The organism is Sutcliffiella halmapala, assembly GCF_050107295.1.
GTDB lineage: Bacteria > Bacillota > Bacilli > Bacillales > Bacillaceae_I > Sutcliffiella_A > Sutcliffiella_A halmapala_A.
The window spans coordinates 1-41034 of sequence record NZ_JBNIKR010000020.1; the positions used below are offsets into that span (position 1 = coordinate 1).

Consider the following 41034-nt stretch of genomic DNA (forward strand, 5'->3'; position numbering starts at 1 on the left):
AAGTGAAAAGCCTTTGACATCCCTTCCCAGATATGAAGAAAAAAGTCCATGGAAGTTTCGCAAAAAAATAATAATAGTAGGGTTGAAACCATTGCCTACAATTTTACACAATAACCAGGACTTGACTTTTTTACCCCTGGCGGACCGCCAAAAAGCTTATCACAGGGGTAATGAAGGGCTTTTTGCCCCGGTCACGCCTCCAAAAAGCTCATCATCCGTGCTATGAAGGGCTTTTTACCCTGGCGCACCGCCAAAAAGCTTATCACAGGGGTAATGAAGGGCTTTTTACCCCTAGCGCATCGCTAAAAAGCTCATCCTCCAAGTTATGAAGTGCTTTTTGATCAAATCAACTCTTTAGACACCCGACCACCACACAATCTCCCAAAATTCCACTTCTGCCCACCCCCGCCCCAGCATAGGTTGTACAAGACAATCTAAATTGTGTGTGCGTCAAAAGGGAGGATAAACCAAAAATGAAAAAGCTTTTAGGTAACATAGATCCGGCAGTCTTATCGATGGCGGGCATCCGGATATTTTCAGGGGTGCTGGAATTGACCGCCGCCTTTATTATGCTCTACCTCAACGATGTCAAGAAGGCGGTGGTTGTGAACTCGATGCTGGCAGTCGTCGGTCCGGTCATTTTCATTTCCACCTTGATGATTGGCCTGGTGAGTATGGCGAATGAGATTTCCTTTTCCAAACTCATATTCATCGCGATCGGAGTCGGGTTCATCCTATATGGCATCTATAAATGAGCATATATTGTCCAGGCCCGCATACATTGTAAGTAATAACGGGACAAGAAGGGGATTGTATGATTGCTAGCATTATGAACGTGCTTCCGCCAAATCTGGCCAAAGTCATAGAGAGGCTTTCGCCCGAGACAATGGACAGGATGGAGGAAATCCGGGTGAGGGTCAATCGTCCGTTGGAGGTGATGGTGGATGGCCTGCCGGTATTTCTCACCTACTCCGTCACGAGCGAGGATGGGACTCATCTATTAAATAAAATAAGCAAGTATTCGATTTATGCCTTGGAGGAGGAACTGCGCCGGGGCTATATCACCATCACCGGCGGGCACCGGATCGGGCTTTCAGGCAAGGTGATCACCGAGAGTGGAAAAGTGAAGGCGATAAGGGATGTATCTTCGTTCAACATCCGGATTGCCAAACAGAAAATTGGGGTGGCGGAGCCCTTGCTTCCATACCTCTACCATAAGCGGTGGCTTAGCACCATGATCATCGGACCGCCTCAGACCGGAAAGACGACCATGCTCAGGGATCTTGCAAGGTTGATGAGCAGCGGAATAAAAGAAAAAAATATCGCTTCGTGCAAGGTGGGAATCGTGGATGAACGATCGGAAATTGCCGGCTGCGTGGAAGGGATTCCCCAGCATGACTTGGGACTGAGGGTGGATGTTCTCGATGGGTGTCCGAAGGCGGAGGGGATGATGATGCTGATCCGCTCCATGAGTCCGGAGGTCATTGTCGTTGATGAGATTGGCAGAATGGAAGATAGCGAGGCAACCATGGAAGCGGTAAATGCTGGGGTGGGCCTTCTTATGTCGGTACATGCCTTTTCCTATGAAGACCTCCTCATGAGGCCAACCTTGCGTGAGATTATCAGCTTGAGGGCAGTCAAGCGGTTCGTCGAGCTTTCGAGAAGCAGGGGACCAGGCTCGATCAAACGCATTTTAAACGAAGCTGGCGAAGAGATCTACCGGGAAGAGGGCGTGAGAAGATGATCAAATTGATAGGCGCAGTTTTAATCATTATCTCTACTTCATGGGCAGGATTTGAAGCGGCGAGGCATCTGACCGAAAGGCCGAGGCAGCTGCGCCAGTTGAAGGTCGCCCTGCAATCCCTGGAGGCGGAGATCATGTACGGTCATACCCCTCTGGCAGAGGCGACACGGAATATTGCCAAGCAGATGGATAAGCCACTCACCTGGTTCTTTGAAACATTCTCCAACAAGTTGGAACAAGCAAATCTGCATGCTAAGGATGCTTGGCACCAAAGTTTGGATGAGGTTTGGAACTCGACCGCTTTCAAGAAGGCGGAGCTGGAGATCATGAAGCAGTTCGGGGATACATTGGGGCAGCATGACCGGCATACGCAGCAAAAACATATACATCTGGCAATGACGCATCTGGAACGGGAGGAACTGGAGGCACGGGATAAGCAGATCCGCTATGAAAAAATGGTGAAAAGCTTAGGGGTGCTGTCAGGTTTATTGCTCATTATTTTACTGATGTGAAAAATAGGGGGAAGCATTCATGGGCATGGAAGTGGATATCATTTTTAAAATAGCGGGAATCGGAATTGTGGTAGCGTTTCTTCATACCGTCCTGAAGCAGCTTGGAAAAGAAGAATATGCAAATTGGGTAACGCTCCTTGGCTTTATTTATATTTTATTCATGGTAGCAAGCATTGTGGAGGACCTGTTCAAAAAGATCAAATCGGTGTTCCTGTTCCAATGATGAGGGGGGCTGACCTATCGAAATCATTCAAATAGTAGGTCTTGGACTTGTTGCCACATTTCTTGCCCTGATTGTCAAGGAACAGAAACCCACCTTCGCTTTCATGCTGGTCGTTTTCGTTGGATGTGTCATCTTTTTATTCCTGATAGACCAGGTATTCCATGTCATAAGGATGCTCGAACGAATAGCGGTAAATGCCAATGTGAACCTGATCTATGTGGAAACGATTTTGAAAATTGTCGGGATTGCCTATATAGCCGAGTTTGGTGCCCAGATCACCAAGGATGCAGGACAAGGAGCCATCGCTTCAAAAATCGAGTTGGCAGGGAAAATACTCATTCTTGCGATGGCCATCCCGATCCTCACCGTCATTATCGAAACAATCATAAACCTGATACCTTCTTAAAAAGAAGTTTTGGGAGGGGGAATTCGATGAAAGTGTTTCTAGCATTTTTTTCACTATTTATCCTAATAAACCTGCTGCCACAATCTGTACAAGCATCTCCCTCATCACCATCAGAACTTGTGACCGACCAAATAGAAGGGGTGGGAGTCGAAGAGATAAAGGTCTACTGGGAAGAAATCATGGATGAATACGGTGGCTATCTTCCGGAAAGCCAGAAAGGGACGTTCATGGAGTTTGTAAAAGGGGACAAGTCCTTTTCCCTGAAAGAATGGCTGAAAGGGTTTGTAAAATATCTTTTCTATGAACTTCTGGCAAATGGAAAGTTGCTTGGAAGCCTGATATTGCTCACGATTTTCAGCATGTTCCTGCAGACCCTGCAAAATGCCTTTGAACAAAAGACGGTCAGTAAAATTGCCTATTCGGTCGTATTTATGGTCCTCATCATCATTGCGCTAAATAGCTTTCATATTGTCATCAACTATACACTTGATGCGATCTCCGCCATGACGGGATTCATCATCGCTTTGGTTCCATTACTCATTGCACTGATCGCTTCATCTGGAGGACTCGTTTCGGCGGCATTCTTTCATCCTATCATCTTATTCCTGATGAATACTAGCGGGATGCTGATCCAATATATTGTCCTGCCTCTGCTTTTCCTGTCTGCAGTGCTCAGCATTGTCAGCACCTTGAGTGAGCATTATAAAGTCACCCAGCTTGCGCAGCTGCTTCGTAATGTCAGTATCGGGATTCTGGGAATGTATTTAACGATATTTCTCGGTGTCATTTCAGTACAGGGTGCTACTGCCGCTGTAACGGATGGGATTGCGATACGGACCGCCAAGTTTGTTACAGGCAACTTCATCCCGGTCATCGGGAGGATGTTTACGGATGCAACAGACACGGTCATTACCGCTTCTCTTCTATTAAAAAATACTGTAGGAATCCTGGGGGTGGCGACGGTCATTCTGCTGGCTGCATTTCCTGCTATTAAAATCCTGTCGATCGCCATCATCTATAAGCTTGCAGCGGCACTTCTACAGCCGCTTGGCGGGGGAACGGTCATCACGTGTCTGGACATCATCAGCAAAAGCATCATCTATATTTTCGCGGCGCTTGCCATCGTTTCGTTCATGTTCTTTCTTAGCATTACGGTCATTGTGGCGGCTGGTAACATCACCGTCATGATCCGGTAGGTAGGTGAAAATGTCGTGAGCTATTTAACAGAATGGATTACCACCATCATCCTTTTTATACTGCTGGCAACTGTTGTAGATATGCTGCTCCCAAGTTCGAGCATGCAGAAATATACGAAGCTCGTAATCGGCCTCTTATTGATAGTCGTTATCCTGACACCGATACTGAAGCTTTTATCGACAGACATGGACGAGCTGTTTGCCAAGATGATGACCCATCCATCCTATATTTCAGAAAAAAATACAGAAAATTTAATAGAAATGAAGAAAAAAGAAATACAAGCCTCCCACTCTGCATATATTTTAGAACAAGCGGCTGTCCAAATGAAAGAAGATGTGGAAGAGGAGTTGAGGGAACAATATGGTTTAACTGTAAAAGAGGTAAATCTTGTTGTGAAAAATCAAGATCAGCTCAACAAAGTACCGACAGAAGAAGACCTTGAAATGGTAGTGATAGTTTTAAAAGAAGGAACAGAAGAGACAGCCATCTCAGTAGTAAAGCCTGTTCAGATTGACACCTCCAGACCTAATAAACCAGAACCTTCCTCACCAACCTCTGGCAGGGAAGGAAACATCGCAGCATTCCTATCAGATCGTTGGCAACTACACGAAACATTAATCTCAGTAGATGTGGAAGGGGGGGATTAGTACAAGGTGGAAAAGAAAAATCAAGCATTCATTCCTTGGTTAAAATCTCTTTTATTTGATTCATCGAAAGATAAGAAGTCTTCTAAAAAGCAGTACTTCCTCGTCGTCCTACTAATCGGTGTCGGATGTATGCTGTTTGGAAACCTATTCTTCGGCAAAGAGGAAGCGTCAACATTTAATTCTGCCATTCCAGCAATGACCCAGCAGGAGTCCGAGACACCTGTGTTCAATCAAAAAGATGGTGACAACGTACCTTCTACTATCTCTGACTATGAAGCTAGTTTTGAGAGCCAGATGACAGAGGCACTGGAAGAAATTATCGGGGTAGGCCAAGTCAACGTTGTAGTAAATGTCGATGCCACCGAAAAGAAAGTGCTTCAGAAAAACGAGTCCACCTCCACACAAACGACGGAAGAAACTGACAAAGATGGTGGAAAGCGTAGTGTCACAGACGGCTCAAAAGAGGAACAAGTTGTCATGTCAAGAAAAGGGAATGACGAGCACCCGATCGTACTGGAAACAAAAAAGCCAGTCATCCGCGGTGTGCTTGTAGTAGCACAGGGCGCTGAAAATATACATGTCAAACAAATGATTTTGGAAGCTGTAACACGAGTGCTCGATGTGCCCCAGCACAAGGTGGCAGTCCTTCCAAAAAAATCTAAGGGGGAATAAGCATGCTATTGAAAAAACAAACGGTCTGGTTACTGACCATGTTAAGCTTAGTATTTGTTCTATCAGTCTACTACTTTTTAGGAAATCAGGAAGCTGATAATATGGCAACAGATGTACCAGGAATCAGTGAACAAGCAGGCAATGAAGAACCTGGTGATGGGGAAGATGGAACAGCCGGAACTGACGGTGAAGAAGCCGAAGGAACGGAAGAAGAAGGAAATGAAGTGGTAAGATACATTTCCGGAGATGAAGCCTTCACAGAACTTCGTCTTGAACTCGAAAACGTTAGAAGTCAGCAGCGTGCCGACCTGAATGAACAAATGGCCAACACGGAGCTACCTGCCGAGGAAATTTCCAAAGCCCGCGATGAATTGAACGCGCTGAATCAAGTAGCAGGAAAAGAACTGATGATCGAAACTAGCATCAAATCCAGAAAAGACGTCGAGGATGCGATCGTTCGTGTAACTGGAGAGCAAATCAAAGTGACAGTAAAAGTGAACGGCGAGCATAATCCGCAAATGGCGAATGAAATCTACCACATCGTTCGCAGTGAATTCACGGATGTTCGAAACGAAAACATCGTGTTCGATTTCGCATCTATCAAAAACGAATAGGTTGAGTATCGGGTGGTGCGCATTGGCATCGCCCGTTTTATTTTTTTCCAGAACTAAGAAGTAAAAAAGCTTGTCAATATCCAACTTCAATAAGACAATAGGGTAGTAAAGCGTTTTCATGTTAAACTTAATTTAGCACTAGGTAATAACATCTATTACTATTTCTAGTTGAATTTAGATGGTTGGTATCGTATGATGAATATGAACTGAGTGTCTACATATGAAACAAACCATCACCTAAAGAAAAGAACAGGAACTTAAGGAGTGAAAGACATGTTAAAGATCCAAGAAATTAGAGAAATTATCAAACTGATTGACCAATCCAATATAGATGAATTTTTGTATGAGCATGAAGGCTCCAAAATCAAATTGAAAAAGCAAGGGGAACAAATGGTGGTCAGCGCGCCGGTTGCAGCCCAACCTCAAGCGGTACAGGCTCCAGCACCAGTTGCAGCGGCACCTGCAGCAGTGGAAGCGAAAGTGGAAACTACTGCAGCTGTTAACGAAACACCAAAAGTGGAAGACGAAAACCTACATAAGATCACTTCCCCAATGGTAGGAACTTTCTATGCTTCTCCGTCACCTGATGCTGCGGCATACGTACAAGCTGGAGATAAAGTGGGCGAGAACTCCGTTGTTTGTATCGTGGAAGCGATGAAATTGTTTAATGAAATTGAAGCGGAAGTTAAAGGCGAGATTGTAGAGGTGTTAGCTGATAACGGACAGCTGGTGGAGTACGGCCAACCTTTATTCCTTGTAAAAACAGTATAAGGGGTGGGTATGATGATAAAGAAGTTACTGATTGCAAATAGAGGAGAAATCGCGGTGCGTATTATTCGTGCCTGTCGCGAAATGGATATTGAAACAGTCGCTGTCTATTCGGAGGCGGATAAGAATTCTTTGCATGTACAGCTTGCGGATGAGGCCTATTGTGTGGGCCCGACAGCATCAAAGGACAGTTATTTGAGCTTTACCAATATCATCAGTGTGGCAAAATTGACTGCATCTGATGCCATTCACCCGGGTTACGGGTTCCTTGCGGAGAATTCGGATTTTGCAGAGCTTTGCAGGGAATGCAATATCACGTTTGTCGGGCCTAGTCCTGAGGCGATTTCCAAAATGGGTACGAAGGATGTCGCAAGGGAAACGATGAAAAAGGCGAATGTTCCGATCGTGCCTGGTTCACAGGGAATCATCGAGAGCATCACGGACGGTGTGAAAATCGCGAGTGAAATCGGCTATCCTGTCATCATCAAGGCAACAGCTGGTGGCGGAGGAAAAGGGATCCGTGTCGCCAGGAATGAAGAGGAACTGAAAAAAGGTATTTCCATTACACAGCAGGAGGCAGCAACAGCCTTTGGAAACCCTGGTGTGTATCTTGAAAAATTCATTGAAGATTTCCGTCATGTGGAAATCCAGGTGATGGCGGATTCCTATGGGAACACGATTCACCTTGGTGAGCGGGATTGCTCGATTCAACGACGTCTTCAAAAGCTTGTGGAGGAAACTCCATCTCCTGTCCTCGATTCTGAATTGCGGGCGGAAATGGGAGAAGCTGCGGTAAAAGCGGCGAAAGCAGTGGACTATACGGGTGCAGGTACGATAGAATTTATCTATGACTATCAAAATAGAAAGTTCTACTTCATGGAAATGAACACTCGAATCCAGGTGGAGCATCCAGTGACGGAAATGGTTACAGGTGTCGACTTGATCAAAGAGCAGATTCGAGTGGCGTCTGGTGAAAAGCTTTCTTTGACACAAGAAGAGGTTGTTTTCAATGGCTGGTCCATCGAGTGTCGTATTAATGCTGAAAATCCGGAAAAGAATTTTATGCCATCACCTGGCAAGATTGAAATGTATCTTCCTCCAGGCGGCCTCGGGGTTCGTGTAGATTCGGCTGTTTATCCTGGCTATAGCATACCGCCATACTATGATAGCATGGTAGCAAAGCTGATCACCTACGGGGCAACTCGTGAAGAAGCCATTTCCAGAATGAAACGTGCATTAGGCGAATTCATTATCGAAGGTGTGCATACCACGATACCATTCCATTTGAAACTAATGGATCACGAAAAATTTAAAGAAGGTAATTTTAATACGAAATTCCTTGAAAAATATGATGTCATGAATTCAAAAATAATAGGAGGGTCCGAACATGAGTGAAAGAAACTTATTGGAAATGGATAATAGCGGTTCACTTGGAAAAGTGGAAATAGCTCCAGAAGTTATTGAAGTGATTGCCGGGATTGCTGCTTCGGAAGTGGAAGGAGTTTCACAAATGCGTGGAAACTTCGCTGCAGGAGTAGTGGAAAGACTTGGAAAGAAAAATCATGGTAAAGGTGTTAAAGTGGACCTTTCCGAAGAAGGAATCAAAGTGGATGTGTATTGCGTGATGCAATTCGGCATTTCCATCCCGACTGTTGCCCAAAAAGTCCAGGACAACATCCGCCAAGCGTTATTGAACATGACGGCCCTTGAAATTACAGAAGTGAACATTCATGTGGTAGGCGTTCAATTTGAGACGCAAAAGAATGAAGTGGAAGTAGAACAGGAAATCTAAATAGCGAACATTGAAGAGCAGGCATTCAGGACGGATTGAATGCCTGCCTTTTTTTATGGACATAACGCCAAGGGTGCACTACTAAAAATTACTTGTATTCCATAGCAATGTTCGGTACAATTTTAGGCGCTTTCCTTTTTTGAAAGGAACGAATAACACCATGAAAACTAGGTAATGATGATGTTGAATTGAAAAATGGAATAAACGGATAATAAACGCTTCCCCAAAGCCTGTTGAAATATCCGAAAACACGAATGAATATAATGAGGATTATAGGAATGTATGTGTTTTATGTAAAAAACGAGTGAAAAGTGTGTGTTTTTTTATAAAAATGTGCTATTATCTTTATATACTAGTTGGGCACGATAAGGAGATTTACGAATGAAGCGAAGTAAAGCAAGAGAAAAAGCTCTTCAAGCTATCTTCCAAATGGATGTTAGTGATGTAGAACCGAAAGAAGCAGTGCAAAATGTGTTGGAAGAAGGCGAGAAAGCAGACGACTTCCTGAATAATATTGTTTTTGGAACAATGGAGCATCGGGAGGAAATCGATTCCACTCTGAAGCAGCACTTGGAAAAATGGTCACTTGACCGCCTGGGAACTGTCGATCGTACGATTCTTCGAATGACGGTGTATGAAATGAAATTCGAAACGGAAATTCCGGTCAATGTAAGCATTGACGAAGCGATTGAATTGGCGAAAGTATTTGGTGACGAAAAATCAAGTAGTTTCATTAACGCCGTTTTATCCAAAGTGAAGACAACTTTTGAAAATAAATAAAGCTCTTTTCTTAAAGTTTTTTATTTTACGTCCGTAAAAAATCGGCACTTGGATTTTTTACAGCATTTCTCTCCATGTTATTCAAAGAGATAAAGAATCTGCTACACTGAAAAGAGCACGAGGACTAGTAATATAACGAGTTTACTTTAAGTACGTCAAAAGCAACAATCTATGCGAAAACAGCCATAAATAAAGCGTAACAGGCTTAAGGGGGAGCTATTCATGACAGCAGTAATCGTATCTGGAAAAGAACTAGCAACAGAGAAAAGAGCCTTCATCAAAACAGAAGTTCAGAAACTTGTAGCGGATAGACAAACACAACCCAGCTTGGCAGTAATTCTTGTCGGTGATAATCCGGCATCCCATTCCTACGTCCGAGCAAAGCAAAGAGCGTGTGAAGAAGCGGGGATGCAGTGCATTTTGGAGCATTATCCCGAAACTCTGACAGAGCAGGAACTATTGGAACGCATCACTTTCTTTAACCAGGAAAAAACTGTACATGGAATTTTGGTGCAGCTACCTTTACCCCAGCACATAAACGAACTTGCAGTCATTGAAAGTATCTCTCCAGACAAAGATGTGGATGGATTCCACCCCGTGAATATCGGGAAAATGATGATCGATCAACAGGCATTCCTTCCATGCACCCCATATGGAATTGTGGAAATGATCAAGTCTTTGAACATTCCTATCGCAGGAAAACACGTTGTGGTTATCGGTAGAAGTAATATTGTCGGCAAACCGGTTGGGCAGCTACTATTAAAAGAAGATGCCACAGTAACATATTGCCATTCGCGCACAACGAATCTTGCCTCCATCACGAAACAGGCGGATATCCTGATTGCTGCAGTTGGAAAACCAAAGCTCATTGGTCCTGATTTTGTAAAAGAAGGCGCCATTGTCATTGATGTAGGTGTAAATAGACTCGAAACTGGAAAGCTTTGTGGAGACGTGGACTTTGATACAGTCAAGGAAAAAGCGAGTTATATCACTCCTGTTCCTGGCGGAGTCGGCCCGATGACCATCACGATGCTCCTCCAGAATACGTTGCAATCTGCACAAAAAATCGGTAGGGCAAACAAGACGTTTTCCTGACAATATGGTATGTTTAGAGATGGATGGAACATTGGTTCTTCCGTCTTTTTTCATATTCTTTTATAATAGAGGATGTTACAAAGGAGCGACCTTATGAGTGATCGCATGTACTTGACAGTTACAGCTTTAACAAAATACATAAAAAGAAAATTTGATATCGATCCCCATCTGCAGGATGTGTGGCTAAAGGGCGAAATATCCAACTTCAAACAGCATAGCAGAGGGCATATGTACTTCACGTTGAAGGATCAGAATGCCAGGCTGCAGGTTGTGATGTTTGCCGGACAGAACAGAAGCCTCGCCTTTAAACCGGAAGAAGGAATGAAGGTGCTGGTGCGCGGGGAGCTAACCGTGTATGAGGCGAATGGGTCGTATCAGATGTACATAAAAGAAATGCAGCCGGATGGAGTGGGAAGCCTATATCTTGCCTATGAGGAGCTGAAGAAGAAGCTTTCAAGCGAAGGGCTATTTGCCCCTACATATAAAAAGCCCCTTCCCAAATACCCTCAAACGGTGGGTGTAATCACTTCCCCGACAGGAGCGGCTGTCCGGGATATCATTACGACACTTAAAAGAAGATATCCCCTCACGAACATCGTTGTCATCCCCGCACTTGTTCAGGGAACCCATGCAGCGCCATCCATTGTCAAGGCGATTAAGCTGGCTCATGAACTGGATGGAGTGGATGTGCTCATAGTTGGCCGTGGCGGCGGGTCGATCGAGGAGCTTTGGGCATTTAACGAGGAAATCGTAGCAAGGGAAATTTTCGCCTCAAAGATCCCGATCATTTCAGCAGTTGGTCATGAGACCGACTTTACGATTGCGGATTTTGTTGCAGATATGCGCGCACCGACGCCGACTGCAGCTGCAGAGCTTGCAGTCCCTCATATCAATGAGCTGATGGAACGCCTAACTGACCGGAAATTCAGATTGCACCGTGCTTCCAATAAGCTGATGCAAGGATTCAAGGACCGTCTTACCACGCTGCAGAAATCCTATGCATTCAGATTCCCGAAAAACCTCTATGTTCAAAAGGAGCAGGAGCTCGACCGGATGATGGATGACCTTGAAGCAGCCATGAAGCGGCTTGTGGAAAAAAAGCGTGACAAGCAACTGCAGATATCATCATTGCTCGAGCGCAACCATCCCAGAAAGCAGCTGGAGTTGGAGAAGAGCTCCTTGGAGCAGCAGACCAAGATGCTGACAAAATACATGCAGCAGGCGTTGCAAAAGAAGCAATGGGAGTTTCAAAACCAGTTAACCAAAATAGATGGATTAAGTCCATTGAAAATAATGAGCCGTGGCTATAGCGTGGCATACGCAAGCAGTGGAGAAATTGTAAAAAGTAAAGAACAGGTGAAGATAGGGGACACCTTGCAAGTTAATTTACAGGATGGAACCCTTGATTGTGAAGTGCAGGAGATAAAGGAGCGAAAAAACAATGAGTGAAAAGAAGACGAAAAAAGAAGTATCATTCGAAGAGGCTATGAGAGAGCTGGAAGCTATTGTGGAAAAGCTCGAAGAAGGGGATGTTCCCTTGGAAGAGGCCATTTCACATTATAAAGAAGGAATGAAGCTTTCCAAGCTTTGTCATGACAAGCTTACCCATGTAGAAGGGGAAATGGAAAAGATCCTGAAGGAAAACGGCGAGTTGGAGTCCTTTGCGATACAGGAGGATGAAGCTTAATTGTCGACACATACAAACCTTCAAACTTTTTTGCAAGATAGAAAACCGTTAGTGGAAGATAAGCTCTATAGTTATATGGAAAACATGGATGCCCCGTCAGTACTTGTAGAATCGATGAAATATTCCCTGAAAGCGGGAGGAAAAAGGCTCCGTCCCCTCCTGGTCCTTGCAACTCTACATTCCTTCGGTAAAAAGGAGGAACTGGGTCTTCCTGTTGCGTGCGCAATAGAAATGATTCACACCTACTCTTTGATCCATGATGATCTACCGAGCATGGATGACGATGATTACCGCAGAGGAAAGCCTACCAACCATAAAGTATACGGGGAAGCAATGGCGATTCTTGCAGGAGATGCACTTCTGACCTACAGCTTTGAAGTGATGGAGAGTCTGCTGGAAAAAGGTGTTACCCCATCTAAGGTGCTTATGCTTGTCAAAGAGTTGGCAAAGGCGGCAGGTCCCACTGGAATGGTTGGTGGACAGGTTGCGGATATGGAAGGGGAAGGTGCACGGCTACTGCTTGAGGACCTTGAATACATCCATCGGAACAAAACAGGAAAGCTGCTTGGTTATAGCATTTATGCAGGTGCCGTACTTGCAGATGCAACCGAAGACCAGTTGACCATGCTTTCCGAGTTTTCCGACCATCTTGGACTCGCTTTTCAAATCCGGGACGATATCCTTGATATTGAAGGAGAAGCTGAAAAGATAGGCAAACCAGTCGGCTCTGATACGCTGAATGAAAAAGTGACCTATCCAGCCCTTCTGACTATGGAAGGTGCCAAGGGAAAACTGAACCACCACATAGAAGAAGCAAAGAAGTTGCTGAAAAGCTTGCCGCTAGAATCTGACCTTTTGGCCCAGCTCTGTGACCTGATTGCCAAAAGGGACCATTAATCGACAAAAAACATACGGAAAATTGAGCATTTCCTCTTTTTATGATATAGTAAATGGAACTAAAGAGTAGTATCTCATACTCTAATTGCCCATCTACATAAGGAAACTTACATCAAGTGAAAATTTATAAATAATTGTGAAGAAAATACAAATGCTTAACATATAAGGTGCAGAATTATACTATTGTATTATAAATGGAATGAAGCCATTAATTGGAGTTTAGCTTTTCGCCGTTATCACACTTGTGTTAGCGGCTATTTTTTCAGGCGGCAGCATAATGGTACCATTCCATGGCGGAACGGCTCATAAGTAAACGGTTCCATCAGAACTGCGAACTGTCGAAAGATAAAAATAAGCGAATTTAGCAAGGAAAGAGAGTGATCCCTTTTGGATCTTACAAAGATTACAAGCCCGCAATTTCTTAAAAATATGTCAATTGCCGAGTTGGAAGGATTAAGTGCCGAAGTGCGCAAATTTCTGATTGAGCAATTATCAACTACCGGAGGACATATCGGTCCGAATCTTGGTGTGGTGGAATTGACCATCGCTCTTCATAAAGTGTTTGACAGCCCGAAAGACAAATTCCTGTGGGACGTTGGGCATCAGGCCTATGTACATAAAATTTTGACAGGCAGGGCCTGTGAATTCAACACGTTGCGCAAGTATAAGGGTCTCTGCGGTTTCCCGAAACGCAATGAAAGCGAGCACGATGTATGGGAAACTGGTCATTCCTCCACCTCTCTTTCCGGAGCTATGGGGATGGCGGCTGCCCGTGACATCAAAGGAACCAAAGAATACGTTATCCCGATTATCGGAGACGGCGCCTTGACAGGTGGAATGGCACTTGAAGCCTTAAATCATATCGGGCATGAAAAGAAAGACATGATTGTGATCCTGAATGATAATGAAATGTCGATTGCACCGAATGTTGGTGCGCTGCATAGTGCGCTAGGAAGAATGCGCACTGCCGGCAAGTATAATTGGGTGAAAGACGAGCTGGAAGTGCTATTAAAGAAAATTCCGGCAGTAGGCGGGAAACTGGCTTCCACGGCAGAAAGAATCAAGGACAGCTTGAAATACTTGGTAGTAAGCGGGATGTTCTTCGAAGAGCTCGGGTTTACGTATCTCGGACCGATTGATGGACATAATTACAACGACTTAATAGAAAACCTTAATTATGCGAAGAAGACTGAAGGACCAGTTTTGATTCATGTGGTGACGAAAAAAGGGAAGGGCTATGAGCCTGCAGAATCCGATAAGATCGGGACGTGGCATGGAATAGGTCCGTATAAAATTGAAACAGGCGATGTCCTGAAGCCGGTCGGCGCACCCCCTGCCTGGAGCAGTGTGGTAAGTGAGACCGTCAGGAAGATTGCGCGAGAAGATGGGCGTGTGGTTGCCATCACTCCTGCGATGCCTGTCGGGTCGAAGCTTGAGAACTTTGCAAAGGAATTCCCGGAGCGCATGTATGATGTCGGCATTGCCGAGCAGCATGCCGTGACGATGGCTGCAGGACTTGCCACACAAGGCTTGAAGCCGTTTGTTGCCATCTATTCCACATTCCTCCAAAGAGCGTATGATCAGGTTGTACATGACGTCTGCCGCCAAAACCTGAACGTCTTCTTTGGTATTGACCGTTCAGGTCTTGTTGGTGAGGACGGGGAAACCCATCAAGGAGTGTTTGATATTGCTTTCTTAAGGCATCTTCCTAATATGGTGCTGATGATGCCGAAGGACGAAAATGAAGGCCAGCATCTGGTTTATACAGCCAACAAATACGACGGGGGACCAATTGCAATCCGCTATCCAAGAGGAAACGGTCTTGGCGTGAAAATGGATGAGGAGCTTAAGGAAATCCCGATCGGTTCCTGGGAAGTGCTGAAGGAAGGTACGGATGCAGCAATCCTGACATTCGGTACAACGATAGGCATGGCACTTGAAGCAGCAGAAGCTTTGTCAAAGGATGAACTTTCGGTGAAGGTAGTAAATGCGCGATTCATCAAACCGATGGATGAAGCGATGCTGCATGACCTGTTTAAATCAGGTATGCCGGTTGTAACGATAGAGGAAGCGGTGCTCCAAGGAGGATTCGGTAGTGCAGTCGTGGAATTCGCAAGCGATAACGGCTATACGAACAGAGTTGTCAGAATGGGCATTCCAGACCGATTCATCGAGCACGGCAGTGTAAAGGAATTGATGAATGAAATAGATCTGACGGCTACTAAAGTCGCAGAAAACGTAAAATTGATTTCATCAAGAAGAAAACAAAAAAGGGCATAGGGCATATGGCGAAAAAAGAAAGACTAGATGTATTATTAGTGGAGCGCGGCCTGATAGAAACACGCGAAAAGGCTAAGCGTTCCATCATGGCAGGACTCGTATATACAAATGAACAGCGCTTGGACAAGCCGGGTGAAAAAGTGGCAATCGATGCCCCATTGACGATAAAAGGAAATCTTATACCTTACGTCAGCAGAGGGGGACTTAAGCTTGAAAAAGCCCTAAAAGTCTTTGATCTGGATGTAAATGATAAAATTCTCCTTGATATCGGTGCATCCACCGGTGGCTTCACGGATTGCGCGCTTCAAAACGGAGCAAAAAGGAGCTATGCACTTGATGTAGGCTATAACCAGCTTGCCTGGAAGCTTCGTCAGGATGAACGTGTCGTGGTAATGGAACGTACCAATTTCCGCTATGTCACACCAGTTGACCTGACATTCGGCATGCCGGAATTTGCAAGCATCGATGTTTCATTTATCTCTCTTAAATTGATTCTGCCTGTTCTTAAAACGTTGCTTGTTCCTGATAGTGATGTTGTGGCACTCGTAAAGCCGCAATTCGAAGCTGGTAAAGGTCAGGTAGGTAAAAAAGGGATTGTCCGCGAACCGGAGATCCATGAGGCTGTCCTTGAAATGATTCGTGATTTCAGCTTAAAAGAAGGCTATGATGTGCAAGACCTCTCCTTTTCACCAATCACAGGAGGGGAAGGGAATATCGAATTCCTCCTCCATCTGAAATGGTGCGGACCAAAGGATCCCGGATCAGATCACCTGAAATATACCATTTCCCAAGTGGTTGCAGAGGCTCATCAACAATTAAAAGCAGAAAAAGGGGAATGACTTTTCAGTTGTTCCTTTTTTTCACGTGGGGCGATAGTTTTCTTTTACATATGATAAGGTTTGAATTAACATAAAACTAGGTATTGTCATGCAACATAGATATATTTAAGGGGTGCCGAAATGACCAAGGGGCAAAGACATATTAAAATAAGAGAATTGATAACAAACAGTGAAGTGGAAACGCAGGATGAATTGGTGGATCGCTTAAAAAGCGCGGGATTCAACGTCACGCAGGCCACGGTTTCAAGGGATATCAAGGAGCTGCATCTTGTAAAGGTGCCGATGATGGACGGCAGATACAAATATAGCCTACCAGCCGATCAGCGCTTTAACCCGTTGCAGAAGCTAAAACGATCCCTGATGGATGCGTTCGTCAAACTCGACATCGCAGGTCATATGATCGTCATGAAAACGATGCCCGGTAACGCCAACGCAATCGGAGTATTAATTGACAATCTCGATTGGCCGGAGATCTTGGGAACCATCTGTGGAGACGATACATGCCTGATCATCTGCCGTACCCCAGAGCAAGCCGAAGAGCTCTCGGAAAAATTTATTAATATGCTTTAAAAATTATAGCCGCTTGTTTGTGTCCCGAAGTGGATATCGATGAATATTTCAATTTATTGATAAATCCGCTCACGATATCAACGAAAATTTCCGGAAATCAATGAAATTTTGCGGAGATCAATGAAATTTTTAATATATCAACGAAAACACAGCACATATCGATAAAACACATATTTCGACAAAATTCATCCGCTTGGGCTAAAAAGTCAGCAGGGTCTAGTCCTTGCTCGAGTATTATTAAAGTTTTCAAAGAATATTAGCTGGTGATTGGAGCAAAAGGCGAAGACTCCTGCGGGAGATAGCGGTTAGATTGAGACCCCGCAGGCGAAAGCCGAGGAGGCTCAACAAGCGCCCCGCGGAAAGCGCAGCCTTTTGCGGAGATCAACAGCGGTGTTTAATGCCAAACAAAATATAGAACGATTCCGTAAAGGAAGTGATGGAATGATTGCAGAATTAACGATCAAAAATTTTGCCATTATTGAATCCCTGTCAATCTCTTTTGATAAAGGCCTGACTGTGCTGACCGGAGAAACGGGTGCCGGGAAATCCATTATCATCGATGCAATCCACCTGCTGGCTGGTGGACGGGGCTCCCATGAATTTGTGCGTTTCGGAGAGAAGCGTGCAGAACTTGAGGGGCTGTTCCTGCTTGAGGATGCGTCCCATCCATGCTATCGGGTCTGCGAAGAACTTGGCATTGATATTGAAGATGAGATGGTCGTACTGAGAAGGGAAATCCATGCGACAGGAAAGAGTGTGTGCAGGGTGAACGGCAAGCTCGTGACTATCGCTCTTTTACGAGAGGTAGGACAAACCCTGGTCGATATTCATGGGCAGCACGAGCATCAGGAGCTCATGGATCCCGATCTCCATCTGGCACTCCTTGATCAGTTTGGCGGCAAAGCGGTTCAAAAGGAGCTGCTGGCCTATTCAGAAATATATAAAGAGTACAAGGATGTGGAAAAGCGTCTCCTTCACTTGACAGAAAACGAGCAGAAAGTGGCACACCGCCTTGATCTGCTGCAATTCCAGGCAGAGGAAATCAACAATGCACAGCTTACGCTCAATGAGGATGAAGAGCTTTTTGAGGAACGAACCAAAATCAGCAACTACGAGCGGCTTTATCAGTCCCTGAACAACTGCTACTATTCCATGCATGGTGAACAAAAGGCACTTGACTGGATCGGACAGGCCATGTCTGAAGCGGAAGGTTTGGAGGAGATCGATAAGAATCTGAAGGATGTTTTTGATACAATCTCCAACTCCTACTATCAACTTGAGGAGTTATCCTATCGGCTGCGGGACGAAATCGATCAACTGGAATTTGATCCAAAGCGCCTGGATTTCATCGAAAGTAGATTGAACGAGATCAAGCAGCTGAAAAGGAAGTATGGCAGTTCCGTTGAGGAAATCCTGGAATACGCCTCTAAAATCGAAGAAGAGCTGGAGACCCTGCAGAACCGTGACTCTCACATTCACCAGCTTCAGGAATCACTGCAATCATTAAAAGAGGATCTCGCATTGGAAGCCAAAGCGTTGACGGAAGCCCGCATGAAGGCTGCTGCAAAGCTCACAAAGAGCATTCATAAGGAACTTAAGGATCTTTATTTGGAAAAAGCGATATTCGACGTCCATTTTGATGTGAGAAAAGAAAAGGGGCAAGACGGTTTTCTTTTTCAGAAAAATGGAGTGGATATGGTCGAGTTTTATCTCACCACCAACCCTGGCGAACCGCTGAAGCCGATGGCAAAAGTAGCTTCAGGAGGAGAGCTTTCTCGGATCATGCTGGCGCTGAAGAGCATTTTCTCAAAGCATCAGGGAATTACCTCAATTATCTTTGATGAAGTGGATACTGGTGTAAGCGGGCGTGTCGCCCAAAGCATCGCAGAGAAGATCTATCAGGTATCTGTGGATTCACAGGTTCTCTGCATTTCCCACCTGCCGCAAGTTGCTGCCATGTCCGATACCCATCTCTTCATCAGCAAGGATGTGAAGGGAGAACGGACGAAAACAAAAGTGAACGTGCTTGGGGAAGAAGATAAAATCCGCGAAATCGGCCGAATGATCTCAGGTGTGGAAATCACTAGTCTCACCAAAGAGCATGCAAAAGAGTTATTGGAACTAGCCGGCAGTATGAAGCAGGCTTAATGGTTAGGAGCGTTTCCCATGATTGTCGTGGGAAGCGCTTTTTTTGGTGTGTGATGGGCGCAGGAGCAACGTGAGGATATTGTGTAGTTGCGAGAGGATAGAACGAGGTTACGTGAGAATAGGTTGGTGTTACGTGAGGATAGAACCAAGAAACGTGAGAATAGCACCCGTGGACGTGAGAATTGACTGAAAACAATCAATCCTTCCTCCAAAATCATCCCGAACTCAGCACACCTTCATTTATACGTCCCACATGCCTTGAATAACTATCCATATTGGGTAGCTTTTTTATTTATATATTGGTTATAAATGTGGGCGTAGAAGGCAAAATTATATAATGTAGCCATGAAAGGTGTGGGATAGGAGCGAGGAGAGTGAAAAAGTTTGAGAGAAGATTTAATTAGAAAAATTATCGGTGTATTTCTCCTTGTTTCAGTCATGGTATTGTGTACAAGTCAGCCATTTAAAGAGTTTATCCAAATTCCCAATAAAATAACGATGTTTGAAGGGCAAGGAATTCATTTCCAATCATCCATACCTGTAAACGCGATGGTGAAGGGAAATGAGCCTTCTGTTGGAATAGATACGGAGAATGGTGCAGTCGCTCTTAACGGTAAGAAAAGCGGGGAAAGCCAAGTTGTTCTAGAGCTTGCCGGTATCCCGATCAAGCAAGTGAATGTGGATGTAATCCCTGAATATAAAGTGTATCCTGGTGGTCAGTCCATCGGTGTGAAATTAAATACTTTAGGTGTATTGGTTGTCGGTCATCATCAAGTGGATACGGTAGAGGGAAAGCAGTCGCCTGGTGAAATTGCAGGCATTCAAGTCGGTGACATTATTACAAAGATCAATGGTGAAACAATTGAACAGATGAGCGATGTGGCCCCATTTGTTCAAAAAGCCGGGAAAACCGGTGCTCCGCTCGATGTTGTCATAACTAGAGATAAGAAAACCATCGAGACAAAATTAGTTCCCTTAAAAGACAAGCAGGACAGTACATTCCGCATCGGTTTGTACATCAGGGATTCTGCAGCAGGAATCGGGACTATGACTTTTTATGATCCCATTACGATGAAGTACGGTGCACTTGGTCATGTTATTTCGGACATGGATACCAAAAAGCCGATTGTGGTGCAGGACGGACAGATAGTACGATCCACCGTTACGTCGATTGAAAAAGGAAGCAATGGGGTGCCAGGTGAGAAGCTGGCGCGTTTCTCCAACGACCGTTCTTCCATCGGCGATATCACCAGAAACAGTCCGTTCGGTATCTTCGGAACGCTCCATCAGGATATCCAAAACGGCATAATGGACAAAGCATTGCCGATCGCACTCTCCCATGAGGTAAAAGAGGGTCCTGCAAAGATTCTGACCGTCGTAAATGAAGACAAGGTGGAGGAGTTTGATGTGGAAGTGATCAGCTCGATACCACAAAAGTTCCCGGCAACAAAAGGGATGGTCATCAAGATAACGGATCCGGTACTATTAGAGAAAACAGGTGGAATTGTCCAAGGAATGAGTGGCAGTCCCATCATTCAGAATGGCAAAGTTATCGGCGCGGTAACACACGTGTTCGTCAACGACCCGACTTCGGGGTATGGTGTTCATATAGAATGGATGCTGAACGAAGCAGGCATTGACATCTATAAAAAGGAAAACCTAAAGAAAGTGGGCTGATCCAGCTCGCTTTTTTTCTTTTGTTTACTTAAATTTTTGTTTTGATACAGGACGCTAGCTGTTGATTGGAGCGAAAGGCGTAGACTCCTCGAAAATGCGAGCATTTTCTTCGTGCGATGTATCGCTGCCGTAGCTTTCCTTGTCCTGCGGGAGGTAGCGCTTAGATGGAGACCCCGCAGGCGAAGCTGAGGAGGCTGCACAAGCGCCCCGCGGAAAGCGAAATCTTTCGCGGAAATCAACAGCGGTGGTTAACAGAGTTTTTCTTTTATTTGGTATTCACATACGGTATGATAGAAAATATAAAGATTTTTCGACAAATGTAACAAGGATTTGCGACTTTGTGCGTAATTAGTCGAAAAAAGAAGGAATATGAAGATAAACCCTCTTTTCGTAATAATTTTAAGGATTTTTATAAATATTAGAGGAAAAGAGGTTGCATTGTCGAATTTAACAATTAGAATAAAAATATAGAGAAAATTACAAACCAAAGAAAAGAATGTATAGGGACTGAGGAGGAAATTAGCTGTATGAAAATCAAAGTGTGTGTGGTAGATGATAATCGTGAATTAGTTGGCCTGTTAGAGGAGTATATTTCTGCACAAGAAGACATGGAAGTGGTAGGAGTTGCACACAACGGTCAGGAATGCCTTCAATTAATTCAAGACAAGTCACCGGACGTCTTAATTTTAGATATTATTATGCCTCATCTTGATGGTTTGGGAGTATTGGAAAAAATGCGTTCCCTGAACCTTGAGAAGCAACCAAACGTGATTATGCTTACAGCTTTTGGGCAAGAGGATGTTACAAAGAAAGCAGTGGATCTCGGCGCTTCTTATTTTATCCTTAAGCCATTTGATATGGAAAACCTGGTTAGCAGTATCCGTCAGGTAAGCGGTAAATCTTCACCGATCTTGAAGCGTTCCGGTTCGTCGTCCTTCCGCTCCTCAAGCCCAGAAACAAAAGGTAGAAACCTGGATGCAAACATCACGAGCATCATTCACGAAATCGGCGTACCAGCACACATCAAAGGTTACCTTTATTTAAGAGAAGCGATTAGCATGGTCTATAATGATATAGAGCTTTTAGGCTCCATTACGAAAGTCCTTTATCCGGATATTGCAAAGAAATACAACACAACTGCCAGCCGTGTAGAGCGTGCTATCCGCCATGCCATCGAGGTTGCTTGGTCCCGCGGGAATATCGATAGCATTTCGTCGTTGTTCGGTTACACGGTTTCCATGACAAAAGCAAAACCAACCAACAGTGAATTCATTGCGATGGTTGCGGACAAGCTACGTCTGGAGCACCGCGCTTCCTGAAAGGGTAAGGAACAATAAAATAGCCAACATCATTAAATGACCAGTGATTGCGATTATTGGTCATTTTTTGCTTTGTTGTGAATAGGTTTTCTGCCAATATAAAAAAGCGAACCAAAAAGTCCGCTCCTACTGCAAATACTAAAACTTACTATGCGCATTCTTCTATGATAATCTATACTTAATCTTGAGCAGCTATTCCTTTTTAGCTTCCTCACGTTCGATTTCCACTAACTTTTGCACTAAAATGTGCTGTGGAAGGTGCATGATCTGTTCAATCGGTACATCTAATGCCTTGGCTAGCCTTTGGGCTGTTTCTGCGGAGATTTGCAACGGACGCATCTCATTCACCTCGTTTTTGAATAGTAATACATTTATTTTACTAAAAACGGAGCTTTTTTGTAACTGTTATTCTTAGAGGAATATCGAAAGGTGTGAAAACATGACAAAAATATTTGGTCACCGAGGCTCAGCTGGTACTCATCCTGAAAATACGATGATCAGCTTTGAGCAGGCATACATAGATGGGGCGGACGGCATCGAGCTGGATGTTCAACTGAGCAAGGACGGGATCCCTGTTGTCATTCACGACGAAAAGGTGGACAGGACAACAAATGGGAAAGGCTTCGTGAAGGACATGAAGCTGAAGGAGTTGCAGAAGCTGAACGCGGTCTATAAATTTGGCGATCAATATAAAGCGGCTGCCATACCCACACTAGAACAAGTGCTCAACTGGGCAAAGGGGAAAGGGATTCTTATTAACATTGAACTCAAGAATGGCATCATTGCCTATGAGGGCCTTGAGGAGAAGGTGGTGGAGCTGATAGACAAATATGATCTTCACTCTAAAATAATCTTTTCAAGCTTTAACCACTATAGCATTGCCAAACTCCACAAGCTCGTGCCTGATATCGACAAGGCGGTTCTGTATATGGAAGGGATCTATAAGCCTTGGGAGTATACCAAGTGGGTTGGGGGTAATGGAATCCATCCAAGTATAAAGGCATGTCCAACAGCTTTGATTGAGCAGTCACAAAAAGCGGGAGTGCCGGTCAGACCTTTTACTGTAAATGATAAAAAAGTGATGAAAAAATTGTTTGAGATTAACTGTGCAGGTTTTTTCACGGATTATCCGAAAATTGCGGTGCAGTTAAGAAAATAGACAAAAATCCGGTTCTCCACATCTAGGAGTTCCGGATTTTTTATTTTTGAAAACGTTTCTGCACTTTACTGCGTTTGCGGTCTCTATAGAAGATGAATCCTGCTACAAACCACAGTCCGACCAGGAAGAAAAGAAGTCCTATCAGAAACTGCAGCCAAAGGTAAGGAATCAGTGGATGGCCGATGTTGAACACCATGTCCCTCATTAGCTTGATACCGTACACTGCAAGACATCCAGGTATAAGAACTATAACTAAAGCTATTATTCGTTGCATAAATATATGTGCCTCACTTTCCGAGCGTTCGATCATATTATATCAGATTTTGTCTTGCTTAGAAGAAAAAAACCGTTTATGATAGAAGTATGCAAGATATTTCATATGTTTATAAGAAGACTATGAATTTTCTTTCAATTTACAACTGGATGACAAAACAATAGTAGAAGATGATTCACTAGTCGTTCTTAACTAAATAAAGGGGTTTGTTATGCAGACAGTACTGATAGTTGGCGCTGGTAAGGGTGGCTCTGCGATTTTAAAAATGTTAACGCATTCAGGGATGTTCAACCTCGTTGCGGTAGTCGATATAGACAAGAATGCTGCAGGCTTGGCAATGGCAAACCGGATGGGGATACCAGTTGGTAATAGGTGGGAAGATTTTCTTGCCGATAAGCTTGATATCATCATTGAAGCCACCGGGTCCGAAGAAGTTTTTCAGGAAATTAGAGAAAAGAAAGATAAAAAGACAGTTCTTGTTCCAGGGACGGTCGCACACATTACAGCAAAGCTGGTGGAAGAACGAGAAGACCTAATTGCGAAAATGAAATACGAATCACATAAGCGTGATCTGATCTTCAATCTCCTGCATGACGGGTTGTTGGTAGTCGACCAGACGGGCAATGTGATCCTGTTCAATAAAAGCGCACAGCGGATTGCGGGAATAAAGAAAGAGCACATTGAAAACAAGCATGTTCTCGAGTATATTCCGTCAAGCAGACTAATTGATGTGATACATACAAAAAGAGTCGAAAAAAATAAAGAAATGATTCTAGAGAACGGCAAGAAAATCATTACTACACGATCCCCGCTGATTGATGAGGATGGTAAAGTAATCGGTGCTTTTGCGGTATTCAAGGATATTACGGAAGTAGTAAACCTGGCTGAGGAAGTGACCAACCTCAAGGGTATACAGACGATGCTTGAGGCGATCATTCAATCCTCGGATGAAGCGATATCGGTTGTGGATGAATTTGGCCGCGGGCTGATGATCAACCCTGCATATTCAAGGCTGACAGGCCTGAAGGAAGAACAGGTAATCGGTAAGCCTGCCACTGCGGATATTTCTGAAGGGGACAGTATGCATATGAAGGTGCTGGAGACCAGAAGAGCGGTACGAGGGGTAAACCTAAAGGTTGGCCCGGGTAAAAAAGAGGTTATTGTAAATGTTGCGCCGATCATTGTGGACGGCAAGCTGAAGGGGAGTGTCGGGGTCATCCATGACGTCTCTGAGATCCAGACGCTGACAACAGAGCTGGACCGTGCAAGGCAGATCATCCGGACCCTGGAAGCGAAATACTCCTTTGAGGATATCATCGGTTCTTCCGAGGAAATGAGCCTAGCAATCGAACAGGCGAAATTGGGTGCAAAAACTCCTGCAACTGTTTTATTGCGTGGGGAATCAGGCACAGGGAAAGAATTATTTGCCCATGCCATCCATAACGGAAGCAGCAGGAAGTATAACAAGTTCATTCGGGTCAATTGTGCGGCGCTCTCTGAATCGCTTTTGGAAAGTGAACTGTTCGGCTATGAAGAAGGTGCTTTTTCCGGGGCTAAACGCGGCGGAAAGAAAGGGCTTTTTGAAGAAGCGAACAACGGTAGTATTTTCCTTGACGAAATAGGGGAATTGTCTGCCAACACACAAGCAAAACTATTAAGGGTATTGCAAGAAAATGAAATTATCAGGGTTGGTGGAACAAAAGCAATATCCATCAATGTCCGGGTCATTGCAGCGACCAATGTAAATCTGGAAAAGGGCATTGCGAATGGCACCTTCCGTGAAGATTTGTATTACCGGTTGAACAGGATGCCGATTCATATTCCTCCATTAAGAAAACGAAAAGAGGATATCGAGGCGATTAGCGAGCATCTGATAAGAAAAATCAACCAGGACTATGGCAGGAATGTGGAGGGGTTAACACCGCAAGCCATCCATTATTTAGCCTCCTATGACTGGCCGGGAAATGTCAGGGAGCTCGAGAATGTCCTCGGACGTGCCATCATCTTCATGCAATATAGTGAAGTGCTGATTGATACGAGCCATATTCCTGCACTTGCCAAAGGTGAAAATGTCAGTCAGGAATCGTCTGAAGCCATTCCCGAGAATCAAACACTGATGGAAATGCTGGAAGGGTACGAAGCGAAGATTATTCAAAAGACCCTGAAGAAGAACAAAGGTAATAAAACGAAAACAGCAAAGGAGCTCGGGGTATCCATTCGTAATCTTTATTATAAAATGGAAAAGTTCCACCTTGCTTGATAATGCATGCAAAATACTGCGTGATACGCAAATTTCTGCATATATATTTATAAATAAATAAAGCGTTTACATGATTTTCGTGTTGGCACGAATCTTGCATAGATATAATTGGTGTAGAAAGGAAGGGTTGAAGAGATGAAACTAGATGAACTTATCAGCAGAGCAACCCGATTGCCATCAAAGGTAGTTGCTATCGCAGCTGCGGAAGATGCAGAGGTGATGGAAGCGGTCGCCCATGCATTGGAAAAGGATTTAGCTTCTTTTATCCTTTTCGGTGATGAGGAAAAGATCACTGGCATGCTTGCCTCCCATCGAATCGAAAGCTCGCATGAGGGCGTAAGGATTGTACCTGCGGCCACTGCAAAGGAAGCGGCACAGCTAGCCGTAAAGGCGGTTTCCGGTAAAGAGGCAGATGTTTTGATGAAGGGCAATGTTCCAACAGCTACTATATTGAAAGAAGTACTGAATAAAGAATATGGTCTTCGCACAGGCAGCGTGTTATCCCATGTGGCAGCATTTGAGGTGCCGGGCTATGACCGACTTATTTTTGTCACTGATGCGGCGATGAATATTGAACCGACATTAGAGCAGAAGGTGCAGATTGTACAAAACTCTGTATCTGTAGCCAGGGCATTAGGTCTTGAGATGCCGAAAGTTGCGCCACTTGCAGCTGTGGAGGTTGTAAATCCTGCAATGCAAGCGACAGTGGATGCTGCCCTGCTGACACAGATGAACCACAGAGGCCAAATCAAAGACTGCATCATAGACGGTCCGTTGGCATTGGATAATGCCGTGAGCGTTCTTGCAGCAGAACATAAAGGAATCAAAAGTGAAGTTGCAGGACAAGCAGATATCCTTTTTGTACCTACCATAGAAGTGGGAAATGTCCTTTATAAATCACTTATTTATTTTGCAAAAGCAAAGGTCGGTGCCATCATTTCAGGTGCCAAAGCTCCGATTGTTTTAACATCAAGAGCAGACTCGGCTGAAAGTAAATTGAATTCATTAGCATTAGCCGTCTGTTCTGTTAAATAATATATCTAACTAAAAATTAACACTATCTTGGGGAGGAATTTTATCATGGAAATTTTCAAATATATGGAGACTTACGATTACGAGCAACTAGTTATTTGTCAGGATAAAAAATCAGGATTGAAAGCAATCATCGCGATCCACGATACAACACTTGGACCTGCATTGGGTGGAACTCGCATGTGGACATATGCTTCCGAGGAAGCTGCGATTGAGGATGCACTTCGCCTTGCAAAAGGTATGACTTACAAAAACGCTGCTGCTGGACTTAACCTTGGCGGAGGAAAAACGGTTATCATCGGTGATCCACGTACAGACAAAAACGAGGAAATGTTCCGCGCTTTTGGTCGTTATATCCAAGGATTGAATGGACGATATATTACTGCTGAAGATGTTGGGACAACTGTAGCAGATATGGACCTTATCTATGAAGAAACTGACTATGTAACAGGTGTTTCACCTGCATTCGGTTCTTCCGGTAACCCATCTCCTGTAACGGCGTATGGCGTATACCGCGGTATGAAAGCTGCTGCAAAAGAAGCTTTCGGCACAGATTCATTGGAAGGTAAAGTAGTGGCAGTTCAAGGTGTAGGAAACGTGGCATTCAACCTTTGCCGTCACTTGCATGAAGAAGGTGCACAACTGATCGTGACAGATATCAATAAAGAAGCGGTTAACCGTGCAGTTGAAGAGTTCGGTGCAAAAGCAGTCGACATCAACGACATCTACAGCGTGGAATGCGATATCTATGCTCCATGTGCATTAGGTGCGACAATCAACGACGAAACAATTCCACAATTAAAGGCTAAAGTTATTGCAGGTGCTGCAAACAACCAGCTGCTTGATACAAAACACGGCGACATCATCCATGAAATGGGTATCGTCTACGCTCCTGACTATGTAATCAATGCTGGTGGAGTAATCAACGTCGCGGATGAGCTTTACGGCTACAACCGTGAGCGTGCAATGAAAAAAGTAGAAGGCATCTACGATAACATCGAAAAAGTTATTGAAATTGCAAAACGTGACGGAATCCCGACATACAAAGCTGCTGACCGTTTAGCAGAAGAGCGCATCGAGCGCATGAGAATGTCACGCAGCCAATTTTTACAAAACGGACATCATATTTTAAGCCGTCGTAACGGACGCTAATATTATAAAGAATTGAAATAAGGAACGGGGGGCTGTGCCAGGCTTCGTGGAAACACGCTTGGGACACCCCTGTTACCTGTAATAATGGAGGTTTCCACATTGTTAGAAAAGGAATATCGCATACTTGTCATCAACCCAGGATCCACATCAACGAAAATAGGTGTATTCGATAATGAACGCTCCGTTTTTGAGAAAACAATACGTCACGATAGTGAAACGATCAATTCCTTTGCATCAATCTTTGATCAATACGAATTCAGAAAAACGACCATTCTTGAAACATTGGACCAAGAAGGCATCAACATTTCGAAGCTGAGTGCTGTGTGCGGCCGTGGGGGACTACTTCGTCCAATCGAAGGTGGAACCTATTCGGTTAATGACGAGATGCTGAAAGATCTGAAAGTCGGCTTTTCAGGTCAGCACGCATCAAACCTTGGTGGAATTTTAGCCTATGAAATTGCAACAGGCTTGAATATTCCTTCGTTTATTGTCGACCCTGTTGTTGTAGACGAGTTATCTGATGTTGCCAGGATTTCTGGTTTCTCACTGATCGAGCGAAAAAGTATTTTCCATGCACTGAACCAGAAAGCTGTAGCTCGCCGTGTGGCAAAGGAGCTTGGCAAAAAGTATGAAGACCTGAACCTGATCGTCACTCACATGGGTGGAGGGATTACGGTTGGTACGCATATCGGTGGACGCGTAGTGGATGTAAATAACGGTCTGCACGGCGATGGACCATTCAGTCCGGAACGTGCCGGAACAGTACCTGCCGGAGATCTCGTGTCACTTTGCTTCTCAGGTGACTACTACCGTGATGAAATCATGAAAAAGCTCGTAGGACAAGGTGGACTTGTAGGCTATCTTGGAACAAATGACGCGGTTCAAGTTGAAAAAATGATCGAAAATGGCGACAAGCAAGCCGAGCTGGTATATGAAGCGATGGCCTACCAAGTAGCAAAAGAAATTGCATCTGCAAGTGCCGTGCTGGCAGGAAAAGTGGATGCGATCGTGCTAACTGGAGGTCTTGCATACGGAAAGGGATTTGTTAAACAAATCTCCGACCGCATCAGCTGGATAGCAGACGTAATTGTACAACCTGGCGAAAACGAACTTCAAGCCCTGACAGAAGGGGCATTGCGTGTCCTTCGTGGCGAAGAGGATGCAAAAATTTACCCAGGCAATAAAGTGGACAGCAAAGTACGCAGCTAGGAAGGGAGAGGCAAACATGGCACAAGAATATGATTTGGTCATTCTAGGTGGAGGAACGGGTGGTTATGTAGCAGCGATCCGTGCATCTCAGCTTGGCTTGAAAACAGCAGTAGTAGAGAAAAAGAAAATCGGTGGAACTTGCCTTCATGCAGGTTGTATCCCAAGTAAAGCATTGCTTCGCAGCGCAGAGGTATTTGCCCAAACAAAGAACAGTGAAGAATTTGGCGTCATCTCAGGGGAAGTGAAATTGGACTTCTTCAAGGTGCAGGAGCGCAAACAGAAAATCATCGACCAGCTTCACGGTGGCGTACAGCACTTAATGAAGCAAGGTAAGATAGACGTATTTTACGGTACCGGGCGTATCTTGGGACCATCCATTTTCTCCCCGATGCCTGGAACGATCTCCGTTGAGTTCGAAAATGGCGACGAAAATGAAATGCTGATCCCGAAAAACGTGATCGTAGCAACCGGATCTCGTCCTCGTTCCCTGCCTGGACTTGAAATCGATGGCACACAGGTCATGACTTCCGATGAAGCATTGTCCTTGGAAGAGCTTCCAAAATCCATCATCATCGTAGGTGGAGGCGTAATCGGAATCGAGTGGGCTTCCATGCTTGACGATTTTGGAGTGGAAGTAACGGTACTCGAATATGCAGACCGTGTATTACCAACCGAAGACAAGGAAGTATCCAAAGAAATGCAGCGCTTATTGAAAAAGCGCGGCATCAAAGTGGTGACGAGTGCAAAAGTACTTCCTGAAACATTGGAAAAGGCTGCTGATTCCGTCACAATCAAAGCGGAGCACAAAGGTGAAGAAAAATCCTTTACTGCTGAAAAAATGCTAGTATCAGTCGGCCGCCAAGCTAACGTGGAAGGCATTGGCCTTGAGAACACGGACATTCAAGTGGAAAAAGGCTTTATCAAAACAAACGATATGTTCCAAACAAAAGAATCCCACATCTATGCTATCGGTGATGTGATCGGTGGCTTGCAGCTTGCGCATGTTGCTTCTCACGAAGGAATTGTGGCAGTGGAGCATATCGCAAATGAAAATCCTGCACCAATTGATTACAGCATGATTTCCAAATGTGTATACAGTAGCCCAGAAGTGGCAAGCGTAGGATATACAGAGGAAGAAGCAAAAGAAAAAGGCTTCGAAGTGAAAACAGGTAAGTTCTCTTTCCGTGCAATCGGTAAAGCGCTTGTGTACGGCGAATCCGACGGGTTTGTAAAGCTTGTCGTAAACAAAGAGAACGATGATATCCTTGGCGTTCACATGATCGGTCCACATGTAACAGACATGATATCAGAAGCAGGTCTTGCACGTGTACTTGATGCGACTCCATGGGAAATCGGACACACGATCCACCCGCATCCTTCTTTATCGGAAGCGATCGGGGAGGCTGCGCTGGCAGTCGATGGAAAAGCAATACATTCATAAAAAGAGAATAAGGGAGCGGTCGTAAAAAAATCGTTCCCCACTTTCTACATATAGGAGGTAAATACAATGGCAGAAAATCGCCACCAGGCTTTAGGGCTAAGTGATGAAAATGTATTAGAAATGTTTAGAACGATGTTAATGGCTCGCCGTATTGACGAGCGTATGTGGTTGTTGAACCGTGCAGGGAAAATTCCTTTTGTAATCTCCTGCCAAGGTCAAGAAGCGGCACAGGTTGGAGCTGCATTTGCACTAGATCGAGAAAAAGACTATGTGCTTCCATACTACCGTGATATGGGTGTTGTATTGACATTCGGTATGACAGCAACAGAATTGATGCTTTCCGGCTTTGCAAAAGCGGAAGATCCAAACTCCGGCGGACGCCAGATGCCAGGTCACTTCGGCCAAAAGAAAAACCGCATCGTAACTGGTTCTTCTCCAGTAACAACACAAGTACCACACGCAGTAGGTGTAGCACTTGGCGGGCGATTGGAAGGTAAAAATCTTGTGACATTCGTAACGTTCGGTGAAGGTTCCTCCAACCAAGGAGACTTCCATGAAGGTGCGAACTATGCAGCGGTTCACAAATTACCGGTTATTTTCATGTGCGAAAACAACAAATATGCCATCTCCGTTCCTTACGAGAAGCAAGTGGCATGTGAAAAAATTTCTGACCGTGCATTAGGTTACGGTATGCCAGGAATTACAATCGACGGAAACGATCCGTTGGAAGTATATGCAGCAGTGAAAGAAGCGGCAGACCGCGGCCGTCGCGGCGAAGGCCCAACATTGGTAGAAGCAATTTCCTACCGTCTTACTCCACACTCTAGTGATGACGATGATCGTGCATACCGTGAGCGTGACGAAGTCGATGCAGCAAAAGCGAAGGATCCGATCATCAGCTTTGCTGCATACCTGAAAGAGGTTGGCGTACTGACTGACGAAAAAGAGAAAGAAATGAACGATGAGATTGCCAAAGAAGTGAACGAAGCAACAGAATACGCAGAAAATGCTCCATATGCAGATGCTGAATCCGCAATGAAGCATGTTTACGCAGAGTAAGGGGGAACCATCATGGCAGTTATTTCTTATATAGATGCAGTGACAATGGCCATCCGAGAAGAGATGGAGCGCGATTCCAAAGTATTCGTACTTGGGGAGGATGTAGGACTAAAAGGTGGGGTTTTCAAAGCGACAACCGGCCTTTATGACCAATTCGGGGAAGATAAAGTAATCGATACGCCACTTGCAGAGTCTGCAATCGCTGGTGTAGCAATTGGTGCAGCAATGTACGGCATGCGCCCGATCGCTGAAATGCAGTTCGCTGATTTCATCATGCCTGCTGTAAACCAGATTATCTCGGAAGCGGCGAAAATCCGCTACCGTTCCAACAACGACTGGACTTGTCCACTTGTTGTCCGTGCTCCATACGGTGGAGGAGTACACGGTGCGCTTTACCACTCTCAATCAGTTGAAGCGGTATTTGCCAACCAGCCAGGTCTGAAAATCGTCATGCCTTCCACACCTTATGATGTAAAAGGTTTGTTGAAAGCAGCAATCCGTGACGAAGATCCGGTTCTATTCTTCGAGCATAAGCGTGCATACCGTCTAATCAAAGGCGAAGTACCTACTGATGACTATGTTCTTCCAATTGGTAAAGCAGACGTGAAGCGTGAAGGGGAAGATATCACGGTTATCACTTACGGACTATGTGTCCATTTTGCACTTCAAGCAGCAGAGCGCCTTGCTCAAGACGGCATTTCTGCTCACATCCTTGACTTGCGTACAGTTTATCCATTGGACAAAGAAGCGATCATGGAAGCGGCTTCTAAAACAGGTAAAGTCCTTTTACTTACGGAAGATACAAAAGAAGGAAGCATCATGAGTGAGGTTTCTGCCATCATCGCGGAAAATTGCCTATTCGACCTGGATGCTCCGATCATGCGACTTGCTGGTCCTGATGTTCCTGCAATGCCATACGCTCCTACAATGGAGAAATACTTCATGGTCAATCCGGACAAAGTGGAAAAAGCGATGCGCGAGCTTGCGGCTTACTAATACATGTTTTGATACTAGGAAGAGGGTGCCGCTACTTAGCGGCTGACTCTTCTTTATGGAATAAAGGAGGCACTCATCATGGCAGTTGAAAAAATTACGATGCCACAGCTTGGGGAAAGTGTTACTGAAGGTACTATCAGTCGCTGGATCGTAAGCGTTGGTGACAAAGTAAACAAATACGACCCTCTAGCAGAGGTTATGACAGATAAAGTAAATGCAGAAATTCCATCCTCTTTTACAGGAACAATCACAGAACTTGTAGCGGAAGACGGCGACACATTGGCAGTCGGCGAAGTGATCTGCTACATCGAAACAGGTGAAGGCGGAGCTGGCGATGCTGCTAAGACGGATGCACCGAAGGAAGAAGCGACTGCTCCTGCAGCGGCTTCAAACACAAGTGCTCCGGCAGCAGCGGCACCAACTGACGCGGATGCACCGAGCAAGCGCCGCTACTCACCGGCAGTCCTGCGCCTTGCACAAGAGAATAATGTTGATCTTGAGCAAGTTACTGGAACAGGTGCAGGCGGACGCATTACAAGGAAAGACATCCAAGCGGTGATCGAATCCGGTAACATTCCAACGGCAGATTCCAAACCTGCGGCAGCTGCGGCTCCTGCGCAGGAAGCTCCAAAAGTGGAGAAGGCAGCACCGGCACCTTCTGCACCTGCAGCAGCAAGCGCACCAAAAGCTGCTCAACCGGTCAACGTACCTGTGGAAGCGGGAGACATCGAAATCCCTGTAACCGGCGTGCGTAAAGCGATCGCAGCGAACATGCTTCGCAGCAAGCACGAAGCGCCACATGCTTGGACGATGATCGAAGTGGATGCGACAAACCTAGTGGAATACCGCAATTCCTTAAAGAACGACTTCAAGAAGAAGGAAGGCTACAACCTGACGTTCTTCGCTTTCTTCGTAAAAGCAGTTGCTCAAGCGTTAAAAGAATTCCCGCAAATCAACTCCATGTGGGCTGGCGATAAAATCGTCCAGAAGAAAGACATCAATATCAGCATCGCAGTTGCAACGGACGACGCACTATACGTACCGGTTATCCGCAATGCAGATGAGAAAACAATCAAAGGCATTGCCCGCGAGATCACAGAACTTGCCAACAAAGTTCGCGCTGGTAAACTAACATCTGCTGAAATGCAAGGTGGAACATTTACAGTGAACAACACTGGTTCATTCGGTTCTGTACAATCACAAGGTATCATCAACTACCCACAAGCGGCAATCCTGCAAGTGGAATCCATCGTAAAACGTCCGGTAGTCATGGATCACGGCATGATCGCAGTACGCGACATGGTCAACCTGTGCATGTCCCTTGACCACCGTGTACTTGACGGACTAGTATGCGGCCGCTTCCTTGCCCGAGTGAAAGAAATCATCGAGAAGATGTCCAAAGAGAATACTTCTATTTATTAATAGGTATGGGAAACCGACGAGGCGCTTTGGCGTTTTGTCGGTTTTTTTGATTTTAGTGGCAATTTTTTGTGATGAAAAATGCGTTTCGCATCAACTCAATGTAGTTTGTTGGCACGAAATAGGGGTGTTTTGGCACGAACTTTTGGTAGTTTAGCAAGAACACACCGTCGTTCCGCACGAACTCCAATGGGAGGGAGGGGACTTGGAAAAAGAAAAGATTTTCGATTAACAGAAATTTTTCTTGTTCAGCAAACGGGCCAGATTCTTGAAAATTGAATTTTAAAAATGACAGATTTCTAATAGTAATGATTTAATTTTTATTTTGGTTATAATAACTGATGAGCACGTTAACGATTTTTGAAGGACTGATTATTTATCGAAAGAATCATTTTATGGTCACTGCTCATAATAGGAATCGCTTTATTCTTTTATAGTTTAAGAAAACCACCAATCAAAGATTTGATTTTAATTTTCTTATTGACCTCTTTTTTCTCAATATTTCTTGGTGTTCTTGTTGTAGAAGAAAAAATGATCGAATATCCAATAAGCTTTTTAAGTAACTATTTCAGTTCTAGCCTTCTTTATGAATATCTTTTACTTCCAGTTGTCTGTATTTACTTTTATCAAGCAACTTATTGTTCAAGATATCCTAGCATAATTCTGAAGTGTGCATTGTACACTTCTGTTTTAACGATCATTGAAGTTCTTTTGGAAAGATATACTGATTTAATTGAATATCATACTTGGACATGGATACACACGTTTATTAGTATCTTTTTTCTAATGATGTTTATCCGTATCCTAATGAAATTAATTAACAGACTTGATAGATAAATTGAAGACTATACATAATAAAAATCGTATATTATCCATAAGCCAACGAAAGGATTCTTAAATTTACTATTCCAAAAACAACTTTGCGCAGATTGGTTTCAGAGTGCATCAGGGAATTCCAACCGACACGATTAATAAAAGAAGTATAATTTAGATGTATTTTATTCAAAGGGCACGATCCTGGAACAAGGATCAGCGCTCACTTTTCATTTTAGAGCCATTATGTTGAATTAGAGGTTGCATTAAAACCTCACTTTTTTTTGTAGCTAACAGGATTCTGAAGAAGCCGAAAACGTTGATGTATCAGAGATGTATAAAATTCTGTATAAAAGATAAAAATGACCTTTTGAATCAGCTGAACTTTTTATGGATGATGGTGTTTCTCTTTTTGTATTGGGTCAGATTGAAAAAAGGTTATTATAAATGATTCCTTTGTATAAATAATTTTATTGATCGAAGTAGCCTTAATTCAATAGGAATTCTTTTATATAGAAAGTTAAACAACCTTGCCTCAACTAAATAATTAAGGCAAGGTTTCTTGTAGAATCTCAAAGCTTTATTTCTTATGAGGCATTTTATTTACTAATAATATAAAACATTTACTTTACTACACTTGATACATTTTTCATGATGTTGATTTCCCCTAAAATGATGATTACAATTTTGCTGGATCTCTTTTATACTTTTCTCCAAAAAAGCAAGGTGAGTTTTGAGTTGATTAATTTCCTCTTCAATTTTTTCGACCTTCACCCTAATAACCCCCTAAGAAAGTTACTGATATATGTTACCACCAGATTGCTTAAACTGTTCAGCTTTTTCCTTCATACCCATTTCAATTGCTTCCTTCGTATCAAGTTCTTTTTCTTTTGCAAAATTACGAATATCTTGAGAGATTCTCATACTGCAAAATTTAGGTCCACACATAGAACAGAAATGTGCTGTTTTTGCACCTTCAGCAGGTAAAGTTTCATCATGATATTCGATTGCACGTTCTGGATCTAAAGATAAATTAAACTGATCTCTCCAACGGAATTCAAAACGAGCTTTTGATAAGGCATCATCTCTTTTATATGCTCCTGGATGTCCTTTTGCCAAATCAGCAGCATGAGCAGCAATTTTATAAGTGACAACCCCTACACGAACATCATCTCTATTAGGTAAACCTAAATGTTCTTTTGGTGTTACATAACAAAGCATCGCTGTCCCATACCAGCCAATCATTGCAGCTCCAATAGCAGATGTAATGTGATCATAACCAGGAGCAATATCAGTCGTAAGAGGTCCAAGTGTGTAGAATGGCGCTTCCTGACACACTTCCAGTTGTTTATCCATATTTTCTTTAATTAGGTGCATCGGTACGTGCCCTGGTCCTTCAATCATCACCTGTACATCATGCTCCCAAGCGATTTTTGTTAGCTCTCCAAGAGTCTCTAATTCTGCAAACTGTGCTTCATCATTCGCATCTGCAATAGACCCAGGACGTAAACCATCCCCCAAAGAGAATGCAACATCATAGAATTTCATGATTTCACAGATTTCTTCAAAGTGAGTGTATAAAAAGCTTTCTTTGTGGTGGTGTAGACACCATTGTGCCACGATAGACCCACCGCGAGATACAATACCTGTTAAACGTTTAGCTGTTAACGGGACATATCGCAAAAGAACACCAGCATGAATGGTGAAGTAATCAACACCTTGCTCTGCTTGTTCAATTAAGGTATCACGGTAAACCTCCCAGGTAAGATCTTCAGCAACACCATTTACTTTTTCAAGTGCTTGATAAATTGGAACAGTGCCTACAGGAACCGATGAGTTACGAATAATCCATTCCCGTGTTGTGTGGATATTTTTCCCCGTTGATAAATCCATAATATTATCAGCACCCCAGCGTGTCGCCCAGGTCATTTTTTCAACCTCTTCTTCGATAGAAGATGATACAGCAGAATTGCCAATATTCGCATTTATTTTCACATGAAAATTACGGCCTATTATCATGGGCTCTGATTCTGGATGGTTGATATTAGAAGGAATAATCGCTCGACCTTTTGCAATTTCATCCCGTACGAATTCAGGATTCATATTTTCTCTAATTGCGATAAATTCCATTTCAGGCGTGATAATTCCTTTTCTAGCATAATGAAGTTGTGTAACATTTTTCCCTTTTTTGGCCCGTAACGGTTTCCGCTTTAAACCAGGAAACACGTTATGATTAGTGCGAGGATCGTTTTCATCTTTATAACCATTATCCTCAGGCTTGATATCACGACCATCATATTCCTCAACATCTCCACGTTCTTGAATCCATGAACTGCGAAGGGCAGGAAGACCTTTTGTAATATCGACAGAATAATCAGGGTCTGTATAAGGTCCGCTAGTGTCATACACACGTACTGGAGGATTTTCCTCTTCTCCAAACGTACCGGTTGTCGGGCTTAACTCGATTTCACGCATTGGAACTTTAATGTCAGATCTAGAGCCTGTTACATATACTTTTTTGCTACCTGAAAAATTAGACATGATGGAAATACTTTGTTCGTTTAATGAAGATGTTGACATTGACATAATAAATCTCTCCTTTTTATGAATTCAAGGACAAGATATAGAACACAACAAGTGGAAAGCTTATAAAAGCTTATGAAGTACATAAAAAAGCCGGTGTCCAATAAATGGTTGGACCCGGCTAATATGTATACAGAAGTAGTAGTACTAAAATGACGCTTCTAACTTCCCCACGCTGGTATGAACCAGATCAGGTCCCAAGAGTCAAGAAACTTCAACGTGTTTCTCTCTCAGCCCAACTTTTTGGACTCCCCTAGTTATTTCTATTCAATTTGATTTTAGTATACATAAGACTTCATTAAAATAAAAGGAAAATTGAGAATCTCCTTCTTACAAAGCTTTTTCAATAAATTGGTCCAATTCAAAAAGTACGCCTTCTTAATCTTAAGAAAGGCGCCTGATTATTGAAGAAGCTACTCTAATGTGCATCTTTTCCCAGAGATTTTGATTTTATTGTTAAGAAGAGGGGATGAATAGTTGAAGGAGAATTCAACTGAATTTAATCAAACGTGAAACCACCACCCGAAGGTGGAGGTTTATAATGGGGAATTACTTGATAAATTATTGTTCATTTAAGCTTGTTACAGAAACACTTTGTTTATTATTTGGTTCATCAAGGGAATGGATTGTAGCTGTTCCATTTTGTTCATCTACGTGCTCAATGTAAATGCCTTTTCCATTATAGGTCACATTAGCCATTATTGGCGAAGAAGCAATTTCTTGTGCTCGTTCTGCATTCATTGTAGCCACCTCCTTTTGACTTTAATAGTTATAATATTTGTTTCAAATAACTTAGATATACTTGTTGTAATTGACCATGCTCAAGCTGATTTTCTTCATAACTTATTAAACAATAGATTTAAATAATACAAGGGTGCTTTGGTAAAAGAACTGAGGAGCCATTTTTGGACTGTTACAAGTCTAGGGGGCAGGGGGTGGTCCTTCCAAGAGCCAGTCGTTGCGCAAAACTATTACTATGAAGAAGTAAGTTTCCCCAACGAGAAAAGCCTTTATATTCTATTTAACAGCATCTATCCTTTCATTGGCCTTACCACATCTCCCGAGCCTTCCTACATGACCTTTATGGATCATAAGCAACTGACAGCAACTATAAACCAACTATGCGGCGAAGTATATAGAGTACTTAAGCCAGTGGAATTAGACGAGCCGTTGCGACTGAAGGAAGCCAAAGGAGGTCTAGTAGTGTTAAATGAGAACACCCTCAACAAATGGGATAAGTATAACATTAAGCACTGGCAACCTAAAACAGTTGGAGATGTCGTGTTTAAAATTACTGGGATTGAGAAGAGCCTGAAAGAAACTAAGGGAAATTCCCCGAGCTATTTTATCTGAATGGGGTAGTGATAATATAGGAAGCTATCAATGCCTTTATGGTCTAAGAAAAAGGATTATTCGCTGTAGAATACATTGGATAAGCGTTATTTCAAATTGGCCCGATTCAGAAGTATTGAATAGCGTCTTTATTCAAGAATCGGGAGCGATTGTTGAATATCGAAATAAAAAATTGGCTTAGAATCCTCTAAGCCTTCTAGTGGGAAATTATTAATTTCCCGTGACTAAGATTAAAATCCAACCAATAGTTAATTCTTGTAACCGTATTGGTAGCCAAGCACTTCACCAATAATTTCGTCTTGTTTTAGAATTTGCATAGTCCCTCTAAACCAATCATCACTTACCACATAATACTCGTTATCTGCTAATTCCAATTCATTCTGATTAAACTCGAAAACGTAATCCAGCATTCCTTTTTTGTCGTAATCCACTCCTGCTTTATCCATAGCTGGAAAGTAACTATCTTTATCAAGACCAAGCCTATGTGCCTTTCCATAAAACGTATCTAATTTTTGGTTGTTTATATAAATTTGCCCTTCGGAAATGCTAATTTTCTCACCAGGAAGTGCAATAACTCTAGATATCATCTTGTCATTCGTACTATTGCTAAAGAATACAATATCTCCTCGAGTATATGAGGATGGTTCTAAACTTGGATCTATCACAAGAACTTGATCATAGTAATCGTGGTTTCCTCGATCCATATTATCAGATAGGTAATGATGCTCTATCCAGTCGGGTTCAACATCTTTAATAATACTTACATTAGCGTCCGTATCATTGTCCGACACGGTTCCAGATGGTGAATTAGAAGAGCAACCCATAAGTATCAATAACATAATTAGAAAAACGCCATATCTCATAATTATTCCCCCTTTGTATATATTATACGGAAAAAAAAGGAAAACATTTTTGTTAGTTGTGTATATTTTTCGAATTTTAAGAAATTACACAACCCTTTTCTAGAAGGGAAAGATAAGGAATAATTTTTATTCTAAGGTATTATATACACAAAGAAATATTAATCTAAATGGAGCTTTAATTGAATAGAACAAAATAAAAAGAAGGTGATAAAATGATTGGAAGCAAAATTTTTTCAGCATTAATCACTAGTTTGTTAATGATTATGCTTTATTCAGCTTATGCTGGATTTGGTACAGGAATCTTTTTCGGAATGTACTTACTTCCAATTATTTTTATCTATGGAATACCTTCTTCTATTTTATCGGACTCCGTAACTAAAAGGATAACGGGAAAAATGCGAATGGTTTGTGCCTGTTTTATTCACATTTTCTTAGCTGCATTATTTGTACTTATCCCGCTATTTCTTTCTGGGTACGAAAGGGAAATGTGGATGTCAGATTTAACTGGGTTGTTAGATGTTTTTTTCTTTATCAGTGCAATTATATCTTCTTTAATCTTTTGGGTTACCGACGAATTGATAAAAAATGAGACTTGTAAATTAAAACGAAGAAAATTCCTGAATTGGATTGGGGACTTGAAAATATAAAATTTGATTAAACAAAGTCAGAGCACGAGAGTAACTAATTACTCTAGTTCGCACGAATATCCTTTGCTTGTAATTCCACTATCTGGAGCTAATCTTGAATAACACCAGGCATTGATCCTAGCAGGTTCAATGCCTATTTTTGTAGAAGTATAGAGGTAGGTTACCTTAATATTATAGTATTGGAGGAAAGGTATGGAATTTGAAAGAAGTAATGTTCAAAATATAAAAATTAGACCTTTATCCATAGATGATTTTGAATATATTTTAGAATGGAGTAAGGATGATACATTTTGTTTAGCAAATGATTGGGAAAAAAATAGAGACGGGCAAGAATTATATAAATGGTGGCAACACTGTGTAAATAATGTATCTGAAGATTTTATTCGGTTGGGAATTGATTTGGAAAATAGGTTAATTGGATATGCAGACCTAGCATGTATTAGAGAAAATACAGCGGAATTAGGCATTGCAATTGGTGAAAGTATTTTATGGGGAAAAAGAATCGGATTTAATGCTAGTTTATGTATGATGGACTATGCTTCTAAGCAATATGACATTACAGTTTTTAATGCAGAGACACACGAAACGAATATTCGTTCAAGAAAAATGCTTGAGAGAATAGGGTTCAAGGAAGTTAGTAGAATTGGAAGCGAACAATACTTAGGAACGGAGAGCCAACTAATACAATACAGGCTTTCATTATAGAGAAGTTTGTTTATTGAAGTAACGGGGGCGATAGCTAAAATGGATGGTCTTCGGCTATTTTTATCTTCAACTATTGGGCAGGATAGTTGAAGAAAGAAATGACATAAACAAAGAGGAATATTAAACTTAGGCTTGCTCAGCTCAAATCTTTTCCTGCCAGATAGGGGGTAAGAATGGCAACTATTATTTACACAGTAATATT

42 protein-coding genes and 1 riboswitch are annotated in these 41034 nt (G+C 43.2%); of the genes, 36 read left to right on the forward strand and 6 right to left on the reverse strand.

Translation table 11 applies throughout. The features are described from left to right. Positions 1-473 precede the first annotated feature (473 nt). From ACQCT5_RS21805 to spo0A, 23 genes are all read left to right on the forward strand, one after another. A complete protein-coding gene (locus ACQCT5_RS21805; RefSeq protein WP_499645117.1) occupies positions 474-755 on the forward strand; it encodes a YqhV family protein in 282 nt (93 codons plus the stop codon). A 62-nt stretch (positions 756-817) separates the two neighbouring features. Further along, complete coding sequence (gene spoIIIAA, locus ACQCT5_RS21810) at positions 818-1744, forward strand: stage III sporulation protein AA (RefSeq protein ID WP_499645181.1); 927 nt, start codon at positions 818-820, stop codon at positions 1742-1744. After that, positions 1741-2256 carry a stage III sporulation protein SpoIIIAB gene (spoIIIAB, locus tag ACQCT5_RS21815; protein WP_499645119.1) on the forward strand — a complete coding sequence of 172 codons (516 nt, stop codon included), beginning with the start codon at positions 1741-1743 and terminating at the stop codon, positions 2254-2256. Before spoIIIAA ends, spoIIIAB begins: the two co-directional genes overlap by 4 nt. A 19-nt stretch (positions 2257-2275) precedes the next feature. Beyond that, a complete protein-coding gene (gene spoIIIAC, locus ACQCT5_RS21820) occupies positions 2276-2479 on the forward strand; it encodes a stage III sporulation protein AC (RefSeq protein WP_204417341.1) in 204 nt (67 codons plus the stop codon). A gap of 16 nt (positions 2480-2495) precedes the next feature. Continuing rightward, positions 2496-2885 carry a stage III sporulation protein AD gene (spoIIIAD, locus tag ACQCT5_RS21825; protein WP_204418101.1) on the forward strand — a complete coding sequence of 130 codons (390 nt, stop codon included), beginning with the start codon at positions 2496-2498 and terminating at the stop codon, positions 2883-2885. 26 nt (positions 2886-2911) lie between these two features. After that, complete coding sequence (spoIIIAE, locus tag ACQCT5_RS21830) at positions 2912-4081, forward strand: stage III sporulation protein AE (RefSeq protein ID WP_417899672.1); 1170 nt, start codon at positions 2912-2914, stop codon at positions 4079-4081. A 15-nt stretch (positions 4082-4096) separates the two neighbouring features. Next, complete coding sequence (gene spoIIIAF / locus ACQCT5_RS21835; protein WP_499645122.1) at positions 4097-4729, forward strand: stage III sporulation protein AF; 633 nt, start codon at positions 4097-4099, stop codon at positions 4727-4729. A 6-nt stretch (positions 4730-4735) separates the two neighbouring features. Beyond that, a complete protein-coding gene (gene spoIIIAG / locus ACQCT5_RS21840) occupies positions 4736-5401 on the forward strand; it encodes a stage III sporulation protein AG (RefSeq protein ID WP_499645124.1) in 666 nt (221 codons plus the stop codon). Between the two features lie 2 nt (positions 5402-5403). Further along, positions 5404-6015, forward strand: a complete 612-nt coding sequence (locus ACQCT5_RS21845; RefSeq protein WP_499645126.1) for a SpoIIIAH-like family protein — start codon at positions 5404-5406, stop codon at positions 6013-6015. Positions 6016-6288: 273 nt separating this feature from the next. Beyond that, complete coding sequence (accB, locus tag ACQCT5_RS21850) at positions 6289-6786, forward strand: acetyl-CoA carboxylase biotin carboxyl carrier protein (RefSeq protein WP_499645128.1); 498 nt, start codon at positions 6289-6291, stop codon at positions 6784-6786. Positions 6787-6798: 12 nt separating this feature from the next. Next, the gene (gene accC / locus ACQCT5_RS21855) at positions 6799-8178 is read left to right on the forward strand and encodes an acetyl-CoA carboxylase biotin carboxylase subunit (protein ID WP_499645130.1); all 1380 of its coding nucleotides are present in this window, start codon (positions 6799-6801) and stop codon (positions 8176-8178) included. Beyond that, the gene (locus ACQCT5_RS21860) at positions 8171-8575 is read left to right on the forward strand and encodes an Asp23/Gls24 family envelope stress response protein (RefSeq protein WP_386635669.1); all 405 of its coding nucleotides are present in this window, start codon (positions 8171-8173) and stop codon (positions 8573-8575) included. The genes accC and ACQCT5_RS21860 overlap by 8 nt, the downstream gene beginning before the upstream one ends. A 381-nt stretch (positions 8576-8956) precedes the next feature. Next, positions 8957-9355, forward strand: a complete 399-nt coding sequence (gene nusB, locus ACQCT5_RS21865) for a transcription antitermination factor NusB (RefSeq protein WP_499645132.1) — start codon at positions 8957-8959, stop codon at positions 9353-9355. 222 nt (positions 9356-9577) lie between these two features. Then, positions 9578-10450, forward strand: a complete 873-nt coding sequence (folD, locus tag ACQCT5_RS21870; protein WP_499645134.1) for a bifunctional methylenetetrahydrofolate dehydrogenase/methenyltetrahydrofolate cyclohydrolase FolD — start codon at positions 9578-9580, stop codon at positions 10448-10450. A gap of 93 nt (positions 10451-10543) precedes the next feature. Beyond that, on the forward strand, positions 10544-11899 hold the full coding sequence (gene xseA, locus ACQCT5_RS21875; protein ID WP_499645136.1) for an exodeoxyribonuclease VII large subunit: 1356 nt from the start codon (positions 10544-10546) through the stop codon (positions 11897-11899). After that, positions 11892-12137, forward strand: coding sequence for an exodeoxyribonuclease VII small subunit (locus ACQCT5_RS21880; RefSeq protein WP_386635661.1), 246 nt, complete (start codon positions 11892-11894; stop codon positions 12135-12137). The genes xseA and ACQCT5_RS21880 overlap by 8 nt, the downstream gene beginning before the upstream one ends. Beyond that, on the forward strand, positions 12138-13034 hold the full coding sequence (locus ACQCT5_RS21885) for a polyprenyl synthetase family protein (RefSeq protein ID WP_499645138.1): 897 nt from the start codon (positions 12138-12140) through the stop codon (positions 13032-13034). A gap of 387 nt (positions 13035-13421) precedes the next feature. Then, positions 13422-15314: a 1-deoxy-D-xylulose-5-phosphate synthase gene (dxs, locus tag ACQCT5_RS21890; RefSeq protein ID WP_499645140.1), complete on the forward strand. Its 1893-nt coding sequence runs from the start codon at positions 13422-13424 to the stop codon at positions 15312-15314. Positions 15315-15319: 5 nt separating this feature from the next. Beyond that, positions 15320-16153 (forward strand): TlyA family RNA methyltransferase, encoded by an 834-nt coding sequence (locus ACQCT5_RS21895; protein WP_499645142.1) that lies wholly within the window; start codon positions 15320-15322, stop codon positions 16151-16153. A gap of 120 nt (positions 16154-16273) precedes the next feature. Beyond that, on the forward strand, positions 16274-16723 hold the full coding sequence (gene ahrC, locus ACQCT5_RS21900) for a transcriptional regulator AhrC/ArgR (RefSeq protein ID WP_499645144.1): 450 nt from the start codon (positions 16274-16276) through the stop codon (positions 16721-16723). Positions 16724-17164: 441 nt separating this feature from the next. Further along, on the forward strand, positions 17165-18871 hold the full coding sequence (gene recN / locus ACQCT5_RS21905) for a DNA repair protein RecN (RefSeq protein WP_499645146.1): 1707 nt from the start codon (positions 17165-17167) through the stop codon (positions 18869-18871). Positions 18872-19255: 384 nt separating this feature from the next. Beyond that, the gene (gene spoIVB / locus ACQCT5_RS21910) at positions 19256-20548 is read left to right on the forward strand and encodes a SpoIVB peptidase (RefSeq protein WP_499645148.1); all 1293 of its coding nucleotides are present in this window, start codon (positions 19256-19258) and stop codon (positions 20546-20548) included. 527 nt (positions 20549-21075) lie between these two features. Then, positions 21076-21867 (forward strand): sporulation transcription factor Spo0A, encoded by a 792-nt coding sequence (spo0A, locus tag ACQCT5_RS21915; protein WP_499645150.1) that lies wholly within the window; start codon positions 21076-21078, stop codon positions 21865-21867. A 192-nt stretch (positions 21868-22059) separates the two neighbouring features. Here spo0A and ACQCT5_RS21920 read toward each other — a convergent pair whose 3' ends face one another. Continuing rightward, the gene (locus tag ACQCT5_RS21920) at positions 22060-22206 is read right to left on the reverse strand and encodes a YycC family protein (RefSeq protein ID WP_386635645.1); all 147 of its coding nucleotides are present in this window, start codon (positions 22204-22206) and stop codon (positions 22060-22062) included. Between the two features lie 100 nt (positions 22207-22306). Here ACQCT5_RS21920 and ACQCT5_RS21925 point away from each other — a divergent pair, with 100 nt between their 5' ends. Next, positions 22307-23026 (forward strand): glycerophosphodiester phosphodiesterase, encoded by a 720-nt coding sequence (locus ACQCT5_RS21925; RefSeq protein WP_499645152.1) that lies wholly within the window; start codon positions 22307-22309, stop codon positions 23024-23026. Between the two features lie 40 nt (positions 23027-23066). Here ACQCT5_RS21925 and ACQCT5_RS21930 read toward each other — a convergent pair whose 3' ends face one another. Then, a complete protein-coding gene (locus ACQCT5_RS21930; RefSeq protein WP_204417407.1) occupies positions 23067-23300 on the reverse strand; it encodes a DUF2627 domain-containing protein in 234 nt (77 codons plus the stop codon). Between the two features lie 211 nt (positions 23301-23511). Between ACQCT5_RS21930 and ACQCT5_RS21935 the strand changes: the two genes are divergently transcribed. The 9 genes from ACQCT5_RS21935 (at position 23512) to ACQCT5_RS21975 (ending at position 34705) form a co-directional block, all read left to right on the forward strand. Beyond that, complete coding sequence (locus ACQCT5_RS21935) at positions 23512-25560, forward strand: sigma 54-interacting transcriptional regulator (protein WP_499645155.1); 2049 nt, start codon at positions 23512-23514, stop codon at positions 25558-25560. Between the two features lie 135 nt (positions 25561-25695). Beyond that, the gene (yqiS, locus tag ACQCT5_RS21940; RefSeq protein WP_499645157.1) at positions 25696-26595 is read left to right on the forward strand and encodes a phosphate butyryltransferase; all 900 of its coding nucleotides are present in this window, start codon (positions 25696-25698) and stop codon (positions 26593-26595) included. 45 nt (positions 26596-26640) lie between these two features. Further along, positions 26641-27744: a branched-chain amino acid dehydrogenase gene (gene bcd / locus ACQCT5_RS21945; RefSeq protein WP_499645159.1), complete on the forward strand. Its 1104-nt coding sequence runs from the start codon at positions 26641-26643 to the stop codon at positions 27742-27744. Positions 27745-27828: 84 nt separating this feature from the next. After that, positions 27829-28953 (forward strand): butyrate kinase, encoded by a 1125-nt coding sequence (gene buk / locus ACQCT5_RS21950; RefSeq protein WP_499645161.1) that lies wholly within the window; start codon positions 27829-27831, stop codon positions 28951-28953. A gap of 16 nt (positions 28954-28969) precedes the next feature. Further along, the gene (gene lpdA / locus ACQCT5_RS21955) at positions 28970-30394 is read left to right on the forward strand and encodes a dihydrolipoyl dehydrogenase (protein WP_499645163.1); all 1425 of its coding nucleotides are present in this window, start codon (positions 28970-28972) and stop codon (positions 30392-30394) included. Positions 30395-30460: 66 nt separating this feature from the next. Then, entirely contained in the window at positions 30461-31453 is a 993-nt protein-coding gene (locus ACQCT5_RS21960; protein WP_499645165.1) for a thiamine pyrophosphate-dependent dehydrogenase E1 component subunit alpha, read from the forward strand. A 12-nt stretch (positions 31454-31465) separates the two neighbouring features. Continuing rightward, the gene (locus ACQCT5_RS21965) at positions 31466-32449 is read left to right on the forward strand and encodes an alpha-ketoacid dehydrogenase subunit beta (protein ID WP_417899692.1); all 984 of its coding nucleotides are present in this window, start codon (positions 31466-31468) and stop codon (positions 32447-32449) included. 78 nt (positions 32450-32527) lie between these two features. Continuing rightward, on the forward strand, positions 32528-33871 hold the full coding sequence (locus ACQCT5_RS21970) for a dihydrolipoamide acetyltransferase family protein (protein ID WP_499645167.1): 1344 nt from the start codon (positions 32528-32530) through the stop codon (positions 33869-33871). Positions 33872-34321: 450 nt separating this feature from the next. Next, the gene (locus ACQCT5_RS21975; protein WP_499645184.1) at positions 34322-34705 is read left to right on the forward strand and encodes a CBO0543 family protein; all 384 of its coding nucleotides are present in this window, start codon (positions 34322-34324) and stop codon (positions 34703-34705) included. A 582-nt stretch (positions 34706-35287) separates the two neighbouring features. On the opposite strand, the gene ACQCT5_RS21980 is transcribed toward ACQCT5_RS21975, so the two are convergent. The 3 genes from ACQCT5_RS21980 to ACQCT5_RS21990 all read right to left on the reverse strand — a co-directional run bounded on the left by ACQCT5_RS21980 (position 35288) and on the right by ACQCT5_RS21990 (position 38005). Further along, positions 35288-35455 (reverse strand): serine protease, encoded by a 168-nt coding sequence (locus tag ACQCT5_RS21980; protein WP_499645169.1) that lies wholly within the window; start codon positions 35453-35455, stop codon positions 35288-35290. 21 nt (positions 35456-35476) lie between these two features. Then, on the reverse strand, positions 35477-37261 hold the full coding sequence (gene thiC, locus ACQCT5_RS21985) for a phosphomethylpyrimidine synthase ThiC (protein ID WP_499645186.1): 1785 nt from the start codon (positions 37259-37261) through the stop codon (positions 35477-35479). 153 nt (positions 37262-37414) lie between these two features. Beyond that, a riboswitch (TPP riboswitch) is annotated at positions 37415-37529 on the reverse strand. Between the two features lie 296 nt (positions 37530-37825). Next, positions 37826-38005: a small acid-soluble spore protein H gene (locus tag ACQCT5_RS21990; protein WP_499645171.1), complete on the reverse strand. Its 180-nt coding sequence runs from the start codon at positions 38003-38005 to the stop codon at positions 37826-37828. 138 nt (positions 38006-38143) lie between these two features. Between ACQCT5_RS21990 and ACQCT5_RS21995 the strand changes: the two genes are divergently transcribed. Next, positions 38144-38617, forward strand: coding sequence for a hypothetical protein (locus ACQCT5_RS21995; protein WP_499645173.1), 474 nt, complete (start codon positions 38144-38146; stop codon positions 38615-38617). A gap of 248 nt (positions 38618-38865) precedes the next feature. Here ACQCT5_RS21995 and lepB read toward each other — a convergent pair whose 3' ends face one another. Next, positions 38866-39480 carry a signal peptidase I gene (gene lepB, locus ACQCT5_RS22000; protein ID WP_499645175.1) on the reverse strand — a complete coding sequence of 205 codons (615 nt, stop codon included), beginning with the start codon at positions 39478-39480 and terminating at the stop codon, positions 38866-38868. 212 nt (positions 39481-39692) lie between these two features. On the opposite strand from lepB, the gene ACQCT5_RS22005 reads away from it, so the two are divergent. After that, entirely contained in the window at positions 39693-40127 is a 435-nt protein-coding gene (locus tag ACQCT5_RS22005; RefSeq protein WP_499645177.1) for a hypothetical protein, read from the forward strand. Between the two features lie 192 nt (positions 40128-40319). Further along, positions 40320-40832, forward strand: coding sequence for a GNAT family N-acetyltransferase (locus tag ACQCT5_RS22010; RefSeq protein ID WP_499645179.1), 513 nt, complete (start codon positions 40320-40322; stop codon positions 40830-40832). Positions 40833-41034: the final 202 nt, after the last annotated feature.

Bases quoted from the DNA above. Each gene is read 5' to 3' on its own strand.
- ACQCT5_RS21805 (WP_499645117.1), top strand. From the start codon at position 474: ATGAAAAAGCTTTTAGGTAACATAGATCCGGCAGTCTTATCGATGGCG.
- spoIIIAB (WP_499645119.1), top strand. From the start codon at position 1,741: ATGATCAAATTGATAGGCGCAGTTTTAATCATTATCTCTACTTCATGG.
- spoIIIAC (WP_204417341.1), top strand. From the start codon at position 2,276: ATGGGCATGGAAGTGGATATCATTTTTAAAATAGCGGGAATCGGAATT.
- spoIIIAE (WP_417899672.1), top strand. From the start codon at position 2,912: ATGAAAGTGTTTCTAGCATTTTTTTCACTATTTATCCTAATAAACCTG.
- ACQCT5_RS21845 (WP_499645126.1), top strand. From the start codon at position 5,404: ATGCTATTGAAAAAACAAACGGTCTGGTTACTGACCATGTTAAGCTTA.
- accB (WP_499645128.1), top strand. From the start codon at position 6,289: ATGTTAAAGATCCAAGAAATTAGAGAAATTATCAAACTGATTGACCAA.
- accC (WP_499645130.1), top strand. From the start codon at position 6,799: ATGATAAAGAAGTTACTGATTGCAAATAGAGGAGAAATCGCGGTGCGT.
- ACQCT5_RS21860 (WP_386635669.1), top strand. From the start codon at position 8,171: ATGAGTGAAAGAAACTTATTGGAAATGGATAATAGCGGTTCACTTGGA.
- nusB (WP_499645132.1), top strand. From the start codon at position 8,957: ATGAAGCGAAGTAAAGCAAGAGAAAAAGCTCTTCAAGCTATCTTCCAA.
- folD (WP_499645134.1), top strand. From the start codon at position 9,578: ATGACAGCAGTAATCGTATCTGGAAAAGAACTAGCAACAGAGAAAAGA.
- xseA (WP_499645136.1), top strand. From the start codon at position 10,544: ATGAGTGATCGCATGTACTTGACAGTTACAGCTTTAACAAAATACATA.
- ACQCT5_RS21880 (WP_386635661.1), top strand. From the start codon at position 11,892: ATGAGTGAAAAGAAGACGAAAAAAGAAGTATCATTCGAAGAGGCTATG.
- ACQCT5_RS21895 (WP_499645142.1), top strand. From the start codon at position 15,320: ATGGCGAAAAAAGAAAGACTAGATGTATTATTAGTGGAGCGCGGCCTG.
- ahrC (WP_499645144.1), top strand. From the start codon at position 16,274: ATGACCAAGGGGCAAAGACATATTAAAATAAGAGAATTGATAACAAAC.
- recN (WP_499645146.1), top strand. From the start codon at position 17,165: ATGATTGCAGAATTAACGATCAAAAATTTTGCCATTATTGAATCCCTG.
- spo0A (WP_499645150.1), top strand. From the start codon at position 21,076: ATGAAAATCAAAGTGTGTGTGGTAGATGATAATCGTGAATTAGTTGGC.
- ACQCT5_RS21920 (WP_386635645.1), bottom strand. From the start codon at position 22,206: ATGCGTCCGTTGCAAATCTCCGCAGAAACAGCCCAAAGGCTAGCCAAG.
- ACQCT5_RS21925 (WP_499645152.1), top strand. From the start codon at position 22,307: ATGACAAAAATATTTGGTCACCGAGGCTCAGCTGGTACTCATCCTGAA.
- ACQCT5_RS21930 (WP_204417407.1), bottom strand. From the start codon at position 23,300: ATGCAACGAATAATAGCTTTAGTTATAGTTCTTATACCTGGATGTCTT.
- ACQCT5_RS21935 (WP_499645155.1), top strand. From the start codon at position 23,512: ATGCAGACAGTACTGATAGTTGGCGCTGGTAAGGGTGGCTCTGCGATT.
- yqiS (WP_499645157.1), top strand. From the start codon at position 25,696: ATGAAACTAGATGAACTTATCAGCAGAGCAACCCGATTGCCATCAAAG.
- bcd (WP_499645159.1), top strand. From the start codon at position 26,641: ATGGAAATTTTCAAATATATGGAGACTTACGATTACGAGCAACTAGTT.
- buk (WP_499645161.1), top strand. From the start codon at position 27,829: ATGGAGGTTTCCACATTGTTAGAAAAGGAATATCGCATACTTGTCATC.
- lpdA (WP_499645163.1), top strand. From the start codon at position 28,970: ATGGCACAAGAATATGATTTGGTCATTCTAGGTGGAGGAACGGGTGGT.
- ACQCT5_RS21960 (WP_499645165.1), top strand. From the start codon at position 30,461: ATGGCAGAAAATCGCCACCAGGCTTTAGGGCTAAGTGATGAAAATGTA.
- ACQCT5_RS21965 (WP_417899692.1), top strand. From the start codon at position 31,466: ATGGCAGTTATTTCTTATATAGATGCAGTGACAATGGCCATCCGAGAA.
- ACQCT5_RS21970 (WP_499645167.1), top strand. From the start codon at position 32,528: ATGGCAGTTGAAAAAATTACGATGCCACAGCTTGGGGAAAGTGTTACT.
- thiC (WP_499645186.1), bottom strand. From the start codon at position 37,261: ATGTCAACATCTTCATTAAACGAACAAAGTATTTCCATCATGTCTAAT.
- ACQCT5_RS21990 (WP_499645171.1), bottom strand. From the start codon at position 38,005: ATGAATGCAGAACGAGCACAAGAAATTGCTTCTTCGCCAATAATGGCT.
- lepB (WP_499645175.1), bottom strand. From the start codon at position 39,480: ATGAGATATGGCGTTTTTCTAATTATGTTATTGATACTTATGGGTTGC.
- ACQCT5_RS22005 (WP_499645177.1), top strand. From the start codon at position 39,693: ATGATTGGAAGCAAAATTTTTTCAGCATTAATCACTAGTTTGTTAATG.
- ACQCT5_RS22010 (WP_499645179.1), top strand. From the start codon at position 40,320: ATGGAATTTGAAAGAAGTAATGTTCAAAATATAAAAATTAGACCTTTA.